The organism is Paraburkholderia dipogonis, assembly GCF_042680985.1.
Lineage (GTDB): Bacteria > Pseudomonadota > Gammaproteobacteria > Burkholderiales > Burkholderiaceae > Paraburkholderia > Paraburkholderia phytofirmans.
The window spans coordinates 1-57671 of the sequence record NZ_JBHUFR010000041.1 but is presented as its reverse complement, the minus strand read 5'-3'; the positions used below and the strand labels follow the sequence as shown (position 1 = coordinate 57671).

Annotated in this window: 43 protein-coding genes and 3 pseudogenes; 38 read left to right on the top strand and 8 right to left on the bottom strand. The window is 57.0% G+C overall.

Features of this window, described 5'->3' with window-relative positions:
* Window positions 1-320 precede the first annotated feature (320 nt).
* Window positions 321-1049 carry an FCD domain-containing protein gene (locus tag ACFSNN_RS38335; RefSeq protein ID WP_166799459.1) on the bottom strand — a complete coding sequence of 243 codons (729 nt, stop codon included), beginning with the start codon at window positions 1047-1049 and terminating at the stop codon, window positions 321-323.
* 376 nt (window positions 1050-1425) lie between these two features.
* Between ACFSNN_RS38335 and ACFSNN_RS38330 the strand changes: the two genes are divergently transcribed.
* From ACFSNN_RS38330 to ACFSNN_RS38295, 8 genes are all read left to right on the top strand, one after another.
* Entirely contained in the window at window positions 1426-2220 is a 795-nt protein-coding gene (locus ACFSNN_RS38330) for an SDR family NAD(P)-dependent oxidoreductase (protein WP_134466346.1), read from the top strand.
* A 102-nt stretch (window positions 2221-2322) separates the two neighbouring features.
* On the top strand, window positions 2323-3603 hold the full coding sequence (locus tag ACFSNN_RS38325; protein ID WP_134466347.1) for an MFS transporter: 1281 nt from the start codon (window positions 2323-2325) through the stop codon (window positions 3601-3603).
* Between the two features lie 202 nt (window positions 3604-3805).
* Window positions 3806-4603 (top strand): HpcH/HpaI aldolase family protein, encoded by a 798-nt coding sequence (locus ACFSNN_RS38320; protein WP_166799460.1) that lies wholly within the window; start codon window positions 3806-3808, stop codon window positions 4601-4603.
* Between the two features lie 252 nt (window positions 4604-4855).
* Window positions 4856-5644: an SDR family NAD(P)-dependent oxidoreductase gene (locus ACFSNN_RS38315; RefSeq protein ID WP_134466349.1), complete on the top strand. Its 789-nt coding sequence runs from the start codon at window positions 4856-4858 to the stop codon at window positions 5642-5644.
* 1606 nt (window positions 5645-7250) lie between these two features.
* Window positions 7251-8486 carry a CaiB/BaiF CoA transferase family protein gene (locus ACFSNN_RS38310; RefSeq protein WP_244323256.1) on the top strand — a complete coding sequence of 412 codons (1236 nt, stop codon included), beginning with the start codon at window positions 7251-7253 and terminating at the stop codon, window positions 8484-8486.
* 127 nt (window positions 8487-8613) lie between these two features.
* Entirely contained in the window at window positions 8614-9549 is a 936-nt protein-coding gene (locus ACFSNN_RS38305; RefSeq protein WP_134466466.1) for a hydroxymethylglutaryl-CoA lyase, read from the top strand.
* 164 nt (window positions 9550-9713) lie between these two features.
* A complete protein-coding gene (locus tag ACFSNN_RS38300) occupies window positions 9714-11159 on the top strand; it encodes an MFS transporter (RefSeq protein ID WP_134466350.1) in 1446 nt (481 codons plus the stop codon).
* A gap of 196 nt (window positions 11160-11355) precedes the next feature.
* On the top strand, window positions 11356-12546 hold the full coding sequence (locus tag ACFSNN_RS38295; protein ID WP_377689764.1) for a porin: 1191 nt from the start codon (window positions 11356-11358) through the stop codon (window positions 12544-12546).
* Between the two features lie 84 nt (window positions 12547-12630).
* Here the strand turns inward: ACFSNN_RS38295 and ACFSNN_RS38290 are convergent, their stop codons facing one another.
* Window positions 12631-13107: an Lrp/AsnC family transcriptional regulator gene (locus tag ACFSNN_RS38290; protein ID WP_134466351.1), complete on the bottom strand. Its 477-nt coding sequence runs from the start codon at window positions 13105-13107 to the stop codon at window positions 12631-12633.
* Window positions 13108-14705: 1598 nt separating this feature from the next.
* Here ACFSNN_RS38290 and ACFSNN_RS38285 point away from each other — a divergent pair.
* Window positions 14706-16385, top strand: coding sequence for a tannase/feruloyl esterase family alpha/beta hydrolase (locus tag ACFSNN_RS38285; RefSeq protein ID WP_279631211.1), 1680 nt, complete (start codon window positions 14706-14708; stop codon window positions 16383-16385).
* A 262-nt stretch (window positions 16386-16647) separates the two neighbouring features.
* Here the strand turns inward: ACFSNN_RS38285 and ACFSNN_RS38280 are convergent, their stop codons facing one another.
* A complete protein-coding gene (locus tag ACFSNN_RS38280) occupies window positions 16648-17544 on the bottom strand; it encodes a LysR family transcriptional regulator (protein ID WP_244323257.1) in 897 nt (298 codons plus the stop codon).
* A 122-nt stretch (window positions 17545-17666) separates the two neighbouring features.
* On the opposite strand from ACFSNN_RS38280, the gene ACFSNN_RS38275 reads away from it, so the two are divergent.
* The 16 genes from ACFSNN_RS38275 (at window position 17667) to ACFSNN_RS38200 (ending at window position 35711) form a co-directional block, all read left to right on the top strand.
* The gene (locus ACFSNN_RS38275) at window positions 17667-18533 is read left to right on the top strand and encodes a VOC family protein (RefSeq protein WP_134466354.1); all 867 of its coding nucleotides are present in this window, start codon (window positions 17667-17669) and stop codon (window positions 18531-18533) included.
* Window positions 18533-19198, top strand: a complete 666-nt coding sequence (locus tag ACFSNN_RS38270) for a class II aldolase/adducin family protein (protein WP_134466355.1) — start codon at window positions 18533-18535, stop codon at window positions 19196-19198. Before ACFSNN_RS38275 ends, ACFSNN_RS38270 begins: the two co-directional genes overlap by 1 nt.
* Before the next feature lie 15 nt (window positions 19199-19213).
* Complete coding sequence (locus ACFSNN_RS38265) at window positions 19214-20680, top strand: 2-hydroxymuconic semialdehyde dehydrogenase (RefSeq protein ID WP_134466356.1); 1467 nt, start codon at window positions 19214-19216, stop codon at window positions 20678-20680.
* Window positions 20677-21465: a 2-keto-4-pentenoate hydratase gene (locus ACFSNN_RS38260; RefSeq protein WP_134466357.1), complete on the top strand. Its 789-nt coding sequence runs from the start codon at window positions 20677-20679 to the stop codon at window positions 21463-21465. Before ACFSNN_RS38265 ends, ACFSNN_RS38260 begins: the two co-directional genes overlap by 4 nt.
* On the top strand, window positions 21465-22235 hold the full coding sequence (locus ACFSNN_RS38255) for a 2-keto-4-pentenoate hydratase (protein ID WP_134466358.1): 771 nt from the start codon (window positions 21465-21467) through the stop codon (window positions 22233-22235). The genes ACFSNN_RS38260 and ACFSNN_RS38255 overlap by 1 nt, the downstream gene beginning before the upstream one ends.
* Window positions 22236-22246: 11 nt before the next feature.
* Window positions 22247-22459: a 4-oxalocrotonate tautomerase gene (locus tag ACFSNN_RS38250; protein WP_134466359.1), complete on the top strand. Its 213-nt coding sequence runs from the start codon at window positions 22247-22249 to the stop codon at window positions 22457-22459.
* Window positions 22443-23363: an acetaldehyde dehydrogenase (acetylating) gene (locus ACFSNN_RS38245; protein WP_134466360.1), complete on the top strand. Its 921-nt coding sequence runs from the start codon at window positions 22443-22445 to the stop codon at window positions 23361-23363. Before ACFSNN_RS38250 ends, ACFSNN_RS38245 begins: the two co-directional genes overlap by 17 nt.
* Before the next feature lie 10 nt (window positions 23364-23373).
* Window positions 23374-24390, top strand: coding sequence for a 4-hydroxy-2-oxovalerate aldolase (gene dmpG, locus ACFSNN_RS38240; RefSeq protein ID WP_134466361.1), 1017 nt, complete (start codon window positions 23374-23376; stop codon window positions 24388-24390).
* Between the two features lie 73 nt (window positions 24391-24463).
* On the top strand, window positions 24464-25594 hold the full coding sequence (locus tag ACFSNN_RS38235) for a porin (RefSeq protein ID WP_134466362.1): 1131 nt from the start codon (window positions 24464-24466) through the stop codon (window positions 25592-25594).
* A 61-nt stretch (window positions 25595-25655) separates the two neighbouring features.
* Entirely contained in the window at window positions 25656-27011 is a 1356-nt protein-coding gene (locus ACFSNN_RS38230) for an MFS transporter (RefSeq protein ID WP_134466363.1), read from the top strand.
* A 46-nt stretch (window positions 27012-27057) separates the two neighbouring features.
* On the top strand, window positions 27058-28017 hold the full coding sequence (locus tag ACFSNN_RS38225; protein WP_208949657.1) for a PDR/VanB family oxidoreductase: 960 nt from the start codon (window positions 27058-27060) through the stop codon (window positions 28015-28017).
* 27 nt (window positions 28018-28044) lie between these two features.
* Window positions 28045-29097 carry an aromatic ring-hydroxylating dioxygenase subunit alpha gene (locus ACFSNN_RS38220; protein ID WP_134466364.1) on the top strand — a complete coding sequence of 351 codons (1053 nt, stop codon included), beginning with the start codon at window positions 28045-28047 and terminating at the stop codon, window positions 29095-29097.
* Between the two features lie 138 nt (window positions 29098-29235).
* The gene (locus tag ACFSNN_RS38215) at window positions 29236-30387 is read left to right on the top strand and encodes a methyl-accepting chemotaxis protein (RefSeq protein WP_244323259.1); all 1152 of its coding nucleotides are present in this window, start codon (window positions 29236-29238) and stop codon (window positions 30385-30387) included.
* A gap of 1134 nt (window positions 30388-31521) precedes the next feature.
* Complete coding sequence (gene fdhA, locus ACFSNN_RS38210) at window positions 31522-32724, top strand: formaldehyde dehydrogenase, glutathione-independent (RefSeq protein WP_134466365.1); 1203 nt, start codon at window positions 31522-31524, stop codon at window positions 32722-32724.
* Window positions 32725-32854: 130 nt separating this feature from the next.
* On the top strand, window positions 32855-34564 hold the full coding sequence (locus ACFSNN_RS38205; protein WP_279631214.1) for a methyl-accepting chemotaxis protein: 1710 nt from the start codon (window positions 32855-32857) through the stop codon (window positions 34562-34564).
* A 115-nt stretch (window positions 34565-34679) separates the two neighbouring features.
* Window positions 34680-35711, top strand: a complete 1032-nt coding sequence (locus ACFSNN_RS38200) for a sensor histidine kinase (RefSeq protein ID WP_134466366.1) — start codon at window positions 34680-34682, stop codon at window positions 35709-35711.
* Between the two features lie 505 nt (window positions 35712-36216).
* On the opposite strand, the pseudogene ACFSNN_RS38195 reads toward ACFSNN_RS38200, so the two are convergent.
* A pseudogene (locus tag ACFSNN_RS38195) lies at window positions 36217-37034 on the bottom strand (IS5 family transposase).
* 663 nt (window positions 37035-37697) lie between these two features.
* Here ACFSNN_RS38195 and ACFSNN_RS38190 point away from each other — a divergent pair.
* Both ACFSNN_RS38190 and ACFSNN_RS38185 read left to right on the top strand, forming a co-directional pair.
* A pseudogene (locus tag ACFSNN_RS38190) lies at window positions 37698-37880 on the top strand (helix-turn-helix domain-containing protein); the annotation flags it as partial.
* Window positions 37881-37934: 54 nt separating this feature from the next.
* Window positions 37935-38606, top strand: a complete 672-nt coding sequence (locus ACFSNN_RS38185; RefSeq protein WP_244323281.1) for a LysR substrate-binding domain-containing protein — start codon at window positions 37935-37937, stop codon at window positions 38604-38606.
* A 205-nt stretch (window positions 38607-38811) separates the two neighbouring features.
* Here the strand turns inward: ACFSNN_RS38185 and ACFSNN_RS38180 are convergent, their stop codons facing one another.
* Complete coding sequence (locus ACFSNN_RS38180) at window positions 38812-39027, bottom strand: hypothetical protein (RefSeq protein ID WP_377689774.1); 216 nt, start codon at window positions 39025-39027, stop codon at window positions 38812-38814.
* A complete protein-coding gene (locus ACFSNN_RS38175) occupies window positions 39017-41950 on the bottom strand; it encodes a Tn3 family transposase (protein WP_134466367.1) in 2934 nt (977 codons plus the stop codon). The genes ACFSNN_RS38180 and ACFSNN_RS38175 overlap by 11 nt, the downstream gene beginning before the upstream one ends.
* 161 nt (window positions 41951-42111) lie before the next feature.
* On the opposite strand from ACFSNN_RS38175, the pseudogene ACFSNN_RS38170 reads away from it, so the two are divergent.
* The 4 genes and pseudogenes from ACFSNN_RS38170 to ACFSNN_RS38155 all read left to right on the top strand — a co-directional run.
* Window positions 42112-42429, top strand: a pseudogene (locus tag ACFSNN_RS38170) (tyrosine-type recombinase/integrase); the annotation flags it as partial.
* 21 nt (window positions 42430-42450) lie between these two features.
* Complete coding sequence (locus tag ACFSNN_RS38165; protein WP_134466368.1) at window positions 42451-43620, top strand: IS91 family transposase; 1170 nt, start codon at window positions 42451-42453, stop codon at window positions 43618-43620.
* A 710-nt stretch (window positions 43621-44330) separates the two neighbouring features.
* Window positions 44331-46121 (top strand): TIR domain-containing protein, encoded by a 1791-nt coding sequence (locus tag ACFSNN_RS38160; protein ID WP_134466369.1) that lies wholly within the window; start codon window positions 44331-44333, stop codon window positions 46119-46121.
* On the top strand, window positions 46090-47262 hold the full coding sequence (locus tag ACFSNN_RS38155) for a hypothetical protein (protein ID WP_134466370.1): 1173 nt from the start codon (window positions 46090-46092) through the stop codon (window positions 47260-47262). Before ACFSNN_RS38160 ends, ACFSNN_RS38155 begins: the two co-directional genes overlap by 32 nt.
* Window positions 47263-47815: 553 nt before the next feature.
* Here the strand turns inward: ACFSNN_RS38155 and ACFSNN_RS38150 are convergent.
* On the bottom strand, window positions 47816-48628 hold the full coding sequence (locus ACFSNN_RS38150) for a GNAT family N-acetyltransferase (protein ID WP_134466371.1): 813 nt from the start codon (window positions 48626-48628) through the stop codon (window positions 47816-47818).
* A gap of 393 nt (window positions 48629-49021) precedes the next feature.
* Between ACFSNN_RS38150 and ACFSNN_RS38145 the strand changes: the two genes are divergently transcribed.
* The 5 genes from ACFSNN_RS38145 to ACFSNN_RS38125 all read left to right on the top strand — a co-directional run bounded on the left by ACFSNN_RS38145 (window position 49022) and on the right by ACFSNN_RS38125 (window position 53240).
* Window positions 49022-49273: a hypothetical protein gene (locus tag ACFSNN_RS38145; protein WP_134466372.1), complete on the top strand. Its 252-nt coding sequence runs from the start codon at window positions 49022-49024 to the stop codon at window positions 49271-49273.
* 1038 nt (window positions 49274-50311) lie between these two features.
* Window positions 50312-51523: a hypothetical protein gene (locus ACFSNN_RS38140; protein WP_134466373.1), complete on the top strand. Its 1212-nt coding sequence runs from the start codon at window positions 50312-50314 to the stop codon at window positions 51521-51523.
* 251 nt (window positions 51524-51774) lie between these two features.
* Complete coding sequence (locus tag ACFSNN_RS38135) at window positions 51775-52140, top strand: hypothetical protein (protein WP_134466374.1); 366 nt, start codon at window positions 51775-51777, stop codon at window positions 52138-52140.
* Window positions 52141-52370: 230 nt separating this feature from the next.
* Window positions 52371-52775, top strand: a complete 405-nt coding sequence (locus tag ACFSNN_RS38130) for a TIGR02594 family protein (RefSeq protein ID WP_208949668.1) — start codon at window positions 52371-52373, stop codon at window positions 52773-52775.
* Window positions 52776-52904: 129 nt separating this feature from the next.
* A complete protein-coding gene (locus ACFSNN_RS38125) occupies window positions 52905-53240 on the top strand; it encodes a hypothetical protein (RefSeq protein ID WP_134466376.1) in 336 nt (111 codons plus the stop codon).
* Window positions 53241-53778: 538 nt separating this feature from the next.
* Here the strand turns inward: ACFSNN_RS38125 and ltrA are convergent.
* Window positions 53779-55089 carry a group II intron reverse transcriptase/maturase gene (gene ltrA, locus ACFSNN_RS38120; RefSeq protein WP_244323260.1) on the bottom strand — a complete coding sequence of 437 codons (1311 nt, stop codon included), beginning with the start codon at window positions 55087-55089 and terminating at the stop codon, window positions 53779-53781.
* A gap of 865 nt (window positions 55090-55954) precedes the next feature.
* On the opposite strand from ltrA, the gene ACFSNN_RS38115 reads away from it, so the two are divergent.
* Together ACFSNN_RS38115 and ACFSNN_RS38110 are read left to right on the top strand one after the other, a co-directional pair.
* Window positions 55955-56644, top strand: a complete 690-nt coding sequence (locus ACFSNN_RS38115; protein ID WP_134466378.1) for a hypothetical protein — start codon at window positions 55955-55957, stop codon at window positions 56642-56644.
* 404 nt (window positions 56645-57048) lie between these two features.
* Complete coding sequence (locus ACFSNN_RS38110; RefSeq protein ID WP_134466379.1) at window positions 57049-57534, top strand: hypothetical protein; 486 nt, start codon at window positions 57049-57051, stop codon at window positions 57532-57534.
* The last annotated feature ends 137 nt before the right edge of the window (window positions 57535-57671 follow it).

Below are 57671 nucleotides of genomic sequence, written 5' to 3'. Positions count from 1 at the left end.
GAGAGGAGGGTGAATCGGGCGGGGCGGCCGGGTCGACTGTAGTGCTCATGCTGTGCCTGAATGTTTTCCAGATCCGGCTCGCGGCAGGACGAAGCTCGTTGACGGGCTATGCGAGTGCGATGCTCCCCGTGCTTCGAACAGCGCTCAAGCCCGCGTGCTATGCATTCGTGATGGGCGAGTAACCCGAACTCGCCGATGTGTGGAGAAAGCGTCACGAGTCGAAGTCCCCAATGGCCAAGTGTCGCAACACCTTCGCTAACGCGGTCAAGGTGGTTTTCCGCAATCGGTCATGGACGCCCGATGAAAAGCACCGTTGGCCATCAATCGCCCGCGTTAAAGTCTCCAGCGCGCCTGAAGCGTCCGTCGGCACGCTTGATATGACGGAGTATTTCGCTGGCGGCAGCGTTGCTATCGCGCCGTTTGATTGCCTCGAAAACTGTTTCATGCTCCGCGATAGTAACTTCTTCCAAGCCCGGTGCGCGAACAAGCTCTCTATACCGCGTCATGAGCCAATCTAAGAGGCTCTTTACAATCGACACGGTGATGGGATTCTTGGTCATTTCCGCGATTGCGACATGAAATGCCATGTCGGCGGCCGAGAAAGCTATCGGGTTGTCACGGGCAGCCTTCATCTCGTCAAGAATACCCCGTAGGTGGTCAATATCCTTCTCGGTAGCTAAATTCGCAGCCTGCCAAGCAATACCCGCTTCGTACGTCGAGCGAGCATCCGTGAGTTGTGTGAGCGCGGAGTCATTCGTGTTAAGCAGATATCCGACCGAAATACCGATCTGCGCCAACAAACCTTCGAAAGTCGGTGCGACAAGTCGAGACTTCTTACCATTTACAACTTTCAAGATGCCGAGGTGCTCTAGCGTAGAGAGTGCCTCGCGTACCGCTGGCCGGCCCACTCCAAATCGTTCGCTCAGTTCGCGCTCGGGCGGAAATTCGGATCCGATTGCAAATTCGCCCGAATTAAGCATCGTCAGTAAACGATCCAAAACGTCTTGGTAGAGTCGACGGCGTGGAATGAGTTCAGATTCAGTGCTCATATCTACCCCTTTTGCAGTTGTGAGGCGTTGGCCTCTTTCGCGCCTACGTACCAAGTGCTGCTTTCGCGCGTTCACGGGCCCGGAAGATGGCTGCCTTCGCTCTTCGAACCTCGACCGACCGCGCCGGTGAATGAGGCTCGCAACGATCAAACGAAAGCCTGATACGCAGCGCGCGATGTGCGACCCGCCGCCGTTCCACATCTTATCAAATTTGCGCGGTATGGTCTTGTTGTCATCCTTGCATACCAAAAATGGTCGTGCTACCATCCTTTCATACCAAAAATCTGAGGCCGCGCGTTGCGCGCACCGGCGCATCCGACCTCGCCAAAGCGCCAACCGCTTCGGAAAGCGTCAGTGCGTGCACATAGGAGACGTAATGGACATTTCGCTTAAGGGAAGAACTGCATTGGTGTGTGGCGCTGGATCGGTTAGCGAGGGATGGGGGAACGGCAAGGCGACAGCGGTGGCTTTGGCGCGGGCGGGAGCTTACGTGGTCGCCGTGGATATCAATCTAACTGCGGCACAAGAAACGGCCGCACTGATCGTCGCCGAAGGCGGTGAGTGCTTGGCTGTGCAAGCTGACGCCACTAACTCATCCAGTGTTGAAAACGCCGTTTGCGCAGCGCTCGCAAAATTCGGTTCAATCGACATCTTGCAGAATGTCGTAGGAACAACAGTCATGGGCGGCCCGGTCGAGCTTTCCGAGGAGCAATGGCAGAAAGCTATAGATATCAACCTAAAATCTGCGTTCTTGACATGTAAGCACGTGTTGCCAGTAATGGTGCGGCAAGGACGGGGTGTCATAACGAACACCTCTTCGCTGGCGTCAATACGCTACGTCGGCTACCCCTATACGTCCTATTACGCCGCGAAAGGCGGACTGAACCAGCTGACACAGGCGGTCGCGCTTCAGTACGCCAAGCAAGGGGTCCGTTGCAATGCAGTCATGCCGGGCGTCATGAATACACCACTGATCTTTGACCAGATCAGTTCACAGTACGAAAGCAAGGAGGAGATGATCCGCGCGCGGGACGCAGTATGTCCAATGGGGCGCATGGGCACAGCATGGGATATTGCCCATGCGAGCGTTTTCCTAGCTTCCGACTTGGCCCAATACATAACCGGCGTCGTCCTGCCGGTCGATGGCGGCATCAGTTGTCGGAGCATGTAGCGGTTCACAGGTATATGGTGTTCGCCAGCGCTTAGAAAAGTACCGACTTAAACGCATAAAAGATTGGGCTGATTGATTCGGTTCCACAGGAGACAAACTTTCATGTTAGAACATTCGAAACTGGACGTGCCGCGCAGGCGCTGGTACGTAGTCGGCACGTTGCTATTCCTGATCTATATGATCTGCTTTGCGGATCGCAGCAATATCGGTGTGGCCGCGCCCGAGATGGTTCGCGATCTGCATCTGTCCGGTGCTGTGACCGGAACCTTGCTATCGGCGTTTTTCTGGGGCTACGTGCTGACGCAACTGCCCGGCGGCTGGCTGGCTAATACGATCGGGCCCAAACGTGTGATCGTGGGTGCGTTATGCGTTGTGGGCGTCACCGGTTGTATGACAGGATTTGTGGATCACTTGCCTTTTCTCATCGGGGTGCGATTTGTAATGGGACTTGGCGAAGGCGTTATCTGGCCGTCTTTCGCCATAATGTTTCTGAACTGGTTTCCTCAATCAGAACGGGGTCGTGCTGTCAGCTTGTCGCAGTACACATTGCCACTGTCTTCCGTGATCATGGCACCGCTGGCCGGATGGATGATTCGAGAATTCCATTGGCGCATAATGTTTGTGATGCAGGGTATTCCAGCGCTGATACTTGCAGTTGTGGTTTGGGCAATCGTTACTGAGGACCCGGTTGAGGACAAGAGTCTCTCACCCGCCGAGCGCGACTACATTGTTGCGCATCGCGGCGGCGAAGACGTCGAATCGCGCCCGTTCTCCGAGGTGTTCCGCAGCCCAATCGTGTGGGGGTTGTGTCTAACCTATTTCCTGTGGGTTACCGGCCTATACGCTTTCGGCATGTGGGTGCCGACTGTTGTCAAGCAGCTTTCGGCCGATATGGGCATGGACACCGTGGGCTGGCTCACGGCCATCCCTTACGCTTTTGCTACGTTGGGCATGTATCTCGTGGCCCGAGCGGCGGACAGATCGAACTTATCGCGCGGCTGGTATGTCGCGGGCGCTCTGGGTCTAGCTGGGTTCGCACTGCTGGCGCAACATTTCATGGCCGGCGCACTAACGACCAATATGGTCATGCTCACGCTGGCTGGAGTCGGCATCTTTTCGGCCTTAGGGGCGTGGTGGAGTTGGGCGCTTGCGATCGTACCTCGCAATCAGGCCGCACCTGCGGTGGGTCTGGTCAATTTGTGCGGCAACGCGGGCGGCATCTGTGGCCCCTTGGTCGTCGGCTTCGCCGCCAACGGCGGCAAAGCTAGCGATGGCTTCTTTCTGATCGGCTTTGCGCTCCTGCTCGGTTCGCTGTTCGCCGTGTTGTTGGCCGTCAAAAATCCCGAGACGCTGCCAGTCAAAGTAAGCCACGTATTGCATTGATCGCACAGACAACGGAATTTCTTTTTTCAGCTGTGGCGCGTTCATAAATTTCGCTCACTTACTTCGCATAAGCCAGATCCAAGCGTGCCGCTGTCATTTAGGTAGCTGACCAGGCTGATATTCGATCGTTGCATTGTTTTATATCCGCAATATGGCGGTCGCTTGCCGCCATTTAGCGATTTAAATTTAAACGAGGATGAGCATGAAAGTTTCCGAATTGTCCACGAACCCGCTCCGTCGCAAGTTTGCTTCGGGAAAGACGGCATACGGGTTATGGGTTACGCTCGAAAGTCCAGCAGTCACCGAGATTGCTGCTGCGATGGGCGTTGATTGGATTTGTATCGACCTGGAGCATGGCGCGCTGGACTTCAGCGATGTGCTCAATCATCTGCGCGCCGCTAAAGGCACGGACATGGCTGTGATCGCCCGCGTGCCGGCGAGCCGCGTTGATACCATTAAGAAGTGTCTCGATATCGGTGTCGACGGTGTTGTTCTTCCACTGATTAATAGCGCGGACGAACTGCGCGAGGCCTTTGAGCACGCTCGATATCCCACGGTTGGCAAGCGGGGCTTAGGCGGCGAGCGCGCGGTGCGTTGGGGCTTGGGCATCGCTGAGTATATCCGACGTGCCAATGAGGATGCTCTGGTCATCCCCGTGATTGAAACGCGATCCGCGAGCGAGAATATCGAAGCAATCCTTGACGTACCCGGGCTTGAAACGATCTTTTTTGGTCCAGCAGATCTTTCGTCGAGCATGGGATACATCGGCGAGTGGGAGGGCCCGGGCGTTGCCGAAGACATCCTCCGCATCCAGCGATCCGCGGCCAAACGGGGGATCGTCTCCGGAGTGATTGGCATGACGCCGGAAGATATGAATGCTCGCGAGACACAGGGCTTCCAGATGATCGGCCTAGGTTCCGACGGCGGCATGCTCATCAAGCAGTTCAAGCAGCTCTTCGGCAAACTCAAGGGCGAAACTTACGAGCACAATTGGTTTTAAGAAAGCTGAGAAGTGGATGCGGTGTGGCACCGGCCGATGCAGACATGCGCCTGCTTAGGCTAGCTGGTCTCTGACTGATGTCGCTCGAGCTCGTAGCCGCTGGCGCCGCATTGCACTGCGAGTTCCATAGCGCCGCATCGACGTACATTTGAGCATGAAGAGTCGCACCGACTGGCCTTCTTCAAAAGCTACCACCGTGGGACACTAGAGACTCACGCTCCTATCCAGAGTAATACTTTGGCAACGAATACTATGGACAACAACACAGATTCTTCTAGCGATAGTTTTCAGAAACGAGTTGCGATTGTCACCGGCGGCGCGATGGGAATCGGTGCGGCTATCGCCACGCGTTTAAGCAACGCCGGAATGGCGGTGATCGTCGCCGACCGCGACCTCGATGCAGGTCGTCGCTTCGCTGCGTCGCTCGGCGGCACCGAGGGCGAAGTCACGGCGATTCAAGTTGATGTTGGAGAGCCTCAATCGGTTTCGAATGCCTTTGACCTCATTGAGCGGGAGTTCGGTCGGTGTGACATCCTAATCAACAATGCGGGCATTGGAAATACATATCCGTTTAGTGATTTCCCCGTGGACTATTGGCGCCTTACGTTAGACGTCAATTTGACCGGTCCGCTCCTCCTTGCATTGCGCGCATCGGAGATGATGAAAGCGAAACACTGGGGGCGCATTATCAATATAGCGTCCGTTTCAGGCATAGTAGCAAGCGCTGGGCGGACTGCCTACGGAGCGTCGAAGGCCGGTCTCATTGGGCTTACTCGCCAAATGGCAATTGAGCTGGCGCCGTACGGAATCACTGCCAATTGCGTGGCACCAGGTCCGACGGAAACTCCATTAGTACAAGCCGTGCATACTCAAGAAACTCGCGATTCTTATTTTCGACGCATTCCGATGCGTCGCTATGGAAAACCGGAAGAGATGGCGGGCGCGGTAATATTTCTTGCATCGGATGATGCCTCGTTTATCACAGGGCAGACGCTTGCCATTGATGGGGGCTTTTCGATCGCTGGCGTGCTTGATATTTAACCAGAACCTCCGTGTCGGAGCGCGTCGAACGCAGACGCGCGACTTCATTTTTGGCCCCATCGGACCGTCGCTGCCGACAGGTTCTAGCCACATGGATTGCGACCATCTTGAGCATGCCGTGCAACGTCGTCTGACGCCGATTTACATGCTTAACTAGCCCCTTGAAGATCCAGCCTTTTCGTCGCCGTGCCAGCCCGGTCGCCGGGCCGAAGACCCCTTCGCTAACGATGATCGGTCGATGGCTTGGCGGAAAGTTTGGACGAGTAGAATGCTCCTGTTGCACCACTATCCGAATGAGTTGCGTTTTGTGAGTCCGCGGGCCAATCGCAACGACGAAACATCTGTTCCATGTCTCGTGATTCCGACCATGCACACGGCCCAAAGCGATAGACGGTTGCGGTCTTGAGATCGTCATCCACCGCTTGCTTATGTCGGTGCAGTCGGACGGACCGCGTGCGCCGGGTTGGTGCTCCGATGCTGCTACTGGAAGACGATCTTCGGGATGGAAGGATCCCGCGGCCGCCATTGGCAAATGCGGCGTGCTGGCCTGCTACGCATGTTGTCGGGATAGCTGCCCGGGATCACGCTGCAGCTTGCGCAGGATCGTGATGCACACTGGGCGGGCGTTGCGCATCAAGGGCCGACTTCGCCGTCTCGAATATCGGCGAACGGATCGAGACGGGTGCGGCAGCGCGGGGAATTCTGGGACGGCATTGTCGCGTCACGCTCAATGCGGCGTGCGCTGCGCACGCGTATTCCCGCCTTAGCGGCCGCAACATCCTTCGGATTGTGTCTGCGCTTGTTCATGCACAGTCGAACCTGTCGGTCGGTGACGTAAGCTCCAGAAATGCACTGACCGCTCCTTCTTTACGAATCGATCAGCCTTCCCATCGCCCCGCATGCGGCGGTCGCCAATGGTATGCCGTGTCCACGCTACGCAGCCCCCGACTCCTGTTCGACAGCCAAAACAAACGTCAACGGACGGTCCGCTAGTCGGTTTCGCCGCCCACCCAGAAACGCTAAAGTGTCAGAGGGTTGGAATTGCTCTTATCACAAGCCAGGAAACAAGGGGGATCCAACGGGGCGGCTACAGACTACGTGATAACGAGCATCTGCGACCTTGGATCCTCACTTACATGTCGTCGCGAGCTTGAAAGCGGCGATGTTTTGTCACACTGTCCCGCTAAGACATCATGTTGGCTCAATCTGCAGGTCGGAACAAACAGTTGCGATTTTCCTTCAGAGCGCCTTCGGACGTGAGCCATCGCAATCGACGATGGACGGCATCGCCTAGGCCGGATTGTTGCTCAGGTCGTAATCAGGCAAGCTCTGGGGTAGAACTCGAGTGAGAAGCGGAGAAGCAATCCGTCGACACGAGCCACTCAAATCACCGTTGCCCCGATATGCCTGTCCGTTCGCGCGCTCGCCGATATTGCAACGCCGTGTCGAACGCCGGATGGAACCATGTGGAGGCGGGCGAGGAGGGCGCCGTTGCCCGTTTCTCAACACTACGAGTTGTCTGTTTCGCCAATCCAGTTCGAGCAGGTGGCTGAGAGACGACGTCGGCGGACGCCCAGCAAGCTAGGAGTTCAATCGGAGTGTAGTAATGAACAGCATGGAAGTCTCACGTCAAGCATTTACGACACGTTTGCCTCTCGAGGGGATCCGCGTCGTTGAAGTTTCGCACATGGTCATGGGCCCCGCCTGCGGCATGATTCTGGGGGACCTAGGGGCAGAGGTAATCAAGGTTGAGCCACTGAAAGGCGACAACACCCGCCGGTTGCTCGGCGCAGGAGCCGGGTTCTTCAGAGCATTCAATAAGAACAAGAAGAGCATCGCCCTCGACCTCGACGATGAGGCAAGTAGGGAAGCGCTTCTCGATCTTATCGAAACGGCCGACGTATTCGTTGAGAATTTCCGGCCTGGCCGCATGAGTGCCCTTGGTCTCGACTACAAGACGCTCAGCAAAAGAAATCCCAGACTAATTTACGTATCGCATAAAGGCTTTTTGAGCGGTCCATATGAGAAGCGCCTGGCGCTTGATGAGGTTGTCCAGATGATGGGCGGCCTCGCCTATATGACGGGGCCGGTCGGACGACCGTTGCGCGCCGGTAGCTCAGTCAATGACATTATGGGAGGTATGTTTGGCGCCATTGGCGTTCTGGCATCGCTACATGAGCGGAACACCACCGGTCGCGGTAAGGAAGTCCAGTCAGCGCTATTTGAAAATTGTGTTCTGCTGTCCGCACAGCACATGCAGCAGTTCGCGGTTACCGGCCAGGCTGCTGCGCCGATGCCGGGCCGCATTAACGCTTGGGCCGTCTATGACGTTTTCGAGCTCGCTGATGGCCATCAAATGTTCATAGCAGCGACGGGGGACGCGCAGTGGCGCACGTTGTGCAACATTGTCGGTCGCCCCGACTTACTGGGCGACGCCCGCTTGCAATCGAACAACGATCGAGTGCGTGCCCGGGAATGGATGATTCCAACGTTGACCGAAACGCTTGCCAAACATAATCCGCTGGACCTCGCATCGGAATTCGAAAAGAAATCGGTTCCATTTGCCAACATCACACGGCCAGAAGAGTTGTTCGACGATCCGCATCTGAAGGCAAGCGGTGGACTTGTGAAACTGGGACTGGAAGACGGGTCTGAGACTGAGATACCGCTTCTTCCTCTGTCCTTTGATGGAGCTCGTCTGCAGCCGCGCTCGCCGATCGCATTCGTAGGCGAGCACAATCGGGACGTTTTCGGAAGCCTAGGATACACCTCGCAACAGATCGAAAGGTTGGTCGGAACGGGGTCGATCCGGACGCCCAATGGAGCAGCTGAAGCCAATTAGCGTCAACGCAACAGAGGATTTCCGTACTTTGCATTGTTTGCGAATTTGCGCATCTTTCCCGGTGCTATGAACGCGGGGGCAGACTGACGTTATTTTCCATCAAGTTATCGAAATGGACGAAATGCGAATGCACCATTGGTCCCGCTTGCCATTGCTTCCGACACACGTGAAGATCGTTGAAGTCGGCCCGCGAGATGGTCTACAGGCAGAGCGCGGCGAGGTCGCGACAACCGTAAAGATTGAACTCATCGATCGATTATCGAAGGCAGGCTTCAGAAATATCGAAGTCACTTCTTTCGTGTCGCCGAAATGGGTTCCACAGATGGCCGATGGAGCGGAGGTGATGGCGGGAATCACGCGTGCACCAGGCGTACTTTATTCGGCCTTGACGCCAAACATGCGGGGGTTTGAAGCGGCCGTCGATAGCAAGATCGATGAGGTAGTCGTCTTCGGGTCCGCAAGCGAGGCGTTCTCTCGGAAAAACCTAAATTGTTCGATACAGGAGTCGCTCCAACGCTTTAGGTTGATTTCAAAAGCAGCTAAAGAACTCAACATAAGGTTGAGAGGAAGCATCTCCTGTTGCTTTGGATGCCCCTATCAGGGAGCCGTGCCTACTGGTTCTGTAGCGGATGCTGTTCGCCGCTTAGCCGATCTTGGATGTGATGAGATCGATCTGGCGGACACCATTGGCGTGGGAACCGCTCGCATGGTAGCGGAAGTCATTGAGCAAGCCGCAACGGCGTTCCCCCTTGAACGCCTTTCGGGTCATTTTCATGACACATACGGGCAAGGGTTAGCGAACATCTTCGCTGCTTTGCAGGTTGGGATGAGTATCTTTCATTCGTCGGTCGCGGGTTTGGGCGGCTGCCCGTATGCAAAAGGGGCGTCGGGAAACGTCCCGACGGAGGACGTCGTTTATCTTCTTGATGGACTAGGAATCCAGACAGGAATCAAGCTGGACACAGTTGCGTCCGCTGGGGATTTCATTAGTTCGGCACTCGGAAAGCCGAACGGATCGAGGGCGGGAAGAGCGTTGCTCGCGCGCGTGGATGGTAGCCGATGAGCGGCCCTCGCGGATTGTATGGCGTTACGCAAGCGGATTGCAGGTACAGCGATGACTAGCCGAAAGAAAAGTTGCGCCCCGATGCATGTCTGAACTTACAACGAAGCGACCTGAAGGCTACGTCCGCCTATCGGGCCCAAAGAGATTGTGGACAGGAGACATAGATGAACATTACGCAAAGAACTACGCGGTTGTCGAGCGGCGACGGAACCGCCACGGACGCGGCGACGCAGACTGTAACGGATACAGGCATCATATCCGCGCGTCTGGACAGGCTTCCGACCACCCAAGCGGTCTGGAAACTTATTCTTTTACTCAGTCTCGGTTTCTTCTTCGAGGTCTACGATCTGCTCTATTCCGGCTATGTAGCGCCGGGTCTGATTAAAAGCGGCATCCTAACATCGACAACGGTCGGACTGTTTGGGATGTCGGGCGTCGCGAGTTTCATCGCTGCGTTGTTTAGCGGATTGTTTGTCGGCACACTAGCTTGTGGATTTCTTGCCGACCGATTCGGCCGGCGAGCGATCTTCACTTACGCAATGCTTTGGTACGTGGCAGCAAATACAGTGATGGCCTTCCAGGACACGGCCCCAGCGTTAATTTTTTGGCGCTTCGTGTCCGGACTGGGCATTGGCGTCGAACTGATCACGATCGGCACTTACATGTCGGAATTGGCTCCAAAACATCTTCGCGGAAGGGCATTCGCCGTTTGCCAAACAATTGGGTTCGTCGCTGTTCCGGTGGTCGCATTTCTCTCATATCTTTTGGTTCCGAGAACTGTCTTGGGCATGGACGGATGGCGCTGCGTAGTACTTTTGGGTGGATTGAGCGCGCTATTTATCTGGTATTTCCGTCGAAACCTACCCGAAAGCCCGAGATGGCTTGCAAGCAAGGGGCGCTTCGCGGAAGCTGAACTCATCCTGCAATCGCTCGAAGATCGGGTGGAAAAGCAGTATGGTATGCCTCTACCGGCAATTGGCCAGTGCGAACCGACTGTTCGCGAAGCAAACTTTGCTGACATTTGGAAGCCCCCTTATCGCGACCGCACGATGATGTTGATCATCTTCCATGTATTCCAGACCGTCGGATTTTACGGCTTTGCTAACTGGGTTCCGTCTTTGTTGGTTAAGCAAGGCATCACGGTCACCTCGAGCCTTCTTTACACCACGATCATTGGACTCGCCGCCCCGCTCGGCCCTCTGCTGGGCTACCTGATTGCGGACCGATTCGAACGGAAGCATGTCATTGTCGCGACGGCCGCAATCAATATTGTGAGCGGACTGCTCTTCAGTCAGGCATCGGCTGCAGTCGCCATCGTTAGTTTGGGTGTAGTCCTTACTCTTTGCTCGAATATCAGCTCGTTCACGTACCACGCTTACCAACAGGAGCTGTATCCGACGACAATTCGAGCACGAGCGGTAGGCTTCGTTTATTCATGGAGCCGCCTGTCGGCAATCGTTACCTCTTTCATTATCGCGTTTTTCTTGCGAGAGTTCGGGGTTGCGGGGGTGTTCTGGTTCATTGCCGGTGCGATGACCTTCGTGATCATTGCCGTCGGTCTTTTGGGTCCGCGGACTCTTGGAAGGTCGCTCGAAAGTATCTCACATTAAGTCTAATCGCAGGCTTGAATTCGTTGGTGAGCGGACTTGGTCGCTGATGTTAGCTGCCAACCGTGTTCCTGTTGGTAGGGTCTACGCGTAGGCTCACTATTGGGCAAAAGAAGGCCGAGAAAAATCAGAGATCGATTCTCGGTAGGTTAGTCTAGTTAGAACTACAAAACACATATCAAAAATGGAGACAAGCATCATGAACGGAAAAGGCCTTGTTTTTGCAGCAGCCGGCGCGATGGTAATCGCGGCCATAAGTAACACTGCTTCGGCGCAAAGCAACGTCACGCTGTATGGAATTATTGATGACGGACTGCTTTTCAATTCGAACGCGGGCGGTCATCGACTTTATGCCATGGCATCTGGCGGGCTGTCGGGTAGCCGATTCGGACTGCGCGGCTCGGAAGACCTTGGTGGCGGGCTAAAGACGATATTCGTGCTGGAAAACGGCTTCGATCCGAACACCGGTCGTCTTGGTCTTGGCGGACTGATGTTCGGACGACAGGCATATATGGGGATGTCGGGCGCGCAGGTCGGAACAGTCACAGCGGGGCGTCAATATGATTCCATGGTCGACTATGTTGGAGCCTTCCAGGTAGGGACTCAATGGGGCGGATCTCTCGGATCTCACCCGGGCGACCTCGACAATTCGACGAACAGTTATCGGACCAACAACACGGTCAAGTACGCTAGTCCCAAGCTGAATGGCCTGTCCTTTGGCGGCACGTACAGCTTCGGCGGAATCTCAGGGGATTTCACCCAAAATCAGATATGGTCGCTGGGCGCCGGGTACACCGCTGGTAATCTAGCCTTGGGTATTGCCTACCTTAACGCACGTACGCCATCTAACGCGGGAGGACTTTTTGGAAATAGCACCTCGACAACGACGCCGGCGGCAGTCACTACTCCGATCTACTCCGGTTTCGTCTCGTCGAACACTTATCAGGTAATCGGAGCCGGTGGATCGTACACTGTCGGTTCGGCGACAGCAGGTGCAACCTATTCCAACATTAAATTCATGAATCTTGGTGCGAACGGCGCTACTATATTTTCGCGCGGCGAGACAGCGACTTTCAACAATAGCGAGATTAATTTCAAATATCAGCTAACGCCGGCGCTTGTACTTGGTACTGCCTTTGACTATACAGTAAGGGGAAGTGTTGCCTTGGCAAACGGATCCGACATTGGGAAAGCGAGATATTACCAGGGGTCAGTCGGGGCTGATTACTATTTGTCGAAACGTACTGACATCTACGCGGTCGGGGTCTATCAGAAAGCATCTGGCACCGACTCACAGAATCGAAGCGCCGTCGCGACCATCACTCAGATGAGCCCGTCGAGTACCGACCGGCAGGTCGCGGTTCGGATCGGCTTTCGACATAAATTTTAACTGCGCCTCTGAAATAATGAATAGGTGTCCTTCGATAGAAGGACACCTTTGCTCGAGGCGATGATAGGGGCAGGCCAAGGACTGTCAGTCTTCTTCGCGTATGCAAACAGGTAAGATTGTCTTGTAGTGCACGCGCCGCAGTGCTATAGACGTGTTGATATCTCTCACGCCGTCGATCTTGGTTAGCTTTTCCATCACGAACCGCTCCAGGCCAGCTATGTCAGGAGCGACGACCCGTAACATGTAATCGAAAGTCCCGGTCATCAAATAGCATTCCATCACCTCAACAAAGTTCGCGATCGCTTTCTCGAAGCCATTAAGAAGTGGAGCGCTTTTCTTATCGACGGCTACTGAGACGTAGGCACTAACAGGAAATCCCGCTTTTTCCTGGTCCAGCAGCGTGACGTGGCCCTTGATGATTCCCCGTTCCTCGAGAAGGCGGACGCGCCGATAGAACGGGGAGAGTGAGAGCCCCAATGATTCGGCGAGATCAACCGCTTTGACGTGCGCATCCTGTTGTAAGGCCTGAAGGATCCGAACATCGACACGATCGAGTTTCATTAACCAAGTTCCTTACGAAGACGGCTACATTTCGGGCGGATTTGCTAAACAATGCTACATTCGTGGTCTACATTAGCACATTTCGCTTCAATCAACTATCTAGAACAGAAGCTTAGTCAGGAAAACGAAGGAGATGTAGAGTGGAACATCCGAGACGCCGAAACCGATCGGGAGATCGATGCCAAATATCGACTGAAGATCGCTATCTACGTGAAGGCGACAGCGTCTTCCTACCGATGCGCGCGCGCCGTTGCGAATACTGATCGAGCAAGCGCGAAGCGATAGGCGTGCGAGAATAAGATCAGCAGGATTTGTTTCGGGATATTGAGGGTCGCCTCTCGGGGCACTCGATCAGGAGCTCTGGCGACAGGGGAAACTTCTGAAAGAAGCTGACATACGTTTCGAACCAGGTCACAACGAAGATCTTGGTGCAACCATGTTGTGGGGCGCAGAAGTTCGACGCGTTTCCCGGAAAGGGGGTTGATGGCGCTTTCTCCATGTGGTACGGGATGGAACCGGGAGTTGACAGAACAGGGGATGTGGTCCGAAACGCAAATTTTTTTTGGGGACTTCGCGCAACGGCGGAGTACTTGCTATTGCGGGCGACGATCACGCTGCGCAGCGGTCGATTTCCCGCATGTTTTCGAGTGGGTGATGGTGCCAATCATCTTTCCTGCGTCCGTCGAAGAGGACATTCGATTTGGTCTCTCGGGTTATGCGATGTCCCGCTTTTCGGGCCTCCGATGTGCTTGCAAAGTCATTGCAGAGACCGTTGAAAGCGGTCGATCGATACTGTTGCGTGAGTAAGTAAAGGGCAATGCAACAAGCTATGTGGTGTCTTCCGACATCCAAATTTCGAGCGGAAGAGGGTTCAACTACGACGCCGCGCTTCGATGGCCTGTCGAACGGGTCGAAACTGGAACGCCGGGTTTTGGAGGAGCGACTTCCCGCAGCCTTGGCATTTGCTCGTTCAAATCCCTGCGAACGTTCGCTAGAAGGTGCGGATTATGATCCATCGCGAACGGCGATGTCTGTCATCGCGCATAGCTGGTTGCTTCCTCCGGATCGGGCAGGCAAGCTCAATCCTAGCGCACAGTTGCAAAGCGGCACGAAGGAGGCATCCGAGCTCTTTGCGAGGTGAGCAGAAGGCGGGAGGAGAAGCACTGAGGTGAATCGATCGGAAAGCTATGCGAAAGCATCGTTGAGCGTTTGCCTCGTAACGGAGACGAGAGGGTTTCTCATTGCGCCCGCGAAATTCTTAGAAAACAAATTAATTGGAGACAAAAATGCAGCGTAAGACGATAAGGCGCGATACGCTCTTAGGCGCGCTGATGGCTACTGTCAAAACCGCCATAACACTAGAGCGAGGAAGAGGGTGTTCGCCGTCTGGGAGGTCATCTATGGTAGGTGGGTGGGGCGCGATGCTTCGATTCACATACGCTGCTGTTGCAATTTGCACGTTCAGCCTATTGGCTCCGTCCGCTCATGCAGCAGATTGCTCGAGTCTGACGACAACCTCCATACCATTTACAACAATTACCGCTGTGCAAGACGTTTCAGGCGGCTCGTTTACACCTCCCGGATCGACTCAATCTATCATGGGTTTGCCGGACTTTTGCCGAGTTACATTGGTGATAAAGCCCAGCAACGACTCGAACATCAATGCAGAGGTGTGGCTGCCGAAAACTACGTGGAACGGACGATTTCTCGGGCAGGGGTGCGGCGGCCTGTGCGGCATGATTCGTTACAACGCCTTGGCGCAAGGACTCGGCAACGGGTATGCGACGGCGACGACCGACATGGGAACTTCGGCTGACGGCACCGGGAATGCGCTCACCGGGCATCCGGAGAAGATACTGGATTACTTTCCACGATCGACGCATTACATGACAGTTGCGGCCAAGACCCTTCTAACAGCCTACTACCAGGATAACCCAAAATACTCCTACTGGAACGGATGCTCTACCGGGGGCGCACAAGGTATGGGCGAGTCGCAGGTGTATCCCGACGATTATGACGGAATCGTCGCAGGTCATCCTGGATGGAACAGAACCCACATCATTGACGCGTTCTCCTACATCGCACAACAGGCCAATACACCGCCGGCATCAATACTCTCTCCCGCGAAGTTGCAATTACTTAACTCTGCAGTCCTCAATGCACCGGGATGTCAAGGCGCGAAGGCTCTTCCCTCGGACCCATTCCTCAACGATCCGCGCAGCTGCAAGTTCGACCCCTCTGAGCTGCTATGCAAGACCTCCGACGCGTCAAACTGCCTGACGAAGGGGGAAGTGCTAGCGGCCCAATTGCAGTACCGCGGGATGGCAAACCCGGCGACACATGAGGTTGTGTTTCCTGGGTGGCCGAAGGGGACGGAGCTTGGCTGGACCACGGAACAGACCGCGGCCGGCTACAATGGATACCCGCTCAACTGGGCGCTTGGAAACGGCTTTGATTTCCGCACGGTTGACTGGTCTACGGCAGCGGATCTCGTTGACGGTACGTCAGGCGTCGCCATCACGCTGGGAAGCAGCGATCTTTCGCGGTTTGCTTCCCGCGGTGGAAAACTGATTGCCTATCACGGGATGGTAGACGGCCTTGCGCCATTCCCGGACTCGGTAAATTACTTCGACCGATTGGCGACGGAAAACCATCTAAGCCGACGCCATGTCGACCAATTTGCACGGCTGTTTTTGGTTCCGGGAGGCGGACACTGCCCAACTAACTTCGACCCTGTTGCCCCTTTGATCAAATGGGTCGAAAGCGGCGTAGCACCGGATTCGATTCCTGCTAATTACAACATCGGTGGCACGCAGACCATTCGGCCACTGTGCGCCTATCCAAATGTTGCCGCACACGTCGGGCCGGCGGCGTCTGGACAGTGGAAGTGCGTCGGCGGTGCAACTGGCGGATACGGTAGGGCTGCGCCTCGTTACACCCAGCCGCTCGTCCTAGACCCGCGCGCTGTCCCTGAAGCGATCCATATGAAATCCTCCGACCAACTCGTCGAGGTTACAATTGACGCGTCCCACGGTCCCGAAAATTTCCATCAATGGGTGCCGTCGGATATCAAGGTCGAGAATGTCCCAGTAATCAAGTCGTCGTTGTCAGCGGACGGCAAGCAGTTACGCCTGCTTTTCAGCACGTCGAGCATTTCAGGCTTTACAGGCGGCAAGGCGCCCGGGGAGCCGGTTGATTTAACCGTTTCTGGCATGCTGTCGCACGCGGGAGTACAGGGTCCGTTCGCGACGGGCGTAACGGTAAGAGTGTACCGTTGAAGCTTTGATAGTTTTCCAAGCCGTGCCGATCGGTCAAGACGATCGGCACGGCTTCAATCTGCGAACAAGATACTGGTCTTACGGAATGTCTGCCCGTGGAAACCGGGCTTGGCTGGCCAAAGGCTCATTGATCGAGCCAGGAAGATGGTAGCGGGGACAGTCATTGTTTTCGAAGCGCGCTAAGCGGTGTCTCGGCGAAAAAGAGATAGGAAGATTATCGACCTCCAAACGAGATGCAAATGAGTGGGGCGAATAAGCATGGTTATTCGCCGAACAGCTGCGAAAAAACTTCTCGTAGCCAGACCACTGCGGGGTCACTATGGAAGCGGCGGTGCCAAACCATTGAGACGCCGAAGCTGGGAAAGCGAACTGGTGGAGCAATAAGCTGAAGCGCAACGTGTTCAGACACGAGCTCCGCGAGGTTACTCGGGACGACAGCCACTAAGTCGCTGTTCGCGACGATCGGCCCAATACTCAAGAAACTTCCGACTCTCATCGTGACGGCCGCTCGTACCGCTGGGCCCGTCAGAACTTTCTCCACCGCCGCTGCGTGACGTGTACCTGGCGGACTGCCGACAACATGGTTGAGTTCGCGCAGTTGGCTCGCCCGCAGGCGATCGCTGACTCCGGGATGGCCTGCCCGCGCAATATAGACGTACTTCTCTTCGAAGAGCCTCTTTTCGTACACTTGTTTGCCTAATCCGGGAAGAAAGCCGACCGCGAGATCGATCTCTCCAGCGTCGAGTCCCGCCAGGAGTTCGGCGCGTGATACTGATACGGTATCGATGCTCACATGGGGGGCATGATTCGCGAACCAGTCTGCGAGCTTGGGCAAGAAATATCGTTCGCCGATGTCGCTTAGGGCAACGCGAAAGCGTCGGGAGTCTTCCGTCGGCGAAAAATTCGGCTTTTCGATTGTTCTGCGCACGATTGCGAGAGCGGTTGATATCGGCTCAGCCAAGGTTTGCGCAAACCCCGTAGGCTCGACTCCGCGGCGATGCCGAACGAAGAGTTCATCCCCATAAGTCTCCCGCAGGCGGGCGAGACCGCGGCTGACGGCTGGCTGTGAAAGACCCAGTTGTTCGCCGGTGGTTGTCAGGTTACGCGTGCGCCAGATGGATTCAAAGAGTTCGAGGAGGTTTAGGTCCAGTTGAGGCACCGTCCTACCTCTGTCATGACTCATTCGCATATCACAATTCCACACTTTTCATTTCACGGATATCAGGCGTAAGCCTACAGTATCGACATCGCAACAAGACATTATTATTAAAAGGCTATCACGTGATCGATCTTCACGACATCCGTTACGTCAGGCTCGGTACACGAGATCTCGCGGCCGCCGACAGGTACGCGCTCGAGATTCTCGGCCTTGAGCTTGCCCGAGCCGATGGAGGCTCACACTACTTTCGCAGCGACAATCGCGATCACACGCTCGTATATTTCGAGGGCGATCCTCGCGATCACGTCGTTGGCTTCGAACTGTATAACGCTGCCGAACTCGATAAGGCCGCTGCCCAGTTGAGTAACGCGGGTGTCGATGTGCGTGCCGGCAATGCAGATGAATGCGAGCAGCGCCATGTCCGAGCGTTCATCAACTTCTACGATCCGAGTGGCAACAGCATCGATCTCGTGGTGAGGCCTCACCACAGCGGGCGTCGCTACTTTCCGTCTCGTGACGCGGGCATTACCGGGTTCAGCCACGTCGGGCTCTGTACCACCGATGCCAAAAGGGACGAAATATTTTGGACTGAGCTTCTCGGGGCGCGCGTAAGCGATCGGATTGGCGACGCTCCGCTGCTGCGTATTGACGACGTTCATCACAAGATTGCACTGTTCCCTTCTGCTCGTAATGGCGTGCAGCACATCAACCACCAGGTCGAGTCCATCGACGACGTGATGCGAGCGTGGTACCTGCTGAAGAGCCGGAGCGTGCGTATCGTATTCGGTCCTGGCAGGCATCCTACGTCCGGAGCTGTCTTCCTGTATTTCGAAGGGCCGGACGGCATGGTGTACGAGTATTCGACCGGCGTGCGTCATATCTCCGATGCCGATGAACCGCTGTACAAGCCGCGTCAGTTCCCCAAAGCGAACAGTTCTTATTGCATGTGGGGTGCGGTGCCGGACATCGCCGAGTTCAAGGCCTTGTAATGGACATTCAGTATGAACTTCGAGTGGCAGCACGCGCGCTCGCCCGTCATGGGCTCGTGCACGCATATGGACACGTCAGTCGGCGTCTGGATGCGGAGAGCTTCCTCGTCTGCGCGGCCCGGCCAATGGCGCTGCTGGAATCCGGCGAGGCGGGAGTGGTGGTTCCGGTCGCAGGTGCGCTTCCAGGCGGCGTTCTTGGCGAGGTGAGGATTCATCAGCAAATATACGCGCGCCGGCAAGACGTATGCGCGGTGGCTCGTACTATGCCACCAGCGTTGATGGCTCTCGGTACGGCGCGCCGAACGCCCCGACCGCGCCATGGATTCGGCTCGTATTTCGGTCAGGGAACACCTCTATGGGATAACCCGCAGTTGCTGCGTGACGACACGGCCGCGAGAGCATTGGCGGAGGCACTCGGTGAAGAATCGGCCATCGTCATGCGGGGAAATGGGGCGGTCGTTGCAGCCGATTCGTTGATGAAAGCAGTCGTTCTCACATGGTACCTCGAGGACTCGGCACGTGTGGAACTAGCCGTCCTCGGTGCGGGCCTCGATCAGGAGTCCGCCATCCTCGATCAGGATGAATGCAGCCGGCGGGCGACTACTGACGGCAAAATTTTTGAACGCATGTGGGACTACCTGACTGCAGGCGACCCGGAACGCTAGAGGAAAGACAACGAAATGATCTTGAATTTCATCGACGGTGCCTATCGCGAAGGAAGGGGGGGCAGGCGCTTCCCCGATATCGACCCATGCTCAGGTCGCCTCGTTGCAGAGGTAAGCGAGGCGGGCCTGGAGGATGTCGACGATGCAGTCCGGGCCGCGCGCGCCGCGTTGGACGGCCCTTGGGGGCAACTCACGCTCGCTCAGCGCTGCGACTTGCTCTACGCCGTCGCAAACGAGATGGATCGCCGAAAAGAGGACTTCGTTGCTGCGGAGGTGGCGGACACCGGCAAGCCACGCGCACTGGCATCGCACCTCGACATTCCACGCGGGGCCGCGAACTTCCGTGTTTTCGCGGATGCCGTCCGCAACGTTCCGACGGAATGCTTTACCGGCGTCGCTCCGGACGGCAAGCCTGCACTGAATTATTCGCTGCGCCGGCCCAAGGGCGTCATCGCTGTCGTTTGCCCTTGGAATCTTCCTCTGCTGTTGATGACGTGGAAGGTCGGGCCCGCGCTTGCGTGCGGCAATACCGTGGTGGTAAAGCCTTCTGAAGAGACGCCCGCTACGGCGTCTCTTCTCGGCGAAGTGATGAACGCGGTAGGTGTGCCGGCGGGGGTCTATAACGTTGTGCACGGTTTCGGTCCGAACTCAGCCGGCGAGTTTCTTACGTGTCACCCCGACGTCGATGCAATTACCTTCACAGGCGAGACTCGCACTGGCGCTGCCATCATCAAGGCGAGTGCAGACGGCATCAAGCCGGTGTCGATGGAACTGGGCGGTAAGAACCCCGCGCTGGTGTTTGCAGACGCAGACATCGATGCCGTAATCGCTGGTCTGAAGCGATCGGTATTCGAGAACACCGGGCAAGTATGCTTGGGTACCGAGCGCGTGTATGTGGAGCGGCCGCTGTTTAGCAAGGTCGTTAAGGCGTTGGCCGATGTCGCGAGCACGATGCGGCCCGGGGTGCCGGGCGATCCTGACGCCAACTTCGGCCCCCTCATCTCCGGCGAGCATCAGCACAAGGTGCTGAGCTATTACTTGCTCGCGCGAGATGAAGGTGCAACGGTTCACTGCGGCGGGGGCGTGCCGCCGATGCCGGCACACCTTCGTGAGGGTGCGTGGATCGAACCGACGATCTGGACCGGTCTGCCGCGCGAGTCGCGAGTGCTAACCGAAGAAATTTTTGGTCCCTGCTGCCACATCGAGCCCTTTGACAGCGAAGAGGAAGCCGTTCGCCTCGCCAACGCAACGCCATACGGGCTCGCGGCGTCAGTCTATACCCGCGACGTCAACCGGGCACATCGCGTGAGCGCGAAACTCAAGGTTGGCGTGGTCTGGGTAAACACGTGGTTCCTGAGAGATCTGCGCACCGCGTTCGGCGGCTCCGGAAAATCCGGCATCGGGCGCGAAGGGGGCGTGCATTCCCTGGAGTTCTATACGGAACTGTCTAATGTCTGTCTAAAGTTGGAGCCACAAGCATGAGTACGCAAGATCATCTCGCCGCGGCGGATGCGCTGCTGGAGGCAGCTCGTACAGGGAAAGCAATCCCACCGCTACGTGAAACCTACCCTGATTTCGACGGAGAGGACGCATACGCGGTGCAGGAGATCAATACGCGCAGACAGATCGAGAACGGAGGGCGGCTCATTGGCAGAAAGATCGGGTTGACAGCTCGCAGCGTGCAACGGCAGCTCGGCGTAGATCAGCCGGACTTTGGCATGCTCTTCGGGCACATGGCCTTTCAGGACGGTGAGCCGATTGGCTGGTCACATCTGATGCAGCTGAAAGTCGAAGCCGAGGTCGCATTGGTGCTAGACCGCGACCTGCCAGAACCCGGTATCACGACGGCACAGTTGCTGCGGGCCACCGCGTTCGCGCTACCTGCAATCGAAGTGGTTGGCAGTCGCATCGCTGACTGGAATATCGGCTTCGTCGATACCGTCGCCGACAATGCGTCCAGCTCTGCTTTTGTGCTCGGCAACACGCCAGTCTCGTTGGTGGGGATCGATCTGCGATTGGCGGGCATGGTCATGGAACGCGGCGGTGATCAGGTTTCCCTGGGCGCCGGTGCAGCTTGCCTTGGTCATCCGATTAATGCGGCTGTGTGGCTCGCCAATACCATGGCGTCGCGGGGGCGCCCACTGATGGCCGGAGACGTTGTGCTGACGGGTGCCTTGGGTCCTATGGTGCCAGCGCGGGACGGCGATGTGTTTGAAGCGCGCATCGAGGGTTTGGGCTCTGTGCGCGCGGTATTCGGAGGCAAGTAATGAATGATCTTCTCGCAATGCTCGCACAGCGGGTCGACGACGCGGCCCGTAATGCACACGCCATCGCACAGTTCGGTGAGGATGAACGGCTCACCACCTCCGACGCGTATGCCATTCAGGCCGCATCCATCGCATGTCGGCTGGAGCGCGGCGAATGCCGTAGCGGCGTGAAGATGGGCTTCACGAGCCGGGCCAAGATGGTTCAGATGGGCGTGCATGACGTGATCTGGGGACGTCTGACCGACAAGATGGCCCTCGAAGAGGGCGCACCTGTCTCGCTCGCTCGCTATGTTCATCCACGTGTCGAGCCAGAACTGGCGTTCCTTCTTGCCAGGCCGCTTGCCCCGAATGCCAGTCTGGTTGAGGCGCTCGACGCAGTCGCAGCAATCGCGCCTGCGCTTGAGGTGATCGACTCGCGCTACGAGAACTTCAAGTTCTCGCTCACCGACGTGATTGCCGACAACGCATCCTCGTCGGGCTATGTGATTGGACCATGGGCGGATCCACGGCGCGATTTCTCAAACTTGGGCTTGGTTCTCAGCATCGATGGCAAGCCGCGTCAGATCGGGAGTACCGCGGGTATTCTGGGTCATCCGTTGCGATCCCTTGTTTCTGCCGCGCGGTTGGCAGCGGCCGCTGGCGAGCCGCTGCAAGCAGGCTGGATCGTCATGGCAGGCGGTGCCACCGCCGCCGAAGCGCTCGCGCCGGGGATGCATGTGCGTTGCGAGATGCAGAGCCTCGGCTCGGTCGAGTTTTCCACCATCGGGTAAGGAGGCGACGCATGCCATTGATACAAGTCACGCTGATCGAAGGGCGCACGATCGACGCGAAAGCAGCGCTGATCGGCGGCTTGACCGACGCCGCCGTCACCGCATTGGGCGTGCCACGCGAGTCGGTGCGCGTGATCATTCAAGAAGTGCCGGCCGCCCATTGGGGCGTCGGCGGATTACCGAAATCAGCCGCGAAGGAGCAGTTGCGTGACTCAAAAAGTTAAGGTAGCGATCATCGGATCGGGCAATATCGGCACCGATCTCATGATCAAGGTGATGCGCCATGGCAAGCACCTCGAAATGGGTGCGATGGTCGGGATCGACCCGGCCTCCGAGGGGCTAGCTCGAGCAACTCGCCTCGGTGTGCCGACTACTGCGGACGGACTTGAAGGGCTGCTCAGCATGCCAGAGTTTAAGGACATTGGCCTGGTGTTCGACGCCACTTCGGCGTCAGCGCATCAGAAGCATGCGTCTCGGTTGGATGCGCTTGGCGTTCCCATGATCGATCTGACGCCTGCGGCGATTGGCCCATATGTCGTACCCGTAGTCAATGGCGATGCGCACCGGGATGCGAAGAACGTCAACATGGTCACATGTGGTGGGCAGGCGACGATCCCCATCGTTGCGGCTGTTTCTCAAGTGGCGCATGTGTACTACGCCGAGATCGTCGCCTCGATCGCTAGCCGGTCGGCTGGCCCGGGAACGCGCGCCAACATCGACGAATTTACCGAGACCACCGCGCGGGCGATCGAGGTCGTCGGCGGGGCTGAACGCGGCAAGGCCATCATCATTCTCAACCCAGCCGATCCGCCATTGATGATGCGTGACACGGTCTTCACGTTCAGTGAACTGGCGGATCAGACCAAAGTGGAAGAGAGTATCGAGGCGATGGTTGCGAAGGTACAGGCTTACGTTCCCGGCTATCGGCTGAAGCAGAGCGTGCAGTTCGACGAGGCCGAGATCGCGCTGCCAAGCCACGGACGTATCCGTGGACTGAAGACAACCGTTCTTCTAGAGGTACGCGGTGCCGCGCACTATCTGCCGGAATATGCCGGAAATCTCGACATCATGACCTCGGCGGCACTGGCTTGCGCAGAGACGCATGCATCGGCTGTCGTCGCCGCGTGAGGAAATAGACATGGAAAAGAAACTATACATCTCTGATGTCACGCTGCGTGACGGTAGCCATGCTGTGCGGCACCAGTACACCATTGCGCAGGCGGTTGAGATTGCCAGGGCGTTGGATGCGGCGCGCGTCGATTCGATCGAAGTGGCTCATGGTGATGGTTTGGCCGGCTCGAGCTTCAACTATGGCTTTGGTGCGCACACGGATCTGGAGTGGATCGAGGCCGTGGCGGAAGTGGTAAGCCACGCTCAAGTTGCAACGCTGCTGCTGCCAGGCATCGGCACCGTGCACGACCTACGCAATGCCTATGCGGCCGGGGCAAGAATCGTACGCGTTGCGACGCATTGTACGGAGGCAGATGTATCACGTCAGCATATTGAGACGGCGCGCTCGCTCGACATGGATACGGTCGGCTTCCTGATGATGAGCCACATGACGACGCCGGAAAGGTTGGCGCAGGAGGCACTGAAGATGGAGTCGTACGGCGCGACCTGCATCTATGTGGTTGATTCCGGGGGAGCACTCACGATGACCGATGTGCGCGAGCGCTTTCGCGCATTGAAACAGGTGCTCAGGCCAGAGACTCAAACGGGGATCCACGCGCACCACAATCTAAGCCTCGGCGTTGCCAATTCGATCGTCGCAGTTGAGGAAGGCTGCGATCGAATCGACGCGTCATTGGCCGGAATGGGTGCTGGCGCCGGGAATGCGCCTTTGGAAGTATTCATAGCCGTGGCGGAACGTCTTGGCTGGATCCACGACTGCGACCTGATGACTCTCATGGATGCGGCTGACGACATAGTGCGCCCGTTACAGGATCGACCAGTTCGAGTGGATCGCGAGACTCTGGCTCTGGGTTATGCCGGTGTCTACTCGAGCTTCCTGCGGCATGCAGAGGCGGCGGCGAAACACTATGAGCTGAAGACAGTCGATATCCTGGTCGAGCTTGGACGTCGGAAGATGGTTGGGGGACAGGAGGACATGATCGTGGACGTTGCGCTCGATCTCGTAGCGGATAGAGTGCCATAAATATGACAATGACTGAGATGCTAGAAGGTTGATGTAAAAAATAATATGTATACCTAAATAGTTGGAGGAGACGATGAAACTTAAATATCTGGCGGTAGCTCTGCTCGCCGTCACAAGTTCGTATGCAACAGCGCAAAGTGTTACGTTGTATGGAATCGTTGATGCAGGCGTCGAATACGTCTCACACGCTGGGAGCGGAGGTAAGTCGCTCATCCGGATGCCGGCCAATACTGGCGAGTTGCCCTCTCGTTGGGGCGTTCACGGCGACGAGGATCTCGGCGGAGGACTCCATACGATATTCACGCTGGAAAGCGGCTTTAATATGCGTGGCGGAGACCTGAATCAGGGAGGCCGTTTATTCGGAAGGCAAGCTTGGGTAGGTCTGAGCGGTCCGTACGGCACCGTAACACTTGGCCGACAGTACACGATGCTTTATTGGGCGATGGCCGATGCCGACATCCTTGGCCCCGATTTATACGGTATCGGCTCGCTGGACAACTATCTTCCCAATGCCCGAAGCGATAACACTATTGCGTACAAGGGCAGTTTCTCCGGCTTGACACTTGGTGCGACGTACTCATTCGGACGCGACTCCGCGGGGACGGGCAACGCCCCCGGCCAGGGCACTTGTGCGGGTTCTGTGCCTGGCATGTCTAGCGCGTGCCGCGAATGGTCTGCGATGATCAAGTACGACGCGCCGTGGTTCGGCGCTTCGGTATCTTACGACGAGCAGCGCGGCGGTGCAGGCGCCGCAGCCAGTTTTTCTAACGGCGTCGCTGCTATGCCATTGACAGATCCGTCAGATAGGGACGCGCGACTCCAGGTGAATGGCTATACCAAGCTAGGAAACCTTCGGTTGGGAACTGGCTGGATCGGTCGCCGCGTCGAGACGAACAATGCCGCATCGCCAGATGTGCGGTCGAATCTGTTTTATCTCGGCGCGTCATACCTACTGACCCCGGTTATTGGGCTGGATGGCGAGGTGTATCGGATGATCAATGCCCAACAGGACGCCCGAGCCACACTTGCTACGCTGCGGGGGACATACTTCCTGTCAAAACGTACGGCCGTCTATGCACAGACGGCATACCTCGCGAATAGCCGACATGCGCAATATTCCGTCAGTTCGGGCGGGCCAGGAGCCACACCACCTCCGGGGAAAGGACAACTTGGCGTGAACATCGGGATCCGCCATTCATTCTAGAGCAGATGAGCGGCGGTCGCCATGCGAACGTCACCTTTTTGAGGTCGCGTAGAGGTTTCAAATGAACAGAAGAACGGCCGATATCGGCGCAATCATTGACAACGGGAAGCTGTCGCGCTTTCAGGTGGTTGTGCTGATCATGTGCTTTCTAGTTGTACTGGTAGACGGTTTCGATACCGCAGTGATCGGCTACATAGCGCCGGCTCTGCGCAAGGAGTGGGGCCTCACAGCAGGCCAGCTGGCACCGGCTTTCGGTGCTGGGTTGTTCGGTTTGATGTGCGGAAGTTTCCTGCTAGGCCCGATAGCCGATACTATTGGCCGCAAGAAAGTGCTGCTTCTCTCCGTGCTGGTCTTTAGCCTCGGGACATTTGCCTCGGCTGAGTCGCAGTCCATGGGCATGCTGACAGTATTGCGCTTCGTCACCGGGATTGGTCTGGGGGGCGCCATGCCGACTTGTATCACGCTAAGCTCGGAGTATTCTCCGGCACGTCATAGGATGTTGATGGTCACGCTCAGCTTCAGTGGCTTCACAACGGGCCTCGCGTTGGGCGGCGAGCTAGCAAGCCATGTCATCCCTGCATACGGTTGGCGGGGGCTCCTGGTGGTTGGTGGGACGATGCCGCTGATCCTGTTGCCGGTGCTCTCATTGCTGCTTCCCGAGTCGGTTCGCTTTATGGCTGCGCATCCGACTCACAAGGCGGCGCTTGCAGAGATTGTCGAAAAGATGACTGGGACTTCGGGCTGGCAAAACGTCACGTTCACCGAACCGAACCAAACGCGCGATGATGGGTCTCCCGTGAGGCAATTGTTCATAGATGGTCGGGCGGCGCGTACGGTTCTTCTATGGGGCTCCTTCTTCTGCTCGCTGTTCGTTTTTTATCTTCTAACGAGTTGGCTCCCCAGCATACTCAAAGATGCAGGCTATGACATGGCAAGCGCGTCCCGAATTGGTGCCATGGTGCCGTTAGGCGGCACACTCGGCGCAATCGTTGTCGCGCTGCTGATGGATCGAATGAATGTCTATCGGATTCTCGCGGTGACGTATTTCGGTGCCGCTGTGGCGATTGCGATGACTGGCTTCTTGCTTGGGGACGTCTTGGCGTTGAGTTGCGCCGTCTTTTTGGTCGGCTTCGGTGTTGCCGGCGCGCAGAATGGACTGAATCTAACGTCGGCCAGCATTTATCCGACGAGCGCGAGAGCGACAGGCGTGAGTTGGGCGATGGCCAACGGCAGAATTGGCTCCATCATAGGATCGATGGCCGGTGCACCGCTAATGGCGCACTTTGGACAAGGTCAGATACTGTTTGCCGCGATTGCGGTTCCCGCTCTGCTAGGGGCGCTAGCGATATTGTTGCTTGGATGGCTGACGGGGCGGGCGCATTCGGCAGGCAGCCGCGATGTCGCAGTGCCCAGTTGATGAGTGGCAGCTCCTGCCGGCAACATGTGTACTTTTGATGAGATAAATGATGTCTGATCGTTTGATTGTCCAAATTCAGCGTCGTGTGCATGAGGCCCACGCAATTGTTTCTCTCGAGCTGGTTGATCCGACCGGCGCCGAACTGCCTCCGTTCGAGGCTGGTGCGCATGTCGAAGTCGAGGTCGAGCCAGGTCTGACGCGCCACTATTCGATATGCAACTCCCCACAAGAGCGTAATCGATACGTGCTGGGTATCCTGCGAGAGCCGTCTTCCAAGGGCGGTTCGGCGACGATACATCAACTTTTCCATGAAGGTATGCGGATCAAGATCAGTCCGCCGCGAAACCAGTTTCGACTCAACGAATCGGCTGCGCACAGCTTGCTCGTCGCAGGAGGGATTGGGATTACGCCGTTGCTCGCGATGGCATGGCGACTGCATGCACTCGGTGCCTCGTTCGAGTTGCATTACTGCGTGCGCACGCGTGCGAGGGCAGCCTTCATCGAAATGCTGAATCAATCTCCGTTTGCAGACTCGGTGACGTTGCACTGCGACGAAGAGGGAGATTCATCACGCCTTGATATGCAAGCGCTGCTACAGAATCCGCGGTCGGACGCGCACGTCTATGTTTGTGGCCCGGAGGGTTTCATTAATGCATTGACCTATAGAGCTCGGGATTGCGCATGGAACGACGCGAACGTTCACCATGAGTTTTTTGCCGCAACAGTCTCTACGTCGGGAAGCAGTTTCGTTGTCCAGGCGACCCGCTCCGGGTTGAGCGTAGACGTTCCTGCAGACAAAAGCATCGCCCAGGCATTGCTCGATGTCGGCATCGATGTCCCGCTTTCGTGTGAGCAGGGCGTCTGCGGTACATGCGTGACGCGTGTCATCGACGGCGTACCCGAGCATCGCGACTTATTTCTGACAGCCGACGAACGCGCGGCGAACGATCGCATAATGCTGTGCTGCTCGCGCGCCAGTTCCGGCATTCTAATCCTGGATATTTGAACGTATGCCCCAACCGAAGGAATCACGATGAGCTTCTTACGAAATTGCTGGTACATCGCCGGATGGGCTGATGAGTTCGTGGAAGGCAGTATGATGGCGCGCACGTTTCTTAGCGAGCCGGTCGTCATATTTCGCGATAGCAAGGGAGCACTCCAGGGACTACAAGACCGCTGCCCTCACCGGTTCGTGCCGCTTCACCTTGGCCGCTTGCAGAACGACCAGATCCAATGCGCATATCACGGACTGAAGTTCGATTGCACTGGCGCCTGCGTGCACAATCCGCACGGCAATGGAACGATCCCTCGAGCGGCACGAGTGCGTAGCTATCCGATGCAGGAGCGGCACGGTTTCGCGTGGATATGGATGGGCGAGCCGCACCGTGCTGACCCGTCGCTGATCTGCGACTTTAGCCCTTTGGATCCGGAGTTCTTCTATGTCGGCAAGAGCTATCTCCACGTGATGGCCAACTATGCGCTTGAGACTGACAATATTCTCGACCTGAGCCATATCGAGTTCTTGCACGAAAGTTCGCTGGGCAGTAACGGTGTCGCGCAAGGTTCAACGGAGGTGGTGCAGGATGGGGAAACTGTGTATTCGAAACGCTCGACCAGCGATGAGCAACTCACGCCAGATCTCGAACGGCTGCGCGGCGTACCGGCTGGCCAGCGTGTCGACCGTTGGCTCGATGTCCGATGGAACGCGCCAGCGGTGATGCTGCTCGAAACCGGCTTGACCCCTGCGGGTCAACCGAGATCGGCGGGGCGCGCGGTGCACGTGGCTCACGTGTTTACCCCGGAAACGGACGCGACGACGCACTACTGGTTTGGCATTGCGTTTCCACGTGCGTTGGGTGAGGAAGGTGAACGGCTGGCAAAAGAAAATATTGACTGGCTCAGTCATCCATTCACGAAGGAAGACATGCCGATGCTCGAAGCGCAGCAAGCTACGATTGGTGACAAAGACTTCTGGTCGCTCAAACCGGTGTTGCTCCCGAGCGATGCCGCCGCCGTTAGAGTCCGGCGAACGCTGGACGAAATGATCAAACGAGAGCAGGCGGAGAGCGAGACCCCGGAGCAATAGCGCCGCAGGAGGAAATTCTGCCTTGACGATCAACGACGGCCAGCAACTGCCAACCGGTAGGTCGGAAAATTTCGCTGTCGGTTCGCAAAGGCGTGTGGTTCGGATAGGGGGGATTCTCGCTGAGTCGAGAGGGAAAACGTGCGGACGGTACTTTTCACGATTAAGTTCAAGCTCATTGCGGCATTCGGCACGTGCATGGCGTTGAGCCTTTTGACCGGGCTGGCGGCAGCGATCAGCAAAGTTGGCATGAGCCCGCAGCCGAACGCGGAGCATAGTTGGCTGATCATGGGGCCTATTTTCTTACCGTTGATCGGATTCTCGGTCAGCGCTTGTTTCGGCATCCATCTGGTTCGCTTGATATGTGGCGGCCTTGATCGGATGAGACGAAAGTGTGAGGAAATCGCAGAGACGCTGGATCTGTCAAAGCGATCTGCCTCCCCACGAATGGACGAGTTCGGCCGTTCCGCGGTGGCATTCGATCGGTTGATGCAGCGTATTGAATATGCGGTGCTCGAAGTTCGCGCTTCCTGCGATAACGTCACCACAGCGACGCGTGAAATCGCAGACGGGAACTCGGATCTTTCAGTGCGCACAGAGGAGCAAGCGGCATCGCTCGAAAAAACCGCGGCTAGCATGGCGGAGCTGGTTGATGCTGTCAAACGTAACGCCGACAACGCATCTGAAGCGCGGGAGCTAGCAGGGAGTGCGACGGACGTGACGCACACGGGGACCGGTCTCGTTGAGGCAATGATTGAGGCGATCGGTGAGATCAGTCGTAGCTCTACTCGCATCGCAGAAATTACTGGAATGATCGAAAGCATTGCATCCCAGACCAACATTCTCGCCCTGAATGCTGCGGTCGAAGCGGCGCGCGCAGGCGCGCAAGGTCGCGGTTTCGCCGTTGTCGCGAGCGAAGTACGCAGCCTCGCCCAGCGGTCAGCGTCTGCTACGAAGGAGATCAACGAGCTCATTGCGTCGTCGGTCGAAGCGATTCGTACGGGTTCGCAGCATGCGAGCCGAGCCCGCGTTGCAATGGCGCAGATTCGGAATGCCATTACAAGTGTCTCGGTAATTGTGGCCGAAATCGCGCAAGCGTCGGACGAGCAGTCACGTGGCGTGGAGCAGATCGGACAGGCAGTCAACCAGATTGACGACGTCACACAGCATAACGCTGCACTGGTCGAGCAGGCAGCGGCTGCGACTCAGTCATTGGACGAGCAAGCGGGCCGGCTGAGGGCCGCGATGGCTTCGTTCAGGCTGTCCGTTGCAACTCAAAGCACAGTGACATGACCGCTAAGGTTGCGTATGGATTCGCGCAATTGAAAAAAAGCCTTCCGTTGTGATCAATCGAGGTGTTCTTCAATGTCATGAAAATGCGTTAGCGGCTGGAGCGTAGTATCTAAGTTTCTTGTCCTGTGAGATGTGGAAGTGTGACCTTTGCGTATCTGTTCGAAAATTATGTTCGAATTCTCGCGTGGCGGATACGTTCTCATGGCGTTTCTGTCCCTTGTCGAGAAGTCCGCAGGGTGTTCGGGTAGAGAACGATGTCCGGATCGTTTTCGAATCTTGGCAATCCCTTGGCCCGAGCTAGTGTTGCCTTTGGCGGCGGTGGTCGAGTAAGGGGGCGTGTCGTGTCGCTGACCACTTGATTGAACTGGGGTGAGGTGTCATTTGTCATGGCGGGCTTCAAGCTATTCGCGGCAGACATCGCGCAACGATTTTGGGATGGGCGGGGGCGCACAGCTTGACAACCATGGTCAGGGAGCCTTCATCACCGCGTAGATTTCGGCGTTGAGTTTGACCACCTCGATGCGCCCAAAGGTGAATACTGGGGGCAACAGTAACCGAGAGATCCGACGAACTTTTCCAGCGCCACAGCCGTCCGGGTGTCGATTCCGGGCAGTGCTGGTGGGAGGAATGCGCTCATGAAGGTTGTGCCGGTATAGGTGGACGCCGTGATCTCGATTGGTAAGCGTGCTCCCATCGCCCACAGCAACGCCTGTAAGCCGTGCGAGCAAGTCGGATCCGCTGCATTTCGAGGTGGTGGCGCGGTCGGCGAAGGGCTGGAGCATGACAGTGGATCAGTGAGGGCGCACGCAACATGCAAAGAGCACCGCAATCCGTCACGCGGCCAGGTGCAAGTGTACGCACTAGCCGTCCATGCTCAATTTATGCGTTCAGGGTCGCTGATGTTGAAATGTGCCGGAGACTTCATTCCCACGCTGAGGTGGACGGGTTCAACGCATGTAAGAGGGGCGTGTCGGCGGCCGTAGCGGACACACCTGTGCTGCAGCCGATACTCGCGGAGCAGCGCGGGCAGCAAGTTGGGATCGTCGATGATCGTGGCGCGGCGTTCGATGACGGAAGTTTTGAAACCGACGAGTTGTACGGCTCGTCGCTCACTACGTGACATTTGGAGAAAACATGTCAGGCAACCGTGGAGTCGTTTATGTAGGGCCCGGAAAGGTGGAGGTCCGTACCATCGCTTTTCCGGAGTTGGTTGAGCCTTCAGGCAAGAAAGCGAATCATGGGGTCATCCTCAGAGTGGTCGCCACGAACATATGTGGCTCTGATCAACATATGGTTCGAGGCCGAACCACCGCTTCCGCTGGCCTCGTTCTTGGTCACGAAATTACCGGGGAAGTCATTGAAGTTGGTTCTGACGTTCTAACACTCAAGGAGGGCGATCTGGTCTCTGTGCCCTTTAACGTCGCATGTGGTCGTTGCCCGATGTGCAAGGCTCAAAACACCGGCGTCTGTGTCACCGTGAATCCGGCCCGTGCGGGTGGCGCTTACGGCTATGTTGATATGGGTGGCTGGATTGGAGGTCAGGCCGAATATGTGATGATCCCGTATGCCGACTTCAATCTTCTTAAGTTCCCGGATCGCGATCGCGCCATGGCCAAAATCCGCGACCTCACCTGCCTGTCGGACATTCTTCCGACCGGCTATCACGGCGCTGTGACTGCTGGTGTTGGCCCGGGGTCGTCCGTTTACGTCGCTGGCGCTGGCCCTGTGGGCCTGGCTGCAGCTGCATCAGCAAGACTTCTGGGTGCCGCCGTGACTATCGTTGGCGACGTAAATCCGAAAAGGCTTGAGCACGCCCGACGCGTGGGATTCGAGACGGTTGACCTCTCGGGTGATGTATCGCTAGCCGACCAGATCGCCAATCTGATTGGTGAACCGGAAGTTGATTGCGCCATCGACTGCGTTGGATTTGAAGCTCGAGGTCACGGCCACGCGGGTTCGCAAGTCGAGGCACCGGCTACCGTGCTCAACTCGCTCATGGAAGTCACGCGGGCCGCTGGGAAAATCGGTATCCCTGGCCTGTACGTCACTGATGACCCAGGTGCGGTCGAAGCGGCCGCGCAGCACGGGAGCCTCTCCGTACGCCTCGGCCTCGGGTGGGCAAAGTCACATTCTTTCTTCACTGGCCAGACACCGGTCATGAAGTACAACAGGAGCCTGATGCAGGCAATCCTTTGGGACCGTCTGAACATCGCCGAAGTCGTCAACGTGACGGTTATCGAGCTCGATCAGGCCCCCGGCGGGTATGCGGAGTTCGATTCGGGCGTGCCCAAGAAGTTTGTGATTGATCCGCACGGCAGTCTGAAAGCAGCGGCCTGACACTAGCCGTCGGAAGTCGGCTACCGAAGGAGCCGCAGCCTGATTATGGGTACGCGGTTGTCTTTGTTGGAGACGAGGGTCGGAATCAATAGAGAGAGTGATCTTCCTCTTCCAATCGGCCAACCGATGAATGCTCGAGTACAAGAAACATCCACAAGCGAAAATTATGAGGAAATGGACTTATAGCATTCGATTCCAAGTCGTAGCGGTTCTCGGATTGTGCGGTGCACTGATGGCGACTATTGGAATATTCGGCGTTTTCGGGCTTTACAAGCTGAACAAAAACGCCGAACAATCGTACTCGATCAACCTTGTTCCCCTTGAGACCCTATCGGAACTACGCTCGTCTCAGTACCATCTGAGGCTGCAACTCGCTCGCGCTCTTATTTTCCGCGATGTTGGTGAGCGAAAGGCTGCTTTTGATGAATTACAGGTCGATCTGAAGCACATCGACAAAGCTTGGAGCGATTATCACGGCGAAGGCGCTAGTGAAGACAAAGGGCATGAAACGATGACGAGAATCGCAGGCATTCTCGATCGATTCAAGCTGGCTGCCAGCGACGTTCTCTCGTTGGTCAAAGCAGATGACGCAGGTACGATAGAGGCTGTCAAGAAGCTTATCCCAATCGGTAACGAGCTTGGCGCTGCTCTGGACGAAGAGTCAGCCATGCATACTGCGCAGGCGAAGCAGTTTATGAGCAATAGCGAGAATACTTATCAGCAGGTCCGGTTGGTCGCCACGGCTCTTGCACTACTCGGCATCGCGATCTCAACTAGCATGTCTGTCTACTTGTCGCGTGCGATTTCGCGGCCTCTAGACAAGGCATTAACGATCGCGAATCGCATTGCAGATGGCAATTTGGAAAACAACATTCCGTCGGATTCGCAGGACGAGTTTGGTCGACTGATGGAGGCACTTGGCCGAATGGACCGGCAATTGACCGGAATCGTCCGCGGTATCAAGAGCAGTGCAGAATCTGTCATGGGAGCCTCCCGAGAGATTGCGATGGGCAACGCCGATCTCTCTGCACGGACCGAACAGCAAGCCGCGTCGCTTCAAGAGACGGCATCGAGTATGGCCGAGCTCACTGAAACGGTGAAGCAGAACGCTGACAATGCTCGCCTGGCAAATACTTTAGCCGCCCGCGCGAGCGAAGTCGCTGACGCAGGTAATCAAGCTGTGCAGAGTATGGTGGGCACGATTGAACGAATCAGTGGTAGTTCCAGTAAGATTTCAGAGATTACTGGTGTTATCGAAGGTATTGCATTTCAAACTAACATTCTCGCTCTCAACGCAGCGGTGGAGGCCGCGCGTGCCGGTGAGCAAGGGAGAGGCTTCGCCGTTGTCGCAAGTGAGGTACGTAGTCTGGCGCAACGCTCGGCTTCAGCTGCTAGGGAAATCAAGGAACTCATCCGCTCATCGGTCGAGGCGATTCGCCACGGGGCGGCGGAAGCGGTGGGCGTCAGCGCGACAATGAACGACGTCAAGTTGGGAATCAAGGAGGCCTCGGACATCGTTGGGGAAATCGCGACGGCTTCCGCGGAGCAGAGCCGAGGCATCGAGCAAGTCAATCAGGCAATAAGTCAGATGGACGACGTAACGCAGCAAAACGCCGCTCTGGTCGAACAGGCGGCGGCTGCCGCGCACGCGCTGGAAGAGCAGGCCACACACTTGCAGCGAGCAGTAGCAGCATTCAGGGATTCGTCACCGTACTCTCCTGCTCACGGGGTCCTGGCGTCGCGCAACGACGGGTTCTCCTTCGCTCACTCAACTGCCGCCGCGTGTGGCGCGCCGAGGGGCGACGCACGACGGGGAGACGGCACTTGGGAGCCGTTTTGAAGTACGCGTGGTCTCCGAATGATTCACGGCCTTTGGGGGCCTCGAAACGGACGACGTCGAACACCACGGTGTGAGCTGAAATGAAGCGCTGGACTAGTATTCAGACGGGAGATTTATGAGCGAGTTCGTATGTGCCGAGGCGGCTACTACTACCAAGCAACATGCGCGGAATCGTCGAGTCAAGCCGTTCCATAGGGCGCTCGAGTCGCTGGATCTCGTCGAGGAGGAATTGGATCAGCTACTGCGGAGGGGGAGGCGGGGGCCGAGTCGCCTACACAAGACTGTGTTTCTCGTGGATAGGGACGGGTGGGTCGGCTACGAGAACCGCGAGACTCCCTCTGACGAGGCGAGACTGACGCGAACGGTCGCGAAGGACATCAATCCACACCTCGGTGACAAAGAATGCTTGCCGGGGTGCGCAGAGCCGCGCGAAAACGAAGCAGTGCCAATAGACCGGCTGCATGAATCGTATGAGATGCTGCGTCAGCTGACGATGCGGCGGGAGAATGCTCGGGAAGACGAACGCAAGCGGATTGCGCGCGAGATGCACGACGAACTCGGTCAGCAACTCACCGCGCTTAGGATGGAAATTTCTACGCTGCAAATTTTGTTCGGACGGGACAATCCAACGCTGATGGAGCATATCCATAAAATGCTCTCGATCGCTGACCGGACCCTGCATGTGGTACGTGACGTGATGACGTCTCTGCGGCCCATGGTGATCGACGTGGGTATCGTCGCGTCGCTCGAATGGCTAACCGCCCGGTGCTCACGCGATGCTGGGATCGTATGTCAGCTGCATGCACCGCAGGACGGTATCGAGTTAAATGAAACGCAGGCCGTTGCGCTGTTCCGCATTGTCCAGGAGGCGCTGACAAATGTCGTGCGTCACGCGAACGCTCGGAAGGTATTCGTTGAATTGCTTCAAGTTGACGACTACTTCACGTTAAAAGTGCGTGATGACGGAAGGGGTTTTGATCCTATTGAAGTCCGCAGTAATTCGTTCGGTCTCGCAGGAATGAGGGAGCGTGTGATGATGCTAAGCGGTGAGATAACGGTTGAAAGCGCACGCGGCAGTGGCACCGTCATCAAGATACGCGTGCCGGTTAAGCAGTCCGCACGTGAAGCGTTCACACGTGCAGCATAGTAGGCGCGAAGGCGAAATCTTCAGGTGAACATGATGGTGTGCGGCTAGCATGTGAAGCGCGACCCGTGACCCATTCAAGGTTTTCTCCTAATGGGCGTTTTGGCTTCAGTACCGCCGGCATCCCTGCTTTGGCGCTGTTACGGTATCGAAGGGCCACTGCACCGCTTCTACGAGCTTCGGCGTTGACCGGTCTATTAGTGTCGGCTTGCAAGCGAGTTGTAACGCTTTCGAAGGTGAACGAAAATAATAAATCGAGAACCACATGATACTCAACGGAAGGTGTCAGCACATAATGCGACCAGCTATTCTTATAGCCACTCGGAAAAGCAATTATGAACCCGAAAGCGACAGTCACCGCTCCTTCGTTCGTAATCCAGAATATTAATGGTGTGTGTGTTATTCTGTCGTCCCAACGTTCGTCATCAAACGGTCTCGAATTGCACGTTTTCGAGCAATCCGGAGGCTGGCACTGGGGTATCACGGTCCCTCGCGCTAAGAGACGGATTCAAAAAGACATCTCTATTCGCTTGAAGATGTTCCAGCAGACCAGAGAGCAGCCTAGGCTGAGGAACGCGCCATGAATGTCGGCGCGCCGATCGAAGCGGATACGGAGACGACGGAAGTTGTGAAGCCACGCATGTGTACGTTTAACAATCCAGCGGAATTTGCCCAAACCACTGCCGTGTTCTGTGCGGCGCCTGGCGATGACCGGCTTGATGCCGCGCTCGCGCAGCCGCTGACGATGCGGCTTGGAGTCGTAGCCACGGTCCGCATAGATGACTTGCGGCTTTTGAAGCGGCCGACCGCGTACGCCGCGAATGGATGGAATAGCGTCAATGAGCGGCAGCAGTTGGGTGACGTCATTACGGTTCGCAACGGTCAAGATTGCGCTGACGGGAACGCCATTGGCATCTGCGAGAACGTTGTGCTTGGAACCGGGTCGCGCGCGATCCGTGGGGTTCGGACCAGTTTTTCGCCCGCCCCAACGGCTCGTACCGAGGATGAATCGACGGCAGCTCAAGAGAAATCGAGCTCGCCGGCTTCGCGTAACCTGGCCAGCAGTAGTTCGTGCAATTGCTTCCACACGCCGGCCTTCTGCCAGTCGCGTAAGCGCCGCCAACAGGTCGACCCCGAGCCAGATCCCAATTTGGTCGACAGGTCGCGCCAGCGGATTCCGGTCTTGAGTACGAACAGGATGCCGTCCAGGGCGGCCCGGTTCGAAACCGGGAACCGACCTGGATATTTCTTGCGCCGAGGTTTTGGCGTCGGCAGCAATGGTTCGATCAGTGTCCACAATTCATCGTCAACGATCGGCGCGCTCATCCTTGGTTCCGGTTGTTCAGACAACCAAGGTTAGCAGCTTGCCGAAATGGTTAACAGCCCCCAATGGGGTCTTTTTGAATCCGTCTCTAAGGCATTTGGATTCAAACAGATCGGCTTTAGAAAAAGGACCTCCGCGGTGGAGGAAGCCGCCCGGAATGACGGTAGTGAGGCGCTTGCGAATCTTAGAGAAGAAGGCGCTTACAGTTGAGCGGACGTATTTTATCACTGGGCACACTCCTATCGGGTCGGTTTTAAGGCAATCGCGGCTATACCTTATCGTCATGGCGCTGCGGCGAATCGCCGTCACATGATTCACGCCAAGTTTTTGCAGCCGATTCGAATTCCCAGTGCGGTTGGACTCTTCGGCGATCCAAGGCCAGCAAGCGGGCATCGTACAATCGTATCGTTACGAGCGTGTTCGCTCGAGGAGCGAGTCATTCACACAATATCTTTTGTTAGCTAGCGCCTATTTCGCGAAACTCGCTGCTTGACGGCCCATTGCGTACTGTCCAGATTCTCCGCGAGCGAGATGCGCGACGAAGGGATGCTACCGTATCTCGCCATCTATGTGGCTAACAGTTGTCGAAACTCTCCGTCGAGCGCTGGAATTGCGGTAAGCTCTCTAAGATCGATACCTATATTCGTGCTCTGGAGGCGTTATATATGTGGCAGCCCGACCCCACGTCGCTCCGGATGTTCATAGCGATATGCGAAGAAGGGAGCATATCAAGGGCAAGCGAACGGGAAGGGCTTGCAGCAGCTGCTGTGAGTAGACGCATCGCCGAAATGGAACATGCGCTGGGCACGCCTCTCCTCAGTCGGCGCCCCCGAGGGGTGATTCCAACCCCTGCGGGGGAAATGCTTTTGCGTCACGCTCGGCATTTAATGAGATACGTCGCAATGATGCAAGAGGATCTCAGCGAGTTTTCGACTGGAGTCCGTGGCGTTGTGCGTGTGATGGCAAACATTTCCTCCATCGTGGAATTTGTTCCAGATCTGATCGCGTCGTTTTTGAAGTCAAATGAAAAGATTAGTGTCGTTCTTGATGAGCGCGTGAGCAGCGATGTTGTGCGTGGAATTTCTGATGGGATCGCCGACATCGGGATTTGTCGCGACTTCGTCGGCGGCACAGAAGTTCAGATGACACCGTTCCGGGCCGATCATTTCGGTGTCGTAGTTCATGGAGATCATCCGCTAGCAACTCGTACAGAAGTGGCGTTTGTGGATACCCTTGATTGTCAACAAATTGGCTTTTCGGCGAATGCCGCTCTAAATTCGCTAATGAGACGCGTGGCGGAGAAACACGGTCGTCAGATTCGCTACCGGGCTAACGTTTCAACCTTCGATGCCGCCTGCCGTCTTGTGCAATCGAACCTAGGCATCGCAATCTTGCCCATCGAAGCAATTTCCACTTATCGGATAGCGTATGGACTTTGTGCTATACCGCTGTTGGACGATTGGGCGGCCCGTCAATTTGTAATCTGCGTACAGCACGTTGACAGGCTTTCGTTGGCAGCACGGCGATTTTTCGATCACGTAGTAGGTAGTATGAACCGCTCTGACCTCGGCTGAGAGTGGAAAGTCCCTAACGGGTTCCGTTCGACGCGGGCTCTCCTCGGCGTAGAACCTAAAGAATGCCGCCGTGTTTTAAACTCGGGGACTAGGCACACATCAATTCACATTCAATATCTCCGGATGAAGCCCCGATGGGCGGGCAAATTCCCCCACCTGTGGGCACCTCAAACTCCTCCACCTAGGGGTATTCGTCCTTTTCGTGCTAAATCTGGCGGTTTGTTTTTGTTTTTCTTTTAAAAACATGAACTTGCAAATCATCGATTCTGCGAAAGCGCGTCCTTTTGATGCAAAATCGGGCGCTTTCATCCGCTCGCGCGTCTGGGCCGGCGCGCGCATGATTGAGGGCGGCCAACAAAACCGCACCACGCGCCTGCCAGTCATGCAGTCTGCGTGCATGCAGAACGGCTTCACGATCCACCCATGCGCCGCCTTGGCGCCGCATCCAGAAGCATCTCTCGATAGCGATCGATTGGAAAGCTCAGCGTTCCACGGAAATTCACATGCGTAAAGTGCGCTGGCCCCATCCGCCGTAACCAGTCGTCGTCCACCCCTTGGCCCTTGCTTCGCCAACGATCAAGGGTTGCCTGGATGCGCTGTGTATTCCACGCAATGACCAGGTTCGTCAGCAGCGTCAAGGAGCCAGAAATCGCGATCATTTCGTCGCGGCGCCGTCCGCGCTCCGGCGCGATCTTGCCCGTATAGATTGCGCGCTGTAACTGATGGACCGATTCACCGCGGTTCAGTAGCGTATGCATTTCTCGCCGGAACTCAATGTTGCTGAAGTAGTCGCACAGGAAAAGCGTGCGCAGTAACCTACCCAGGTGGTCTGCTGCCCGGTACACCGGGTCGCCCTGCGCCGCGCTGCCGAACCGTTGCAACGCGACCATTGCGCTCACGCGTCCCGCATGAATTGATGCAACGAGGCGCAGCAGTTCCTTCCAGCCGTCACGAATCGCCTTGATGGAGATCTCGTAGGCGACGACCGCTACCAGCCCTTCAGGCGCAGCCACGGCTCTAGGCAGATGCAGTTTGCGTTCCGAGAGGTTGCGCAGACGCGGGCAGAGATCAAAACCGAGCAGCTTCGAAACCGCCATCCCTACGTTCGTGTATCCATGCGTGTCTACTGAAAGACGCAGCAGTCCACCGTCGTCACGGTTCTCGTTGTGACGGATCACGCCCTCGATCGCCACGCCAGCCTGGCGTTCGTTCAGCACGATGGGCTGGTTATAGACAATGCCGTGCTGATCCAGCACGTGCGTGTACATGCCCACCGCGTGGGTGCGACGTCGCGGATCGACCCGCGCATAAAACAGGTGCGGTGACGTATCCAGACTCATGGAGTCGCTCGATGCCTGCCGTCCGGTACCCCAGAGTGCCGTAATCGGATGCGTGCGCTGGAATTCAACCACGCGGTCATTTGCACGCGGCAGCCGACCGGGCATTTCAAGGAAGCGCATTGTCGTTGAAATGTGCGCCGGGTCGAGTTGCGGGATCATGGCGGCGACGCTCCTCGCGTCCAGTTCCGTGCCGTGGGCGATCAACGCGGCGTACAGCGCGACGAGTTCGTTCGTATCGCGCGCCTTGCGTGACCGGAGCACTTCACTGAAACCAGTGTGAGCGTCCATCTCCATAATCATGTCGGCGAACTGTGCGTTGCCGATCTCCCTGAATATCAGATCTCGCGTGCGTTTCGGTATGCCATCGGTCGGCAACGCTTCGATCGCCGACAGGTGAACCGCGCCGTCGGTGCCGATCGTCACGCGGCCTGCCTCGCGTGCTTCCTCGAGCGCGGCCAGGCCTGCCTTGAGATGTTCCGTCAACCTTTCGAGGAATGGCTCCGCGGTTGCAGGCAATCCGAGCGACGACAGGTAGCGGTCGCGTTCGCTTTCCCATTGAGCGGGTGGAATCAGCAACTCGTCGCGCTCACGGAACGACAGGCTGTGGTTGATCCACACTGAGCCACGGCGAAGCCCCTTGCGCAGACCGGTGATTGCCGAGGCTTCCAGTGCTCGCAACGCGCGCGCCCGATCATCACCCTGGACGAGATCGCGCCAGGCGGCGCTGACCGGCACATCGCAGTCTGAGGGCAATTCGGTCGCGCCACTGTCATGCAATGTGCCGACAAGTTCGAACTGTCGCAGACTGGGTTCCGCGTCGCGTCCCACGAAGCCTAGCTCACGTAACGGCCCAAGCAGATTGCGGATACGGTGATGATCGTCAGTGAGCGTTTCACGTACGCTGGCTGCGTGACTTGCCGGTGGCCTGTCTGCGAGGTCCTCAAGCAGCTTGCCAATATCATCGAGGCGTTCTTGCGCCGTCCGCTCGTTATCCTGAACGAGCGCCTTGATGGCGACCAGTTGCTGCCGGTATTCGATAGCAGAGCGTGCCTGTCGGACCGTCGTGCGGTCGTAAGCCTGCCGTACGAGGTCGGAGACCCGGCGCCCTGTTTGGTAGAGTAGCGCGTCAGTCAGCTCGAGCAGCGTGACGCGCAGGAAGAAGATCAGCTCGATGGTGCGGGTCGACGCCTTGAGTTCGCGGACCTTCGCAGGACGGCGAGCCTGGATGCGCTGCGCGTATGCACGCTGCTTTTCGATTGGCACGGCGTCGAGTGCCCATGTATGCGCGCCGAGTTCTTTGAGGAACCGAACCTTCGCAAGGGTTTCGGTGAGCGTCGTGGGGCTGTGTCGCGCCGGCGGCGTCTTCAGCCATTCGAGAACTCTCATGCCGGAGGTTCCGTGCTGGGCAGAGAGGACAGCATCGGCGTGCACCAAGTGCGCATCCGTGACGGTTGCCTCAATAAGTGCGAGCAGACCACGTTCTACGTCCGACCAGATCGAACGGCCGAGATCCCGCAGCTTCCGTTCGGCGGGTATGAGGATGCGCCGCTCATAAAGCCAGCGATGGGCGTGCTGGAGCAGTTCGTCGAGCGTGAGCGATTCGGTGGCGTCCTGTCGCATCGACGCTTCCAGTTCCGCCCAGTGGTTCGGTCCGATCGACGTCAAGCCGAGATATTCGCAGGTCCAGACCTGATGCTCGTACAGTGTCTTATAGCGCTGATAAAGCGTACGAAGGGAGGCGATCGTCGGGGCGGGCAGGCAAAGCCGCTCGCCGACATAGCGCAACAACTGACGTGGCAGTGTGCCGACATGATCGAGAGTGTGGCCACTGGCCCGCATAAAGACCAACTGGATCGCAACGCCGGCACGACGGTCGCGCCGGAAACGCTCGTTGACTGCGGCAACGTCACTGTCAGTCAACGCGAAGTAGCGCTCCACGTCGAATTCCGATAATCGGGCGGGCAAGCGCTCGTGTCCCACATAGCGAAATTCCAGACCTGGCATCTCCGCCTCCTGACAAGATCGCGCGATCCGTAATCGCGGGCAGGTATGTTATCGCAGATACTTTTGGGACCTCCTGACAAGAGCCAAAGCCGACGGCAGCCTTATAAATAAAGGCTCCGCGGAGAAACCGCCAGATTTAGCACGAAAAGGACGAATACCCCGTGGCCCGTGCGCAGGGCAAGATGCTCGATCGTGGTTGGCTGTTTCCCGGGCTTGATCCGCTCGATCAGCTAAGCACACGACAGTTGAACCGTGCCATTCATGCCGCCGCCGACGCCGCGAACATCGACAAGCGCGTATCCATGCATACCTTGCGTCACAGTTTTGCGACCCACCTGCTCGAACAGAAGGTGGACATCCGCGTGATCCAGGTGCTGCTCGGCCATGCCAAGCTCGAGAATACCGCGCTCTACGTCCAGGTGGCCACCGACCTGCTGCACGAGGTCACCAGTCCGCTGGACCGTCTGCCCTCCGAGTAGGCCTGCGCGCTGTAGCGCCTCATGCTGGAAGTTGCGGATATCTTCCGCAGCCACGGGCTAGCGTGGCGAGCCACGACACACCTGAGCCTGGGGCAGCTGAAGGTCATGTCGGCCATCGAACGGTGCCGCACGGCGGCACTGGGCGGACATGTGCTGCGCTGTTCAGGCTGCGCAAGGCCAGAGGTGTCCTTCAACTCCTGCAGGGACCGGCATTGCCCAAAGTGCCAGGCAAGCGCCGCACACCGCTGGCTGGAGGCACGCCAGATCGATCTGCTGCCCGTCGAATACTTCCACGTCGTCTTCACGCTTCCCGCGTCCATCAGTGCAATCGCCTGGTACAACAAACGGATCATCTACGGCCTGCTGCTCGACATCGCCGCTGACACGCTGCGCACCATCGCCGGGGATCCCAGGCATCTCGGCGCCCAGATTGGCGCCACGCTCGTACTGCACACCTGGGGCTCGGCGCTCACGCATCACCCGCATGTGCACGGCATCGTGCCCGGTGGCGGCCTGTCACCTGACGGTGAGCGCTGGATCGCCTGCCGGCCCGGCTTCTTCCTGCCCGTGCGCGTCCTCTCACACTTATTCCGGCGCCGCTTCCTCGAAGCACTCGCAGACGCACACCGCCGCGGCCAGCTGCAGTTCTTCGGCGAGTACACCGGGCTCGCTGATCCCGCTACCTTTGCCCGGTGGCTTGCGCCGCTACGTACCTGCGAATGGGTGGTCTACGCCAAACGCCCGTTCGCCGGACCGGAAGCGGTGCTCGAGTACCTCTCACGCTACACGCACCGCGTCGCCATCTCCAACCAGCGGCTCGTCGCCTTCGATGAGCGCGGCGTGACGTTCCGCTGGAAGGACTACCGTGCAAAGGGACGCACCCGTTACAAGACCATGACCCTCGAAACCGGCGAATTCATGCGCCGCTTCCTGCTCCATGTGCTGCCCAGTGGCTTCCATCGCATCCGTCACTACGGATTGCTCGCCAACCCGGTGCGCCGCGCCAGACTCGCGCGGGTGCGCGATCTGCTGCACATCGCACCCGCGACCAGCCCATCACCGGACCACGCCATCATCGAAACCCGGCCCGTCTTCATCTGCCGGCACTGCGGCGCACCGATGATCGTCATCGACATCCTCGCGCGCAGCGCCCCGATCCGCGCACCGCCCATGCGCCTGGATCAGCCATGAACCTCACGGCTCCTCGAACTGCCTGTCCAACGTTGGCTTTGCGGCGACGCGGCCCACGGGCGGACGTTTGCGCGTGTCCCTTCGCGAAGCGCTCCGCCCGCCAGCTTCCTCATCGTGAATGCGCGACTGCACCGCTTCGCGATGGCGTTAGCGACTGTCCCGCACCCCGACTGACCGTGCCAATTCCGACATCACCAATTATCCCGGCCTATCAATCGCCATAGGCGCGAAGCCTCTAACCGCATTGGAGCATCCCGCGGTTTCCTCCATCGGGTTTATTCGACGCCTGCCGACACACGCGGAGGCATGTACATTCCTGCGGCCGATGGCGGGCATCGAATAAACCTTAACGCACGCTGCCTGACGCGCTTTGGCCCATCCCGACCCGTTGCAGACGTTCATCCTGGGCCTGCGGATGTCGGCTTTGCAGCGGGCGTAGCCCTACGCTTTGTTGAAGTCGAGGCCGAGAAGCAGTCGTTCAACGTCTGCGGTAAGCGAAGGCCAACGGCAGTCCGTTCTTGACAAACCAGTTAGACGGAGTTCGCACAGGGCCTCCCACGAAATGCGACTTCGCGAGGTGGTGCATACTACGCGTCTTCGGGGTCGAAACGTTGATATTGCTCACGCCGAACCCGGTCTGGGGATGCCCTGAATCTCGTCAGGGATTCGCCATGTATCTTTCGAGATAATAAGCAGTGTCAGGGAGGCACATGCGGATTTTCATTTCTTACAGTTGGGATTCTGACGACCACAAGCAGTGGGTGCAGCGGTTTGCCGATGACTTGCAGGAACAGGTCAAGGATCTGGACGTCACATACGACCAGAGCGGCATGAATCATCGCGTCGACCGCAATCAGTTCATGGAAGCGGGGATCTACGAGAGCGATGCCGTTCTGGCCATCATTACCCAGAAATACACCGAGAAGGCCAACGCTCGCGAGGGCGGTGTCGGCCGGGAGACAGCGATGGCGGCAGAGCGCCATTTCTCTGAGAGCGGAGCGAAATCGCGAACGCCCATCCTGGCGATCAAGCGCGAAGCGGCGGCAGACGTACCGTACTACCTCAAAGCATCGCTGTACTTCGATTTCACTTCCAGTGACACCTACAACGCTTCCCTAGATGAACTGAAGCGGGAACTTGAGGCAATCACCGGTCAGGCATCCGAGCAGTCGATAGTCGCAAAGGTCACCTCGGATGATGGTGCTGCGGACGAAGGAGGCAGCTACTCTTTCACACGGTCGGACGATCTGCTCGCCGGCCTATACAAGAGACGCACCCCATTGTGGGTTGGGCAGGACTTCTCGGGACAACGACGCGTCAAGTATGAGCTTTGGCGCGTTGAGGCACCGCAGCCGCAACTGCTGCTTGTGCTGATGCAGAACATCATCATCCGTCAGATCTTCGAGGACTTCCTGTCCAAGATTCGCGACCTCCCGAAGGATCTTCAGGGCTTCAGAGAACTCACAGTCCTGCGCCCGTCTCCCGGAAAATCAGAGTACATCGCCGAGCTTCTCAAAGAAGGCGGACACGACGTACGAGTAACCGAGCTGACGTTCAAGGACTACTTGGCCAAGTACTGCGTCGACTCGGACTCTTTGCAGTTCTCGATCCCGTTCAAGGAACCGTTTTTTATCGATCAGACGCTGTATCGAGTCGATCGAAAAGATACGGAGAGCCTTGGGCCAGCTCTGGCTCATCTCAAAGGCACAGTCACAAGCGAGAACAGTCCGCCGCTGTCGCTACTGGTGGCTTCTGGTGGTGCGGGAAAGACTACTCTGCTGAGAAGTCTGTCTGCGGAGATCAACGAGTCGGCACACTCCCGGGTGATGCTCATCGAAGCGGACGCTCTCAAAAAGCTTTCCAAGGATCAACTTCGCCGTTCTCATATCTCATCACTGTTCGAGCTGTGTGAGTTGCATGCCATGGCACTGGCCACCGCAGGCGCACCACCCATGCGCGTGCCGACGAACAAGAGCGTCTTCGACCTGCTCCTGATCAGCGGTAGCTTGCTCATCCTCATTGACGGCATCGACGAGTTGCTCAGCATGATGTCGTCGAGCTTCGAGTTGCTCCCCTTCGTTGAATCCATCAAGGCTCTCAACGCCGAACTTGGTCAGACACGGGTGTTCCTCGCAGGCCGCGAGGACACTGTCGGCACGACCGTTTCGTCGCTGCGCAAGCATGGCGTTCCCATCTACAACCTCAAAGGGTTCTCTTCGCCCGAGGTTGAAAAGTACGTGCGCAAGCGTTTCTTCAAGAAATCCCAGGGCGAGCGGCAAGCGATCGTCGACCGCGTCCAGGAGACGTTGACTGCAGTATCAAAAGCCATGGACGACGATACGGTACTCCCGTTCTTCGTCGACGCGCTGTGTGAGTTGGAGGAGGATGTTGGCGGGACAGGGGGGCGCCTCAAGGTCGAGGGCGCGGTCAAGGAGCGGATGGCCGAGGCCGGCTATCCCCACAACCTCCGTGCAGTCGACCTATTGGTTTGCGATCATTGATCGGGAAAGGGAGCGGCAGGCCTGGAAGCCATCGGTCTCTGATCTGGTCGACGTGATGAAGGATTTCTCCAGCACCCACTACGGCGCCGCGAAGATCGATCAGTTCACCGATGTTGTGGAAACATTCCTCGGTGCGACTGCGACGAATTCGTCCGTGACCGAGATCTTCTGCAAGAACCCGCTGCTCCAGATTTCGGGAGACCTAGTCAAGTACCGCTACGATTTTCTTCAGTCGTATTTTCTAGCGCTTTGGCTCATCGAGAAACTAGAGCGGCGCAGCACAGGTTCTCCGAACTTCATGAAGCACTTCGCCCGATTAGCCACAGGCCAAGGCGCGGTCTTCGAAGACCTAAGCCGATTCTATGCGGCCCAGCCCAAGAAGGATGTACAGGATCTCCTAACCAGCGGCTACGCCATGTTCAAGGAAACCGCCTTGAGCAGCAACACCGAGCCTGATGTAGCTGAGATGGCTAGGTCTGCGTGCAGCAGCCTTCTGCAACTCTTCGCGGCAACGGTTGGAAAGGGCCTCAGCCGCAACTCGTTCAGTTCCGCCATCTTCTCCATTGTGGGTGAAGAGGTCGATGAAGGAAGAACGCTGACCAAGGGGTTGTTCATCTCCGGCGACTTCCCCATGCTGCAGTTCGTCGATCGTGAGTTCTGGAACTGCCACTTCGTGGGCTACGACTCGTTCATCAAATGCCGGTTCAGCAACACGAAGTTCTACTACTCCTCGTTCGTCGCCATTCACGATGACAACCGCTCGCCGACTATGAACCCGGAGATCTTCGATCTCGCGAGCTGCGATCTCGGCGAGATGGCCACGTCGCTCGCAGGCAACGGATCACGTGGCGACTCGCTCCTCACGATGGAGGAAATCAAGAAGTTCTTCCGCTACTTCTTTGTGGGCGGCGGGTTCATCCTCAAGGCACCAGGGGAAATCTACAAATTCGCCAAACCAGGCGTCACGGAGGAGTTCATCGCGAAGCTCCTGTCAGCAGGCATCCTGGAAGAGCAAAACAGCCGGGCTCAGATGCGATATGAAGTAGCTGCGTCCTTCCGGCGCCCCGTGCAAAAGCTTGTCAATGAGAACAACCTCAACAAGCAACTGCGCGAGGTGTTCGCGGAATTCCTAGGGCGCTGAGCCTGGCGGTGCCGCCGGTCAATGCCGGCGGCTGTCCGCAGAGGCGTGAAAAGGAGCTTCGCGAAAATGCGAGTAAAGCGGACGCGGTCTTGTCGCCCCCGGATGTTATCGAAATGAGAGGTGGTTTAGAGACCTCGCCTAGCCGCGGAAGCCGTATTGGCCGCCCCTCGGTTTTGCGATAAGTACCGCCGATCAGTGCATGGCCTTCGAAGCAACAATGGCCACGGCTGCGTTCTAGGTGCGAATGCGTTCGAGCCGCTCGGGCTCGATTTGATCAAGGAAGTCCACCGGCCTCAACCCATTAAACAGCGCCCCGCGTAAGCGACCAACCCATTCCAATGCGTCGGACAAGTCCCCTCAGACATTCCTCAAGCTGGGCGACGGCGTCGTACAAAGCCCCGTGGACTTTCTGCCGTCTACTGAGCAGCCGCAAAGCAGCCGTTGGTGAACTTCCGCCGTCAGCCAAAGCAGTCGCCTGTCGGAACGCCTCCAAGGACTGCTTCTGGCCGAACGTTGCCAGCTGCCGCCGAGATTCGAGTTAATCTGGATGAGCTCAGCGCGCCACTGTAATGCGTGGCTCGTGACACAAGCTGGCTATGCGCCCTTGCTGCAGGAAACCCATTGCCTCGTATATTGCTCCGGCATGGTAGGTTTCATCCGCAACTATGACAAGCCGGTCCGAACGCGCGGCGCCCAGCCTGATAACCTCGGCCATCAAGGTTTTGCAAACATTTCGGTTTCGATGCTGTGCCGCAGTTATAACTGTCTGGAACCGCCCAATGCCGTCAAGAAAGAACAATCCAAGACTTCCTACCTGCTCATCCCCGATAAAGGCTCTCCACCAGTTTCCCAGGCCGCGTTCGATCAGGCTCCTGTAAGCCCTCTGTTGATGCGCCACGTAGCGCTGCGAGGTAATGCACGTCGGATCTGGCATGTCGGCGAGTTGCATTCGGGACCAATCGTCCCATTCCTCTTGCAAGGCAAACGGGTGCACCTTGACAAATGAATTGGTCGCAACTGGGTGTATCTCATCAGGGCGGGCTACCAGCACCTGACAAACGGTCGCGTCGTAGCCTCGTTCCACGAATGCATCGAGGGTCACAACGCTGTCGGCGCTTTCCGGCCACGCAAAGGTCCGGTGTGCAATGAGCGGTGGTGTGCCGATGAGGTGGCCGAAGTCATGCTCCAGCGATTTCAGGTCACTTACTGAGGGTCGCTGCTGCAGGACCAGCATGTTGCCGAAAAAGTATTCGGGCGCGTCCGGTGTCCGGACGACGATATAGTCATCGTGAGACTCGACCACCCCGATTTCCGTGTGCAGCAACAGATCAGTGGCGAGGCCAAGGTTATCGGGGAATTGCTGCATTCTTAGTATCGTCAACAATGAACGCAAATCGTTCCTTGCTTTTATGCGTATTGATTGTTCGGTGAAGGCGGATCACATCGTGCTGACGGTCTCGTCGAAATCCAGCGCCACGGTTGTGATTGTCAGCGATATAGTCGGCCGTGTCGACCGGCCGAAATTGGCCGCACTGCGTCCCACGACTGAGCACGCCGGTCGCCCCTGGGCCGGCATGACAACGAACTGGCATAACCGACCCGATGCGGACTTTCATGTCTTCAGAAAGCAGCCATTGAGATTGGCCTGTGGACGCTCGGTTCTGAAAGGAGTGTCGGGCTCGTTTGCACCGGGTGGAGTGTTAATATCGCCCGTGTATAGAGCCGAAAAAATTGGTTACTGCGCACGGGGACGGGAATCATGGACGATGCCAATGATATGGGCAAGTCGTTGACGGTGCCGCGCACAACAGGAAAAGGGTTCTTTGTGTTTATCCTGTTGTTTCTCGGATTCATAGTGATTTTGGCCTTGCGCAAAGGCCACCTTCTTGAAGCCACCGGCACTGCTGTCGCTATCACACTGTGCACTGTGGTCGCCTTGTTCGGTCTTTTATCGAAAGAAGTCTGCGTGTTCACAAGTGACCACGATCAATGCGCGTCGAACGATGGATAGTCGACATGCGGGTGCACGCAGAGCCGATCGACATCGATGCAGTACGTTGGATTCGATCTCGCTGGACCGCCCAAGGCATAACATTGGAACTTGGAGCCCAAAACTCCTGGGACACAATCGACGTGCAGACGACTTACTTATTCCGACAGGAATATGCGCTCGGGCGTCGCGAGCAGGAATCGAGGGTTAGCGAAATTCGTGCGTCAGTCGCGCAGTTGCTCGATATTACAGATGCCGGTTGGGAAACGTATCCGAGACAACGAAGTCCGTCTTAATGCGCGGCTTCGCCCTGTGCTCGACTAGCCGGAACAAAGTCGCTCAGTTTCGCAAGCGCCGAACGTCGGCTTTCGGGCTTGCTCTCTGGACGACCGCAATTGGCCGACTGTACTCGTTCAGCAACCGGCACGGTGAGTAGCCATTCGCAGGTCCACTCGACGCCGACGGCCGCTTTGTGGCGTCCTCGCCGAACGGGTACAACCGGCCAGTTTCTGCCCCTCGCCGCACACATCATGCGGTCACTCGAACGGCTGGTCCACCCACGGAACCGGCCAAACATCCAATCCGAGCATATGCGCAATCGCGGGAGCTTCGTTAAAGGACTGCCTCAGCGTCATAAACCCATGATCGCGGGGAGGCGGTGATTTAATGGTGGGGGCTAATCAACCCAAGAGCTGGATGTTCAATTCGAACTCGGTCCAGTTTCGAATATCCCGCATTTGTCTTCCGACGTTCGATTAGGCTGCGGGCAAACCTACAAGCAACCATTGACATGCCCGTTGGGAAATTATAAAGATGCCGGCTACCTGCCTCCCACTGCCAAGTAGCAACACGGGAGCATCGATTACGATCCAACCCGCAAACGCCGAAGCCAAGCGCTGCAGGTTCTGAAGCACAGAGGGACAGTCAGTGAAGCGCACCATCTTCTATTCCTGGTAGTCGGACCTAGCGGGCCGCGCCAATCGAAATCTGATCGAGGACAGCCTTAAGCGTGCCATCCGAGTCATTGCCCGTGATGAGGATGCTGGAGTAGAGCCCGTCTTGGACCGCGACACTGCGAACCTAGTTGGAACTCCCGACATCGCTCAGAGCATCCTCGCCAAGATCGCCACCGCCGACATGTTCGTGGCCGACGTAAGTATCATCAGTGGGAGCCAGCAGGGTCGCCCGACTCCCAACCCAAACGTATTGGTTGAACTAGGCTACGCCGTGGCCGAGCTCGGCTGGGAAAACGTGGTGCTTGTGATGAATAGCGCTTACGGCGGACCCGATCAGCTGCCATTTGATCTGCGTGGACGAAGAACGGTGGTCTACGAGATGCGCGACGGTGATGCTCCCGCTGAGGCGCGTGGCTTACTGCAGGGGCGGCTAGAAGCGTGCCTGCGAGGGGCCCTGAGCACCGGTGTCGTGCACAATCTCCCAAAAGGCCCGGATGCTCCCTTATGGTGGGGTTGGTGGAGCTTCGATCCCGCACCGGCGACCAAAAGCCGGATTTTTATCCGAGAGGTTGGCCCCAGCGGATTTCTCTTCGAACTCAACGTGTTCAATGGTGCCCACCAGGGCCGGATCACATCCTACGCTCGCATCCTATCTGCCGACTTAGCTTACTGCCGCGTACCTAACGGGCCTGAGCAGCCCGACGGAGAGCTCGTCTTTCGACGCGGCCGGAGGCAGGGAGCGAGAATAATTTCGATCGAGGAGGCTGCGCGATGTTCCTACTGGGGAGGTCTACGCGCGCACTTTAGCGGCGAGTTCCGATGGGAGCCAGAGCCATGGTTCGAGCGTGGATACCTCAACGAACTGGAACTGGCTAGGCTTTATGGCCTCGTTGGCGAAGGAATGAACACCCTGAAGGAATGTACGGCGGATACGTCGGAGGAGCGGGCTACCGACGATGAATCAGTACGTGCGATTCGCGGAGGCGTGGCTGGCTTATACACCATCATGGAAAGCATCGTCATGGTCGACGACGATGGTCGCATGTGGGTCGCCTACATCGATGGGACGGTGGTCCGCTACTTCACCAATGTCGCACAAGACAGGCGTCAACTCCCGGCAACGATCGAGGCTTGGCGGGAGAACTTCCGGGATAAGGAGGTGATGTACTGTGAGGCCGTCAGGACGGTACCGGCAATTGGCGATGGCCACCTCATTGCGCCCGCGGACGATGCGCAAGTGCTGTCTGTATTGGCGAAGCCGGTATCATCAAAATGGTGGCAAGGAATCAAGTCGCTGCTCGGTCGTCTCCGCTAAGCGCATTGATTATTGTCAATATTGAAAGTATCGAGTTACGGATTACTTTCAGCTTCGCTCGGCAAGCTGCCGTACCGGACGCGTCGAGTCGGAGGACGGCCTTGGGTCGCGTGCTGTCCCACACAGATTGGGCGCACGCGGCGTGATGCTCATCGCATAAGGCGATATTCGGCCAACAACGGACATTGGACTGGGAATCAGAGATTGGCGACAATCCGGCATCCCTTGGATCACAGTGCAAAGCGCTCGTAATGGAAAATTGGAAAATTCTCCTCGGTGTCTTGACGCGGTCAGAACCTCTCAGGGCTGCTGCGTCGAACGTGGTCGCGGACTACGGCGAAGACGTGCCGCCGACGGTGTTGTACGGTGGACTCGGCCGAGCTCTCGCGCGGGAGTTCAGTTCGTTGTCACCAGCCGAGAAAGTCCACGTCTGTGATGCCATCGAAGAAGCTATGAATAGCGAAGAAACGAAACTTGTGGAACTGGTCGCCACCGGTCTTCTTGAAACACTATTCACAACCTCCGTAACACTATCCCACTGGGAACAAATCGAGCCTTTTCTCGGCATGCGGTCACAAGGCTACCTCTCAGCGTGGGCGAGTTGGGGGAAGGCGTAGCCTTGAACGGCCGCTTTGGAGGAAGCTGGAGGACTGCAGCGGGTCGTCTGCCGAAGTTCGCAGCGTGAGTAGGATGCATTGCGCATCGGCTGGCGTGGACTTCCGGGTTCGGCCAAAAAGACACGGTCGACCACGTGGCTTGAATCGACGACAATCGCGGTAAGCACACAAAAAGCCTTCCAACGCGAATGATCTTAAATACCCGAGATAGCGTCGCTGAACCCGCGTGGATGCCTGTGGCGACTGCGGAATGCGGCATCAGACGTTTTCCGGTTGGCGAGACGAACCCGCGGATAGTCGAATACAACGGCCAATCCAATCTCGTTGGCTACGACGACAAAGTTTCCTGGTGTTCCTCATTCATTAACTGGTGCCTAGCAAGCGTCGGGATTCGCGGTACCGGATCGGCATTGGCACGGTCCTGGCTCGATTGGGGTATTGCCCTTGAAAGCCCGACCTACGGTTGCATTACTGTATTGACGCGCGATGATCCGACAGGCTGGAAGGGACATGTCGGGTTTTATCTTCGCCACGACGCTGAGTTCATTTATCTCTTTGGCGGAAACCAATTGGATGAGGTTCGTGAGTTGGCATATCCGGTCGCCTCGGTGCTCGGCCATAGATGGCCGAAGTGAGCCGGTCTCCGTGGGGCTTGGTGCGGCCAGGAAGCGACGGTCGACGTAGCGACTCGAACCGTCGACAATATTCGGAAGGTTCGGATCGCATCGGCGATACAGCCGTGGTTGAAGGAGCGACGATAAAAGATGCCAAAAACGATCTACTGTTGGCGCTGTAATATAGATGTACCGATGCTCACTGAAGACGAGTGGCAATTGGTCAATCCCGAAGCGATGCTCGAGCAGATAAAGCAATATCGGAAAGAGACAGGGGCATCGTTGGCGGAAGCCTATCGGAGCAACACCGATCTTCACGCGCTAGTGACCTACGAACGCATTACGGGATTCCGCGAGACCAATGCGAACGCATTGATGCATCACCGCCTCAAACTATACGGTCCTGCATGCACTGCTTGCGGCAAACCGCTCCGCACGCCTATCGCAAGCTTTTGCGCCGTGTGCGGCGCAAAGCGCGCAAGCTGAATCACATCCCATGTGACTGCATCAACGGCAGAGTTGCGTGTTTAAACGTTTGTTATGCGGGGCCGTGAATGACTCAATCGGGTCGATGCACGTCACGTCGTAGGGCAAATGTGCGGCGGGGCAAGGTCTGCGCCTGACTATTACGCAGACGGTGCCCAAGTCCCTGGGCGCGGTCAGCATTACCCTCTGGTGCCCCTTGCGGGGTGTCCGTCCCCCCGCCGCAGCGCAATTATATTGACGTCTGAAATTGCCTCCCCGCTGAAGGAGGGAAATCTGTTGTGCCCGACCGTCCGTTAACGAGAAAGCCGGGAGACCGCTCAGGGTCGATCAGAGCCCGTCGTCGTCGGGCTCAGTTCGGTAGAGTCGAGTTGTGGCGCGGTAGCATTAGGTTCGGTTTGTCTGTTTCCGCCCCTTTCGTTTGGCGGTGCCCGAGTAACCTTGCCTTAACCCCGTTTCCACAACCCGCTCATCGAACCGGACGTGCAGATCTCCCGCATCCGGCTCTCGGACAAGACATCACGCCTTCGTACACGGCAAGTCACTGCCAAGGCCCTTGTAGACGAACGAGACCGAAGTGCCCGTAGAGGTGCGAGGGTGGATAGCTCCCGCCCCTGCGACGTCTTACCTTGTGCTTGGTTCGTAACCACCGACGCAACCGCGTGCTGGTGTAGCTATCGAGCGCACGATATGCGCGACTGACCGTGCCTACCTTGAAGTAGTTCGCCCAGCCGCGTAGCGTGCGGTTCAATTTGCCAATCAACTCCGTGGTATTCATCCACGTCATAGAGGCAGCGGTCAGCGCATGAACCTTCTCAACCATACGCCGAATACTCTTCTTCGACGGGCGCATACCCATTCGGGCCTGCCCGGTCGTCGGCGAGTACATCCGCCCAAACGTGTAACCCTGGAAGTCAAATTCACCTTCCGGCACCTTGCAGATGCGTGTCTTCTCCTCGTTGACCGTCAGCTTCAGTTTGCCCATGATCTCGCGCAGTTCCAGCAAGGCCTCTTCGGCCTTGCCTTTCTTGCACAGGATCACGAGATCGTCCGCGTAGGTCACGATTCGACTGCCAAGACTGCGCTGAAGTCCGCGCTTCTTCCATGCCAGCACAAACCGACGCATGTAAATATTCGCCAGTAGGGGTGAGATGGGAGACCCTTGCGGAATGCCGCGCCTGCTATCTCTGGCCTCCGTCGTGCGTGTCTTCCGGCCTCGATCATCGGTTTCTTCAACGGGGCATTCCAGCCACATCTTGATCAGATGCAGCACACGCCGATCAACGATGCGTCGCGCGAGCGACAACATCAATTCGGCGTGGGGAATACTTCCGAAGTAGTCCGCGAGGTCAGCGTCAACGACATCCGTTTGCCCTCGATGCAGCCGCTCCTCCACCTCGATTACCGCTTGCTGGGCGTTTCGCCCCGGGCGATAAGCGTACTGCTCTGGCGGCAGGTCCGCTTCGAAGATCGGTTCGAGCACCAGCATCGCTGCTGTCATGCACACCCGATCCCGCAGGGTCGAGATGCCTAGCGGCCTCAGCTTGCCATTGGCCTTCGGGATAAACACTCTTCTGATCGGGTCCGGCAGGTAAGTCTCCTGCCTGAGCGCAAGCGCCAGTTCGCCGAGCCACTTCTGCACCCCGTACGCTTCGACCTCCGCGAAGTCTTGCCGATCGACACCCGGCGCGCCCTTGTTAGAGCGACACTGGGCGTACGCGTGCGCCAGCACATCCTCGCGATAGATCTTGTCGTACAGCGCGTAGAAGCGATACCCGGCTTCGGCCTTCGCTTTCGCGTGTAACGCCATCTGCAGCTTCTGAACACGAATCGGAGTTGATAGGTTGCCCAATCTCCACGTCCTCACTACGTATTGCGTTGGTCTTGAACTGAGGCCCCTTCCCTCCACCAGCATTACACCGGCTTCAACAGTAATACGGGCCTCTCCGTCACCCCAAGGCGCCCGGCCTGTCCCTCACGGGCGTCCGGTTGGTCATCCCTGACCACGTCGAGGGGCTTCCCGTGTTGCGCGCGCTTTCCTTGTGTACATGCTGTCGCCACTACCCCGGCACAGCGACTGGGCGTCCTGCCTGCTCGTTCACCCAGCCGTATCAGCCTTCCCCGACATGGCTTTCGGGTCGGCCTGCGCATCGACTTATTTCGAGGCTTGCTCGGCGTTCACTCGCGTTACGGCCTGCACACTCGCGCTGTCACCGTATTTCGTGACACGCTTCACCGAAGGCTTCAACCGCTTCGTTACCTCCACGATTGCTCCGGTTGCTTCCGGCTGGAGCGGTTGCCGGGTGGGGCTTTCACCCACTGGAAAAGCGCCGCCTTTTCACGGCGCACGCCATGGAGCGTCATTCAAGAGGACTGTCGCGTGGACATTCGTGCGGCTGCTTCGCTCCGCAAGTGGCCGGCCAAACGCCAGTGATGTTTGTAGGCGTCATCGGCCAGAACAACGTCTAGCGCCAGCATCGGCCGACGTCGGCTATGATCAGCTTTACTCAAGCCGGAGCAGAATCGAGTTCGAATGCGGAACGGCGGTCTTGGAACTAGTTTGGTGAAGTGCCTTGCAGCAGAAGCCAGCTGCATTCATAGTACTTCGCCAGTCTCGCATCACTAATAGTTCGTTTTGTCTTGCTATGAACCAAAACGCAGAACCGCTTTGCCTAGACTATTTTCCCACTGGCGTACCCAGCGGGATATCGTTCGATATGACGCTCCATGACGTCTCCAAAGCGTGCGATCGTTCGGCAACAGGTCTAAGTCGTGTGAACGAGATCTGCTTTATTGGGCTGGTTTCATATTTTGAAGCATTTTGCAAGGACCACTTTGCATCGATCATCAATATAGAGCCGACGCTCCTGAAAGGTCTTCGGAACAGTGGGCACGACACATCTATCGATCCGGAGAGACTGCTTGATTTTCGCGATGATTGGGTCGTTAAATTAGGATTTTTAGTTTCCGAGAAGTACGACTTTGGCACAGCGCAAAAGATCAATGCCTTGTTCATGGCGCTGCTTAAAATCAGTCCATTTTCGAAAGACGAAGCAAAAGAATATGAAGCAGTTTTGAGAGACAGAAATTTACTGGTCCATCACGGCGGCACAATCACTTTGGCTTATGCCAATCAAACCAGTGCGCCGCCCGCAAACAAATCGTATACGCCATACTATGATTCGCTTGTAGTGACGGCAGACTATTTCGATCAACGACTCACGTTCATCCGCGACATTGCAGCGAAATTGCTCAGAGCAACGTATTCAGCGCTCAACTCATATATTCACCAGTCCGGCGAGCAATATAGCGAGGAGCGCAAAAAGGCATTGGACGCATTCCTCTGGCGGTATGAGGACGAGCCGGATGCGGATGAGCACGATATCGACGACGCGGACACACACTAACTCTAGGAATCTTGGACACTCGCAAGGATTGCTGCTTTTGTCTTTAATGCAGGGGATTTCTGCACGGTAAGCTGCAGTCGTCAGAAAGAACTGTACTCGGGGCGACCGATCTACGTCTAGCCCACAACAAAATGAAGAAAAGGGATCGCTATGGACGCAAAAACTTTGAGCAAAAGAGTCGGTGAACTCCGGCGGGAACTGCAAATGGGGCTTAACGATTTGTACATTTGGATGTCTTTCGCTAGACAAGCGCTTTCGAATGCGAAGGAAGACCAGGCATTTCTAAATCAAAAGCGGTTTCGAGTCCCTTCGGTCATTAAAGGAAAAGAGGTTGCGCGAACACCAGATCAGTTGAGGGCCATCGCCTCATCAGCTGTCGAGCATGAAATTTATTTTCTGTTTTCGTGTATTCGGTCGCACAAGTTGAGGCGTTCGTAGGTGACATTCTTTTCGAGTTGTTACGATACGATAATCGACGTCTCAAAACGCATGTAAAAGGTATTGACCACACTGCGAAGATCGACGTATCCGAACTTATCGACGCGGCATCACGGGAGCATCTTATCGAAGGCGTGATCCGAAAGAACTTGGACCTCTTCTTCTATGCCGCGCCATCCCTTCAAATGCAGTATTTTCAAACGGTGACAGGAGCCAAACTTTCCGAAGACCTTGTTGGGAAATGGATTGAGCTGAAGGCAACTCGTGACATCATCGTGCACAATTCAGGCGTAGCTAATTCGAAATATCTGGAAAAGGCGGGCAAGCTCGCTAGAGCGCAGGACGGAGAAGCGCTCCCCATCACGGATCGATACTTTGCGGACGCAATCTCATCCATGAAATCTCTGGTAGGGAAAGCCACAAGTGCGATTCAAGTAGATTTAAAAAAGTAGAGCGCCAAAACAACGAACGATCGGATTTGCATATTTCGGTGAATCGGCGGGAGGGCGTAACGTCTGCGATTTCGGCTACTGAGTCGGACCTGAACAATCTTCGAAGGCTTTCAGGGTGAGGCTTTGAGGTCGAAATG

Coding starts and splice junctions, on each gene's coding strand:
- ACFSNN_RS38335 (WP_166799459.1), bottom strand. CDS start 1,049: ATGAGCACTGAATCTGAACTCATTCCACGCCGTCGACTCTACCAAGAC.
- ACFSNN_RS38330 (WP_134466346.1), top strand. CDS start 1,426: ATGGACATTTCGCTTAAGGGAAGAACTGCATTGGTGTGTGGCGCTGGA.
- ACFSNN_RS38325 (WP_134466347.1), top strand. CDS start 2,323: ATGTTAGAACATTCGAAACTGGACGTGCCGCGCAGGCGCTGGTACGTA.
- ACFSNN_RS38320 (WP_166799460.1), top strand. CDS start 3,806: ATGAAAGTTTCCGAATTGTCCACGAACCCGCTCCGTCGCAAGTTTGCT.
- ACFSNN_RS38315 (WP_134466349.1), top strand. CDS start 4,856: ATGGACAACAACACAGATTCTTCTAGCGATAGTTTTCAGAAACGAGTT.
- ACFSNN_RS38310 (WP_244323256.1), top strand. CDS start 7,251: ATGAACAGCATGGAAGTCTCACGTCAAGCATTTACGACACGTTTGCCT.
- ACFSNN_RS38305 (WP_134466466.1), top strand. CDS start 8,614: ATGCACCATTGGTCCCGCTTGCCATTGCTTCCGACACACGTGAAGATC.
- ACFSNN_RS38300 (WP_134466350.1), top strand. CDS start 9,714: ATGAACATTACGCAAAGAACTACGCGGTTGTCGAGCGGCGACGGAACC.
- ACFSNN_RS38295 (WP_377689764.1), top strand. CDS start 11,356: ATGAACGGAAAAGGCCTTGTTTTTGCAGCAGCCGGCGCGATGGTAATC.
- ACFSNN_RS38290 (WP_134466351.1), bottom strand. CDS start 13,107: ATGAAACTCGATCGTGTCGATGTTCGGATCCTTCAGGCCTTACAACAG.
- ACFSNN_RS38285 (WP_279631211.1), top strand. CDS start 14,706: ATGGGTTTGCCGGACTTTTGCCGAGTTACATTGGTGATAAAGCCCAGC.
- ACFSNN_RS38270 (WP_134466355.1), top strand. CDS start 18,533: ATGGACATTCAGTATGAACTTCGAGTGGCAGCACGCGCGCTCGCCCGT.
- ACFSNN_RS38265 (WP_134466356.1), top strand. CDS start 19,214: ATGATCTTGAATTTCATCGACGGTGCCTATCGCGAAGGAAGGGGGGGC.
- ACFSNN_RS38260 (WP_134466357.1), top strand. CDS start 20,677: ATGAGTACGCAAGATCATCTCGCCGCGGCGGATGCGCTGCTGGAGGCA.
- ACFSNN_RS38255 (WP_134466358.1), top strand. CDS start 21,465: ATGAATGATCTTCTCGCAATGCTCGCACAGCGGGTCGACGACGCGGCC.
- ACFSNN_RS38250 (WP_134466359.1), top strand. CDS start 22,247: ATGCCATTGATACAAGTCACGCTGATCGAAGGGCGCACGATCGACGCG.
- dmpG (WP_134466361.1), top strand. CDS start 23,374: ATGGAAAAGAAACTATACATCTCTGATGTCACGCTGCGTGACGGTAGC.
- ACFSNN_RS38235 (WP_134466362.1), top strand. CDS start 24,464: ATGAAACTTAAATATCTGGCGGTAGCTCTGCTCGCCGTCACAAGTTCG.
- ACFSNN_RS38230 (WP_134466363.1), top strand. CDS start 25,656: ATGAACAGAAGAACGGCCGATATCGGCGCAATCATTGACAACGGGAAG.
- ACFSNN_RS38225 (WP_208949657.1), top strand. CDS start 27,058: ATGATGTCTGATCGTTTGATTGTCCAAATTCAGCGTCGTGTGCATGAG.
- ACFSNN_RS38220 (WP_134466364.1), top strand. CDS start 28,045: ATGAGCTTCTTACGAAATTGCTGGTACATCGCCGGATGGGCTGATGAG.
- fdhA (WP_134466365.1), top strand. CDS start 31,522: ATGTCAGGCAACCGTGGAGTCGTTTATGTAGGGCCCGGAAAGGTGGAG.
- ACFSNN_RS38205 (WP_279631214.1), top strand. CDS start 32,855: ATGCTCGAGTACAAGAAACATCCACAAGCGAAAATTATGAGGAAATGG.
- ACFSNN_RS38200 (WP_134466366.1), top strand. CDS start 34,680: ATGAGCGAGTTCGTATGTGCCGAGGCGGCTACTACTACCAAGCAACAT.
- ACFSNN_RS38185 (WP_244323281.1), top strand. CDS start 37,935: ATGATGCAAGAGGATCTCAGCGAGTTTTCGACTGGAGTCCGTGGCGTT.
- ACFSNN_RS38175 (WP_134466367.1), bottom strand. CDS start 41,950: ATGCCAGGTCTGGAATTTCGCTATGTGGGACACGAGCGCTTGCCCGCC.
- ACFSNN_RS38165 (WP_134466368.1), top strand. CDS start 42,451: ATGCTGGAAGTTGCGGATATCTTCCGCAGCCACGGGCTAGCGTGGCGA.
- ACFSNN_RS38160 (WP_134466369.1), top strand. CDS start 44,331: ATGCGGATTTTCATTTCTTACAGTTGGGATTCTGACGACCACAAGCAG.
- ACFSNN_RS38150 (WP_134466371.1), bottom strand. CDS start 48,628: ATGCAGCAATTCCCCGATAACCTTGGCCTCGCCACTGATCTGTTGCTG.
- ACFSNN_RS38145 (WP_134466372.1), top strand. CDS start 49,022: ATGGACGATGCCAATGATATGGGCAAGTCGTTGACGGTGCCGCGCACA.
- ACFSNN_RS38135 (WP_134466374.1), top strand. CDS start 51,775: ATGGAAAATTGGAAAATTCTCCTCGGTGTCTTGACGCGGTCAGAACCT.
- ACFSNN_RS38130 (WP_208949668.1), top strand. CDS start 52,371: ATGCCTGTGGCGACTGCGGAATGCGGCATCAGACGTTTTCCGGTTGGC.
- ACFSNN_RS38125 (WP_134466376.1), top strand. CDS start 52,905: ATGCCAAAAACGATCTACTGTTGGCGCTGTAATATAGATGTACCGATG.
- ACFSNN_RS38115 (WP_134466378.1), top strand. CDS start 55,955: ATGACGCTCCATGACGTCTCCAAAGCGTGCGATCGTTCGGCAACAGGT.